46 protein-coding genes and 2 pseudogenes (1 of these 48 only partly in view) are annotated in these 56,222 nt (G+C 75.6%); 20 read left to right on the top strand and 28 right to left on the bottom strand.

What is annotated here, in order from left to right; all coding sequences use genetic code 11:
• Positions 1 to 105: 105 nt before the first annotated feature.
• On the bottom strand, positions 106 to 300 hold the full coding sequence (locus tag IE98_RS0132810) for a hypothetical protein (protein WP_030275351.1): 195 nt from the start codon (positions 298 to 300) through the stop codon (positions 106 to 108).
• A gap of 319 nt (positions 301 to 619) precedes the next feature.
• On the opposite strand from IE98_RS0132810, the gene IE98_RS0132805 reads away from it, so the two are divergent.
• Positions 620 to 1,024, top strand: a complete 405-nt coding sequence (locus IE98_RS0132805; RefSeq protein ID WP_030275349.1) for an ankyrin repeat domain-containing protein — start codon at positions 620 to 622, stop codon at positions 1,022 to 1,024.
• A gap of 24 nt (positions 1,025 to 1,048) precedes the next feature.
• The gene (locus IE98_RS0132800; protein ID WP_324605824.1) at positions 1,049 to 1,552 is read left to right on the top strand and encodes a GNAT family N-acetyltransferase; all 504 of its coding nucleotides are present in this window, start codon (positions 1,049 to 1,051) and stop codon (positions 1,550 to 1,552) included.
• 102 nt (positions 1,553 to 1,654) lie between these two features.
• Here IE98_RS0132800 and IE98_RS51335 read toward each other — a convergent pair whose 3' ends face one another.
• Positions 1,655 to 2,197 (bottom strand): DUF3761 domain-containing protein, encoded by a 543-nt coding sequence (locus IE98_RS51335; protein WP_234443761.1) that lies wholly within the window; start codon positions 2,195 to 2,197, stop codon positions 1,655 to 1,657.
• 222 nt (positions 2,198 to 2,419) lie between these two features.
• On the opposite strand from IE98_RS51335, the gene IE98_RS0132785 reads away from it, so the two are divergent.
• On the top strand, positions 2,420 to 3,181 hold the full coding sequence (locus IE98_RS0132785) for an AfsR/SARP family transcriptional regulator (RefSeq protein WP_030275345.1): 762 nt from the start codon (positions 2,420 to 2,422) through the stop codon (positions 3,179 to 3,181).
• A 74-nt stretch (positions 3,182 to 3,255) separates the two neighbouring features.
• On the opposite strand, the gene IE98_RS0132780 is transcribed toward IE98_RS0132785, so the two are convergent.
• From IE98_RS0132780 to IE98_RS0132760, 5 genes are all read right to left on the bottom strand, one after another.
• A complete protein-coding gene (locus IE98_RS0132780; RefSeq protein ID WP_030275343.1) occupies positions 3,256 to 3,951 on the bottom strand; it encodes an ABC transporter ATP-binding protein in 696 nt (231 codons plus the stop codon).
• On the bottom strand, positions 3,948 to 4,874 hold the full coding sequence (locus tag IE98_RS0132775) for an ABC transporter ATP-binding protein (RefSeq protein WP_052391286.1): 927 nt from the start codon (positions 4,872 to 4,874) through the stop codon (positions 3,948 to 3,950). The genes IE98_RS0132780 and IE98_RS0132775 overlap by 4 nt, the downstream gene beginning before the upstream one ends.
• A 5-nt stretch (positions 4,875 to 4,879) precedes the next feature.
• Positions 4,880 to 7,735, bottom strand: a complete 2,856-nt coding sequence (locus tag IE98_RS0132770) for a hypothetical protein (protein WP_030275339.1) — start codon at positions 7,733 to 7,735, stop codon at positions 4,880 to 4,882.
• Positions 7,732 to 11,049, bottom strand: coding sequence for an FtsX-like permease family protein (locus IE98_RS0132765; RefSeq protein WP_030275334.1), 3,318 nt, complete (start codon positions 11,047 to 11,049; stop codon positions 7,732 to 7,734). The genes IE98_RS0132770 and IE98_RS0132765 overlap by 4 nt, the downstream gene beginning before the upstream one ends.
• Positions 11,050 to 11,169: 120 nt before the next feature.
• On the bottom strand, positions 11,170 to 11,367 hold the full coding sequence (locus tag IE98_RS0132760) for a hypothetical protein (protein ID WP_030275333.1): 198 nt from the start codon (positions 11,365 to 11,367) through the stop codon (positions 11,170 to 11,172).
• Positions 11,368 to 11,541: 174 nt separating this feature from the next.
• On the opposite strand from IE98_RS0132760, the gene IE98_RS0132755 reads away from it, so the two are divergent.
• The 5 genes from IE98_RS0132755 to IE98_RS45795 are packed head-to-tail and all read left to right on the top strand — an operon-like array spanning position 11,542 to position 15,996.
• Positions 11,542 to 12,072, top strand: a complete 531-nt coding sequence (locus tag IE98_RS0132755; protein ID WP_030275331.1) for a MauE/DoxX family redox-associated membrane protein — start codon at positions 11,542 to 11,544, stop codon at positions 12,070 to 12,072.
• A 10-nt stretch (positions 12,073 to 12,082) separates the two neighbouring features.
• A complete protein-coding gene (locus IE98_RS0132750; RefSeq protein WP_052391285.1) occupies positions 12,083 to 12,622 on the top strand; it encodes a TlpA family protein disulfide reductase in 540 nt (179 codons plus the stop codon).
• Entirely contained in the window at positions 12,619 to 14,421 is a 1,803-nt protein-coding gene (locus IE98_RS0132745) for an ABC transporter ATP-binding protein (protein ID WP_030275328.1), read from the top strand. Before IE98_RS0132750 ends, IE98_RS0132745 begins: the two co-directional genes overlap by 4 nt.
• The gene (locus IE98_RS0132740) at positions 14,418 to 14,972 is read left to right on the top strand and encodes a S26 family signal peptidase (RefSeq protein WP_052391284.1); all 555 of its coding nucleotides are present in this window, start codon (positions 14,418 to 14,420) and stop codon (positions 14,970 to 14,972) included. Before IE98_RS0132745 ends, IE98_RS0132740 begins: the two co-directional genes overlap by 4 nt.
• A gap of 16 nt (positions 14,973 to 14,988) precedes the next feature.
• On the top strand, positions 14,989 to 15,996 hold the full coding sequence (locus IE98_RS45795; protein ID WP_063749050.1) for a hemopexin repeat-containing protein: 1,008 nt from the start codon (positions 14,989 to 14,991) through the stop codon (positions 15,994 to 15,996).
• 91 nt (positions 15,997 to 16,087) lie between these two features.
• Here IE98_RS45795 and IE98_RS0132730 read toward each other — a convergent pair whose 3' ends face one another.
• From IE98_RS0132730 to IE98_RS43465, 3 genes are all read right to left on the bottom strand, one after another.
• The gene (locus tag IE98_RS0132730; protein WP_052391283.1) at positions 16,088 to 16,681 is read right to left on the bottom strand and encodes a vitamin K epoxide reductase family protein; all 594 of its coding nucleotides are present in this window, start codon (positions 16,679 to 16,681) and stop codon (positions 16,088 to 16,090) included.
• 1 nt (position 16,682) lies between these two features.
• Positions 16,683 to 17,480: a DsbA family protein gene (locus IE98_RS0132725; RefSeq protein ID WP_030275321.1), complete on the bottom strand. Its 798-nt coding sequence runs from the start codon at positions 17,478 to 17,480 to the stop codon at positions 16,683 to 16,685.
• A 120-nt stretch (positions 17,481 to 17,600) separates the two neighbouring features.
• Positions 17,601 to 18,254, bottom strand: a complete 654-nt coding sequence (locus IE98_RS43465) for a hypothetical protein (RefSeq protein WP_043175674.1) — start codon at positions 18,252 to 18,254, stop codon at positions 17,601 to 17,603.
• Between the two features lie 128 nt (positions 18,255 to 18,382).
• On the opposite strand from IE98_RS43465, the gene IE98_RS0132715 reads away from it, so the two are divergent.
• Positions 18,383 to 19,243 carry a CHAD domain-containing protein gene (locus IE98_RS0132715; RefSeq protein WP_159401148.1) on the top strand — a complete coding sequence of 287 codons (861 nt, stop codon included), beginning with the start codon at positions 18,383 to 18,385 and terminating at the stop codon, positions 19,241 to 19,243.
• A gap of 38 nt (positions 19,244 to 19,281) precedes the next feature.
• Here the strand turns inward: IE98_RS0132715 and IE98_RS0132710 are convergent, their stop codons facing one another.
• Positions 19,282 to 20,100 carry a uracil-DNA glycosylase gene (locus tag IE98_RS0132710; protein WP_030275315.1) on the bottom strand — a complete coding sequence of 273 codons (819 nt, stop codon included), beginning with the start codon at positions 20,098 to 20,100 and terminating at the stop codon, positions 19,282 to 19,284.
• A 109-nt stretch (positions 20,101 to 20,209) separates the two neighbouring features.
• On the opposite strand from IE98_RS0132710, the gene IE98_RS0132705 reads away from it, so the two are divergent.
• Both IE98_RS0132705 and IE98_RS0132700 read left to right on the top strand, forming a co-directional pair.
• Entirely contained in the window at positions 20,210 to 21,151 is a 942-nt protein-coding gene (locus IE98_RS0132705) for a slipin family protein (protein WP_199923005.1), read from the top strand.
• A 21-nt stretch (positions 21,152 to 21,172) separates the two neighbouring features.
• Entirely contained in the window at positions 21,173 to 21,607 is a 435-nt protein-coding gene (locus IE98_RS0132700; protein WP_030275313.1) for a CBS domain-containing protein, read from the top strand.
• A gap of 60 nt (positions 21,608 to 21,667) precedes the next feature.
• Here IE98_RS0132700 and IE98_RS0132695 read toward each other — a convergent pair whose 3' ends face one another.
• The 3 genes from IE98_RS0132695 to IE98_RS0132685 form a co-directional block, all read right to left on the bottom strand.
• A complete protein-coding gene (locus IE98_RS0132695; RefSeq protein ID WP_030275311.1) occupies positions 21,668 to 22,555 on the bottom strand; it encodes an SGNH/GDSL hydrolase family protein in 888 nt (295 codons plus the stop codon).
• 89 nt (positions 22,556 to 22,644) lie between these two features.
• Entirely contained in the window at positions 22,645 to 23,058 is a 414-nt protein-coding gene (locus IE98_RS0132690; RefSeq protein WP_030275309.1) for a PaaI family thioesterase, read from the bottom strand.
• 63 nt (positions 23,059 to 23,121) lie between these two features.
• The gene (locus IE98_RS0132685) at positions 23,122 to 25,965 is read right to left on the bottom strand and encodes an FAD-binding and (Fe-S)-binding domain-containing protein (protein ID WP_030275308.1); all 2,844 of its coding nucleotides are present in this window, start codon (positions 25,963 to 25,965) and stop codon (positions 23,122 to 23,124) included.
• Positions 25,966 to 26,047: 82 nt separating this feature from the next.
• On the opposite strand from IE98_RS0132685, the gene IE98_RS0132680 reads away from it, so the two are divergent.
• The gene (locus IE98_RS0132680) at positions 26,048 to 26,653 is read left to right on the top strand and encodes an HIT family protein (protein WP_030275306.1); all 606 of its coding nucleotides are present in this window, start codon (positions 26,048 to 26,050) and stop codon (positions 26,651 to 26,653) included.
• Positions 26,654 to 26,751: 98 nt separating this feature from the next.
• Here the strand turns inward: IE98_RS0132680 and IE98_RS0132675 are convergent, their stop codons facing one another.
• A complete protein-coding gene (locus tag IE98_RS0132675; RefSeq protein ID WP_052391280.1) occupies positions 26,752 to 27,741 on the bottom strand; it encodes a glycosyltransferase family 2 protein in 990 nt (329 codons plus the stop codon).
• A 254-nt stretch (positions 27,742 to 27,995) separates the two neighbouring features.
• On the bottom strand, positions 27,996 to 28,685 hold the full coding sequence (locus IE98_RS0132670) for a transglycosylase SLT domain-containing protein (protein WP_052391279.1): 690 nt from the start codon (positions 28,683 to 28,685) through the stop codon (positions 27,996 to 27,998).
• 726 nt (positions 28,686 to 29,411) lie between these two features.
• Between IE98_RS0132670 and IE98_RS0132660 the strand changes: the two genes are divergently transcribed.
• The 3 genes from IE98_RS0132660 to IE98_RS0132650 all read left to right on the top strand — a co-directional run bounded on the left by IE98_RS0132660 (position 29,412) and on the right by IE98_RS0132650 (position 32,796).
• Positions 29,412 to 30,653 (top strand): metallophosphoesterase, encoded by a 1,242-nt coding sequence (locus tag IE98_RS0132660; RefSeq protein ID WP_199923004.1) that lies wholly within the window; start codon positions 29,412 to 29,414, stop codon positions 30,651 to 30,653.
• A gap of 77 nt (positions 30,654 to 30,730) precedes the next feature.
• Positions 30,731 to 31,960, top strand: coding sequence for an MFS transporter (locus tag IE98_RS0132655; RefSeq protein WP_030275296.1), 1,230 nt, complete (start codon positions 30,731 to 30,733; stop codon positions 31,958 to 31,960).
• Positions 31,961 to 32,055: 95 nt separating this feature from the next.
• Positions 32,056 to 32,796 carry an ArsR/SmtB family transcription factor gene (locus tag IE98_RS0132650; RefSeq protein WP_030275294.1) on the top strand — a complete coding sequence of 247 codons (741 nt, stop codon included), beginning with the start codon at positions 32,056 to 32,058 and terminating at the stop codon, positions 32,794 to 32,796.
• 9 nt (positions 32,797 to 32,805) lie between these two features.
• Here IE98_RS0132650 and IE98_RS0132645 read toward each other — a convergent pair whose 3' ends face one another.
• The 3 genes and pseudogenes from IE98_RS0132645 to IE98_RS52675 all read right to left on the bottom strand — a co-directional run.
• Entirely contained in the window at positions 32,806 to 33,576 is a 771-nt protein-coding gene (locus IE98_RS0132645; protein WP_043175671.1) for a leucyl/phenylalanyl-tRNA--protein transferase, read from the bottom strand.
• Entirely contained in the window at positions 33,573 to 36,569 is a 2,997-nt protein-coding gene (locus IE98_RS0132640; RefSeq protein ID WP_234443760.1) for a non-ribosomal peptide synthetase, read from the bottom strand. The genes IE98_RS0132645 and IE98_RS0132640 overlap by 4 nt, the downstream gene beginning before the upstream one ends.
• A gap of 72 nt (positions 36,570 to 36,641) precedes the next feature.
• Positions 36,642 to 36,785: pseudogene (locus IE98_RS52675) on the bottom strand (MbtH family NRPS accessory protein); the annotation flags it as partial.
• A 251-nt stretch (positions 36,786 to 37,036) separates the two neighbouring features.
• Here IE98_RS52675 and IE98_RS0132635 point away from each other — a divergent pair.
• Complete coding sequence (locus IE98_RS0132635) at positions 37,037 to 40,096, top strand: putative bifunctional diguanylate cyclase/phosphodiesterase (protein WP_052391278.1); 3,060 nt, start codon at positions 37,037 to 37,039, stop codon at positions 40,094 to 40,096.
• A gap of 107 nt (positions 40,097 to 40,203) precedes the next feature.
• The gene (locus tag IE98_RS0132630) at positions 40,204 to 41,793 is read left to right on the top strand and encodes a phospholipase D-like domain-containing protein (protein ID WP_043175669.1); all 1,590 of its coding nucleotides are present in this window, start codon (positions 40,204 to 40,206) and stop codon (positions 41,791 to 41,793) included.
• Positions 41,794 to 41,885: 92 nt separating this feature from the next.
• Here IE98_RS0132630 and IE98_RS0132625 read toward each other — a convergent pair whose 3' ends face one another.
• Together IE98_RS0132625 and IE98_RS0132620 are read right to left on the bottom strand one after the other, a co-directional pair.
• Positions 41,886 to 43,373, bottom strand: a complete 1,488-nt coding sequence (locus tag IE98_RS0132625; RefSeq protein ID WP_030275286.1) for a M1 family metallopeptidase — start codon at positions 43,371 to 43,373, stop codon at positions 41,886 to 41,888.
• Positions 43,374 to 43,551: 178 nt separating this feature from the next.
• On the bottom strand, positions 43,552 to 43,929 hold the full coding sequence (locus IE98_RS0132620; protein WP_052391277.1) for a tetratricopeptide repeat protein: 378 nt from the start codon (positions 43,927 to 43,929) through the stop codon (positions 43,552 to 43,554).
• Between the two features lie 178 nt (positions 43,930 to 44,107).
• Here IE98_RS0132620 and IE98_RS43460 point away from each other — a divergent pair, with 178 nt between their 5' ends.
• Both IE98_RS43460 and IE98_RS43455 read left to right on the top strand, forming a co-directional pair.
• Positions 44,108 to 44,371 carry a dsRBD fold-containing protein gene (locus IE98_RS43460; RefSeq protein ID WP_043175667.1) on the top strand — a complete coding sequence of 88 codons (264 nt, stop codon included), beginning with the start codon at positions 44,108 to 44,110 and terminating at the stop codon, positions 44,369 to 44,371.
• Positions 44,372 to 44,584: 213 nt separating this feature from the next.
• Positions 44,585 to 47,193: pseudogene (locus IE98_RS43455) on the top strand (SpoIIE family protein phosphatase).
• A 15-nt stretch (positions 47,194 to 47,208) separates the two neighbouring features.
• Here the strand turns inward: IE98_RS43455 and IE98_RS0132605 are convergent.
• Positions 47,209 to 47,646 carry an SRPBCC family protein gene (locus tag IE98_RS0132605; RefSeq protein ID WP_030275283.1) on the bottom strand — a complete coding sequence of 146 codons (438 nt, stop codon included), beginning with the start codon at positions 47,644 to 47,646 and terminating at the stop codon, positions 47,209 to 47,211.
• A gap of 156 nt (positions 47,647 to 47,802) precedes the next feature.
• Positions 47,803 to 49,068 carry a multidrug effflux MFS transporter gene (locus IE98_RS0132600; protein ID WP_030275281.1) on the bottom strand — a complete coding sequence of 422 codons (1,266 nt, stop codon included), beginning with the start codon at positions 49,066 to 49,068 and terminating at the stop codon, positions 47,803 to 47,805.
• A 177-nt stretch (positions 49,069 to 49,245) separates the two neighbouring features.
• Here IE98_RS0132600 and IE98_RS0132595 point away from each other — a divergent pair, with 177 nt between their 5' ends.
• Positions 49,246 to 49,755, top strand: coding sequence for a MarR family winged helix-turn-helix transcriptional regulator (locus IE98_RS0132595; protein WP_234443759.1), 510 nt, complete (start codon positions 49,246 to 49,248; stop codon positions 49,753 to 49,755).
• 47 nt (positions 49,756 to 49,802) lie between these two features.
• On the opposite strand, the gene IE98_RS0132590 is transcribed toward IE98_RS0132595, so the two are convergent.
• The 5 genes from IE98_RS0132590 to IE98_RS0132570 form a co-directional block, all read right to left on the bottom strand.
• On the bottom strand, positions 49,803 to 50,156 hold the full coding sequence (locus IE98_RS0132590) for a hypothetical protein (protein ID WP_030275276.1): 354 nt from the start codon (positions 50,154 to 50,156) through the stop codon (positions 49,803 to 49,805).
• A gap of 285 nt (positions 50,157 to 50,441) precedes the next feature.
• The gene (locus IE98_RS0132585; RefSeq protein ID WP_078661490.1) at positions 50,442 to 51,851 is read right to left on the bottom strand and encodes an extracellular solute-binding protein; all 1,410 of its coding nucleotides are present in this window, start codon (positions 51,849 to 51,851) and stop codon (positions 50,442 to 50,444) included.
• 287 nt (positions 51,852 to 52,138) lie between these two features.
• Positions 52,139 to 54,103, bottom strand: a complete 1,965-nt coding sequence (locus IE98_RS0132580; protein WP_030275272.1) for a biotin carboxylase N-terminal domain-containing protein — start codon at positions 54,101 to 54,103, stop codon at positions 52,139 to 52,141.
• A 5-nt stretch (positions 54,104 to 54,108) separates the two neighbouring features.
• Positions 54,109 to 55,713, bottom strand: a complete 1,605-nt coding sequence (locus tag IE98_RS0132575) for a carboxyl transferase domain-containing protein (protein WP_030275270.1) — start codon at positions 55,711 to 55,713, stop codon at positions 54,109 to 54,111.
• A 59-nt stretch (positions 55,714 to 55,772) separates the two neighbouring features.
• A protein-coding gene (locus tag IE98_RS0132570; protein WP_052391275.1) for an MFS transporter crosses the window boundary here: on the bottom strand, positions 55,773 to 56,222 show its 3' end. The gene runs 792 nt beyond the window's last position; only the last 450 of its 1,242 coding nucleotides appear in the window; its start codon lies beyond the right edge, outside the window; it ends in the stop codon at positions 55,773 to 55,775.

The following is a 56,222-nucleotide window of genomic DNA, read 5'->3' as shown; positions in this document are numbered from 1 at the left end:
GGGTGGGGCGGGGTGGGGCGGGGTGGGGCGGGGTGGGGCGGGGGTGGGACGGGTGAGGGCCCGGGGCGGTGGGGTCCGCTCCCGGGCCGCGGTCGAGCGGGGGGATCAGAACTTGATGCCGCCGATGAGGCTGGCCAGACTCGCGCCGCCCGCGGTGATGCTGGGGGCGATCGAGGAGCCCGCGACGTAGAAGCCGAACAGTGCGCACACCAGGGCGTGCGAGACCTTGAGTCCGTCCCGGCGGAAGAAGAGGAAGGCGATGGTGCCGAAGAGGACGATGCCGGAAATGGAGAGGATCACGTGGTCAGCTCCTCGTGAGGGGGCGGGGACAAGTGTTACTGAAAGTGTTCTTATCGTGACAAAAAGTAATAGCCGATGGAACGTGGCAAACGGGTGGATCTGCTCGCGTCCGATGCATCGGCGGTATGCGCACCGAGCCCCGGCCGTGCGCTCCAAGGCGTCCCCCTGGCGCGTGATCGCCTTCGGCGGAACGGGGAAATTCGCTCGAACGGATGCGTGACCCGGCGGCTGCGGCGGCCCGGAGCCCCTTCCGCTACGGTGCGTACCGGAATCCGCGCACCCGAGGTGCGCCCCGCAGCACCCCCAGGAAGGCCCGCCGATGACCGACGAGACCCCGCAGACGCCCGACCCCGAGGTCGTCGAACTGGCCGGCCGGCTGTTCGACGCCGCCCGGTCCGGCGACGCCGAACTGCTCGCCGCCTACCTGGCGGCCGGCGCCCCCGCGGACCTCTCCAACGAGCGCGGCGACAGCCTGCTGATGCTCGCCGCGTACCACGGGCACGCCGCCGCGGTGGCCGCCCTGCTGAAGCACGGCGCCGACGCCGACCGGGCCAACGACCGCGGCCAGACCCCGCTCGCCGGCGCCGTCTTCAAGGGCCACGACGAGGTGGTCACCGCGCTGCTCGACGGCGGCGCCGACCCGACCGCCGGCACCCCGTCCGCCCTGGACACCGCCCGGATGTTCGGCAAGGACGGGCTGGTCGCCCGGTTCGAGAGCCGCTGACCGGCCCCTTTAGGCTTGGTGACCATGTCGAACACCTCGAAGACCCCGGTCATGGAGCTGCGGACCACCGGCTACGGGCACCCGGACGCGGCGAAGCTCGCCGCCGAGGTGCAGCAGGAGTACGTCCGCCGGTACGGGGACGTCGACCGGACGTCGATGCACGAGGACCACTTCGACCCGCCGGGCGGCCTGTTCGTGGTCGGCTACCTCGACGGCGACCCGGTGGCCTGCGGCGGCTGGCGCGCCAAGGAGGCCGACGCCGACGGACTGCGCGAGGGCGACGCCGAACTCAAGCGGATGTACGTGGTGGAGCGGGCCCGCGGGCGTGGGCTCGCCCGCGCCGTGCTGCGCCACCTCGAGGCCACCGCACGCGGGGCCGGGCGCACCAGGCTCGTCCTGGAGACCGGCACGGAGCAGCCCGAGGCGATCGCGCTCTACGCCTCCGAGGGCTACCTGCCGATCACCAAGTTCGGCTTCTACAAGGGCTCCGAGCAGAGCGTCTGCATGGGGAAGCCGCTCGACGGCTGACCCCGCCCGTTCGTGGGAAGGGCGCTGCCGCCCCGGCGGAGGCGGCGGCGCCGGTCGAGGGGGTGCCGTCGGCGGGCGGCGGGCCCGCCGGGAACCGGTGGCCTACTTGAACCAGTAGCGGACGCCGCCGTGGTGCGAGCAGGTGCCCGAGAAGGTCGCCGAGAAGGACGCGGTGCTGTCGTTGCACTCGGCCGTCTCGCCGCCGGAGGCCGGGCTCGCGCCGACGTCCCAGCCGCAGAGGCCGGTGGTGTGGTGGGCGCAGTGGTGCGCGGCCGCGGTGGTCGGTGCGGGCTTGGGCGCGGCGGTCGTCCGGGCCGCCGCCGCGGTGGTGCGGACCGGGGCGGGTGCGGCGGCCTTCGCGGTCTGGACCGTCGGAGCGGTCGTACGGGCGGGTGCCCCCGTGGCGGCCGGGGCGGCGGGCGTCGGCGAGCCGCCGGGGGAGGCGCCGGACGATCCGCTCGGGGACTCGACCGGTGCGGCGGGCGCGGGGGCGTCGGGCGCGCTCGGCGTCGCGGAGAGCGAGGCGGGCGGGGGAGCGGCGGTGCCCGGGGTGGTGTCCGCCGGGTCGCACGCGGCACTGAACAGGGCGAGGGCGAGCAGGCCGGCTGCGGGCAGCAGTCTTCGGCCGTCGAAGGAGAGTCTCACGGGCGGCCAAACTAGGGCAGTCCGTGGCCGTCCCATGGGGATTTTCCGATTTTCCGACGCGAGCGGAGGCGGCGGTGTAGGGATGTCCAGAACAGATCTGCAACATCTTGCCGAAACTTGCTGCAACAGGGTTGAAATGGCATCCGTTCGCAGGCAGGCTCTATGCCGCCGGGCCCGCCAGCGGGGGGCGGACCCACCCCAGGAAGCGAGCGCTGCACGCCGGTGACGACATTCCAGATTCTCGGCAGAGTTTGCCTGCGTCCCGACCACGGCTCGTCCGAGGCCCTCGACGTCAAGGGGGTCAAGGCGCGCGCCCTGCTGGTGACCCTGCTGCTGCGGGCCGGCACCACCGTCTCCCTGGACCGGCTGGCCGAGGCGCTCTGGGATGAGGAGCCGCCCCGCTCGGCCGTCGCCAACATCCGCACCCACGCGAGCCGGTTGAGGCGCTCCTTCGACGCGCGGACCGCCCTGCTCGGCACGGTCGGCGGCTACGAACTCCAGGTGGACGCCGACCGCTGCGACCACCTGCGGTTCCTCGACCGGGCCGCCGCCGGCCGGGCGGCACTGGAGGCCGGTGACCCGGCCCGGGCCGCGGGCCGGCTCGCCGCCGCGCTCGCCCTCTGGCAGGGCGACGAGGCCGCCGTCGGCGTGCCGCGCAACGGCCCGCTCGCGGCCTGGCTCGGCCACCTGGACGAGGAGCGGATGCGGGCCGTCGAGGACTTCGCCGACGCCCAACTGCAGCTCGCCGAACCGCGGTCCGCCCTCCGCGACCTGGCCGGTCTGCTCGCCGCGGCACCGCTGCGCGGCCGGGCCTGGGAGTTGCGGATGCGGGCCCACCACCGGCTCGGCGAGATCGACGGGGTCACCGCGGCCTACCGGGCCGCCGAGGCCGTGCACCGTCGCGAACTCGGGACCGGCCCCGGCGCCCGGCTCGACGCGCTCTACCGGAGCCTGGTCAACAGCGCGCCCGTGCCGGTGGGTTGAGGCCGCGGGGTGCGTGCCGGGCGACATGGTGAGGCGGCCGCGGTGGGCCGCCGCGGCAGGTCGGTCGCGGCAGGTCAGTCGCGGCGGCGGGCGTCCTCCACCACCCGGCCGTCGGCGAGTTCCACCACCCGGTCGGCGAGTTCCATCAGCGCCGGGTCGTGAGTGGCGACCAGCACGGTGACGCCCTCGCTGCGGACCACCGCGCGCAGCAGCTCCATGACGGCGCGGCCGGTCTCCGAATCCAGCCGGCCGGTCGGCTCGTCCGCGATCACCAGCGCCGGCTCGTTCGCCAACGCCCGTGCGACGGCGACACGTTGCTGCTGGCCGCCGGAGAGCTCGGCGGGCCGCTGGTCCGCGTGGTCGGCCAGCCCGACCAGGGCCAGCAGCATGCGCACCCGCTCGTCGCGCTCCCTCGCCGGCATCCGCCGCAGCCGCATCGGCACGCCGACGTTCTCGGCCGCCGTCAGCACCGGGATCAGCCCGAAGGACTGGAAGACGAAGCCGATCCGGTCGCGGCGCAGCGCCAGCCGGCCGTCCTCGTCCAGGCCGGCCAGGTCGGTGCCGTCCAGCACGATCCGGCCCGAGGTGGGCGCGTCCAGGCCGCCGAGCAGGTTCAGCAGCGTGGTCTTGCCCGACCCGGAACGGCCCCTGAGCGCCGTGAGTTCGCCGCGGCGGACCTCGAAGGTCGCCCCGCGCAGCGCGTGCACGGCCTGCGGGCCGCTGCCGAAGCTCCGCCGGACGTCCTCGGCCGAGACCATCACATCCGTCATCGAGACTCCTCCTGCGGCCCGTCCACGACCGGCCACACGCCGATGTGGTCCTGCTCCAGCTCCAGGCGCACCCGGCGGGAGAGCCGGAGCGCCGCCGTGAACTCCGCGGGCAGCTGCAGCCGCCCGGCCCGGTCGAGCACGGCGTACTCCACCCCCGGGCGGCCCTGCTCGTGGCGAAGCACCTCGGTGGAGGTGCGGCCGTTGCGGATCCGTACCGTCCGGGACACCTGCTCGGCCACCGCCGCGTCATGGGTGACGATCACCACGGTGACCCCCAGCTCCGCATTGGCGGACCGCAGGGCGTCGAACACCTCCTCGCCGGTGGCGCTGTCGAGCTCGCCGGTCGGCTCGTCCGCCAGCAGCAGGGCGGGCGCGTTGGCGTTGGCGACGGCGATCGCCACCCGCTGCTGCTCGCCGCCGGAGAGCTCGCCCGGCCGCCGGCCGAGCTTGCCGCCGAGCCCCAGCAGTCCGAGCAACTCCTCGGCCCGGGGCTGCCGTTGCGCGCGCGGGAGGCCTGCGTACCGCATCGGCAGCATCACGTTCTCGATCGCCGTCAGATAGGGCAGCAGGTTCCTCGCGGTCTGCTGCTGGACGAACCCGACGGTGCGCCGCCGGTACTCCAGGCGTTCGCGCCGGCGCATCGCCAGCAGGTCCCGGCCGGCGACCGAGGCGCTGCCCGCGGTGGGCACGTCCAGGCCGGCGAGGATCGACAGCAGGGTCGACTTGCCCGAGCCGGACGCACCGACCAGCGCCAGCAACTCGCCGTCCGCCACGGTGAGGTCGAGCCCCTGCAGCGCCTGCACCTCGACGCCCTCACTGCGGAAGATCCGCACCAGGTTCTCGCACACCACCATCCCCTCCGGCCGTTCGGGCCGCCGGGCGGCAGCCGTACGCAGCCGCTCCAGCGAAGGTGCCTCCGACATCGCACTCACCGGGCCTCCCCCAGTCTCAACAGCGCCGCCGGCCGGCGCCGTCGGCCGACCACGGTCTCCAGGCCGGCGACCGCCAGCACCATCAGCACGAGCCCGCCGCCGAGCGCGGCGGTGAGCACCCAGTCCACCGACGGCCCGGTGCCGGGCGGCGCGCCCGTCAGGTCCGCCAGGTCCAACGCGGGGCCGAGCGCCGCGGGCAGCAGCAGACCCAGCGCCGTCCCGCCGACGGCCGCAGCGACCACCATCGGCAGCAGTTCCAGCAGATGGATCGCGGCCGCCGCCCGGCTGCCCAGACCGAGGGTGCGCAGCACGGCCGCCGTCGCGCCCCGCTCCCGGGCGCCGGCCAGCAGGTCCACGGCCACCACCAGGAGCGCCACCAGCAGGGCGCCGAGGCCGCAGACCAGCCATGCGGCGTCCAGCGCGCGGACCAGGCCGTCGCCGCCCAGCCGCGCCGACTCGGCCGCCCGGACACGGACCTGCAGCCGGAGCACCCCGCCGGCCGCCCCCGGTGCCGCGGAGGCCCGGATGCCGTCGGCGGCGGTGCGGCGCAGCAGTTCGGCGTCCGGCAGCGCCGCCCCGGCCGTTCGCAGCAGCACCGCGGTGCGCGCCGTCGGGCCGTCCGGACGGGGCCCGGCCGCCGCCACCAGGAGCGGTCCGCCCGCGGGGAGCGCGTCCAGCACCGGGCCGAGGGCCGGGTCCTGCCGGGCGGCGGCCGGCAGGGCGCCGACGACCCGCAGCCGGAGGACGGTGCGGCCGCCGTCGACGGCCTCGAACTCGCCCTCCGGGACGGCCGCGTCCGCCAGCACGTCCACGGTCGGCACCGCCCCGGCGGTACTCTCCCCGGCACCCCCGAGGCCCGCGGAGCGCACGGCCCGGCCGAGCGGGGAGCCCGGCACCGCGGCGAGCAGCGCCGCCGGGTCGACCCGGACGACCGCCGCCGCCCGCAGCAGTTCGCCGTCCACGGCCAGCAGGTCCCGCGACGCCGCGGTCACCGCGACCGTGCGGGAGACCCCCGGCAGCGCCGCCAGGTCCGCCGTCGCGGCGTCCAGGCCGGCCGGCCCGATCACCGCGGCGTCCGCACCGCTGAGCCAGGCCGCGGCCCGCTCCCGGCCGTCCCGCACCGAGCCGGAGACCAGGCCGCCCAGCACGGCCCCGGACAGCGCCAGCACCAGCACCAGCAGCGCCGCCCCCGCGGCCGGTGCCTCCCGCCCGGCCCGGGCGAGCGCCACCAGCGGCACCGCCCCGGTGCGCCGCCGCGCCCACCGGGCGAGCAGCCGCACCGGCAGCGGGTACAGCCACCACAGCACCGTCACCGCGGCCGCGCCGAGCAGGCCCGGCAGCAGGAACAGCTGCGGATCCCAGGCCGCGACGGAGCCGCCGCGCAGCCGCAGCGACAGCACCCCCGCGGCGGCCGCCAGCAGCACCGTCGCGTCGCGGACCAGCCGGCGGGCCAGCGGGCTGCGCGGCAGCCGGACGGCGGTGCCGCGCCGCGGCTCGCGGTACCGGGCCCAGACCGTGCCGGGCGGCGCGCACCACACCAGCAGCACCGCCGCCAGGGCCGCGGCCGCCACCGCCCGGCCCGGTGCCCCGGCCGGCACCGCCCGGCCGCCCGCGGCGACCCCGGCGGACCAGCCCGCCGCGGCCCCGGCGAGCACCGTCGGGACGCCGGCCAGCAGCCGCTGCCCGACCAGCCCGGCCAGCCCGGCGCCCCGGGCGCGGCGCAGCTCCAGATCGGCCGCCTCGCGCCGGACGGCGAGTCGGGCCGCCGCGAGTGCGCCGATCACCGCGACGGTCATCAGCCCGGCCAGTGCGAAGGAGCGCAGCGCCTGCGTCCGCGCGCTGCGCCGTTCGAAGACGGACACGACGGCGGACAGCCGCTCCGTCACCTGCGGCGGCGACACCCGGCGCAGGTCGAGCTTGCACGGCAGGGTGGCCAGGGCGCGGTCGCCGCACACGCCGACGGCCGCGTCCTGGACGAACGCGACCGCCTCGCGGCCCAGTCCGCCGGCCCGGCCGGCCGCTCCGGCACCGCCGGCCGGGTCCACCCGGACGGGGTAGCCGAGCGTCAGTGACAGGCCGGCCGGGCCGGCGCTGCCGCGTGCCTCGACCGCCTCGACGCCGGCAGCACCCGTCAGGAACTCGACGGCGGTGCGCCGCCCCTGCGCGGTGTCGCTCACCAACGGCCGTGCCAGCGCGGGGAACTGCTGCCAGAGGTCGGCCGTCCCGGTGACCGGCGCGAAGACGCCCACCACCACCGCCGCGGTCTCCAGCCCGGGCCCGCGTAGCGACACCGGGCGGCCGATCGCCAGACCGAGGACGTCCGCGTTCGCCGCCGAGACGGCGACCTCGACCGGGGCCGTCGCCGGATCGCCCTGCGGGACGCCCGGTGCCCGGCCAGCCGTCCAGCGCAGCTCGCGGCCGGCGTCCTGGGCGTAGAGCAGCTGTGCGGTCGGCACGGTGCCGTCCGGGCGGCGGACGCCGTCCCCGAGGACCGGCACCACGCCGGTCTCGATCCGGGCGGTCGGCGCCCCGAGCACCGCCGCCAGCCCGGGGCCGGCGCCGTGGCGCAGCCCCTCGGCCAGCCGGGCGAGGTCGCCCTCCAGGGTGCCGAACTTCGGGGCCAGCGACGAGCCGTCGTCCGCCGCCGGGGCCCGCAGGCCCGAGCGCACGGTGACCAACGGGCCGTCGGACGCGGCCTGTTCGACCTCCCGGGCCAGCGCCCGGGTGGCCGGCCGGTCGTACGACGGCTCCCAGGCAGCGGCGAGCGCCGCCAGCACCGCCACCAGAACGAACTGCAGCGCGTACAGCGGCAGTCGGCGCGAAGCGGCCCGCGGCCACCGGCCGGCGGTCATCCGTCCTCCCCTGCCCTCAGGGTCCGCGCCAGGTCGACCCGGGCGAACCTCCTTGCCAGCACCGACGATCCGGCTCCCACCAGGGCGCCGGTGGCCAGCGCGGCGGCCGCGGTGGCCGTCCACCCCGGACCGATCCGCAGCGCGGGGAACACCGCCGAGGCGCTGCCGTCCACCACGACCAGCGGCAGCAGCAGGGCCGCCGACAGCAGGCCCAGCACCGCACCGAGCAGCACGGCGGCACCGGTCAGGGTGAGCATCTCGGTGCGCAGCACGGCCGCGAGCCGCCCCGGCGCCACACCGATCGCCCGCAGCACCGCGAACTCCCGGCTGCGCGAGCGTGCATCCGCCGCGGCCTGCACGGTCGTTCCGGCGAGGGCGAACAGCGGCGCGAGCAGCAGGCAGAGCCACAGCGTGCGGCGCAGCCCCGCCTGGTACGGGTCGGCGGCCAGCGTCGCGGCCTCGTCCCGCAGGCTCCGTACGGTGCCCAGCTCCGGGTGCCCGCGCAGCGCGGTCTGCGCGGCGCGGCCGCCGTCCGGCCCCGCCGCGAGCCACCAGCGGGCCTCCGGCACCGGCGGGGACCCGCCGAGGATCCGCTGCGCGGCGAATGCCCGGGAGTCGGCGAGCACGGCCGGCCGATCCCGGGGCAGGCCCGGGACGACGGCGATCCGCCCGACCACCACGGCCCGCACCACCGGGTCGCCGCCGGGCACGAGGAGCAGCCGGGAGCCGACCCGCACCCCGGCGGCGAGCAGGGCGTCGTCCGCGAGGACGGGCAGCGGCGGCGCGTCCGGCTCGGCGGCCACGGTGTACGCCACCTCGGGCGTCCGGCCGTCGCTCATCCCGTTCGGCTGCTGGGTGCGCAGCACGGCCAGCAGCAGGCCGCCGGCCGGCTCGGTGAGGGTGCACGGCCCGGCCAGGTCGTCGCTGGTCTCGGGGATCCGCCCCGCCGAGCCGGCCGCGGGGTGGCCGGGGCAGCCGATGTCCTCCGGCCTGCCCGCGCCGGGCGCGGTGGCCGTCCAGCCGAGGCCGGCCGGCGGCGCGAGGTCGTGCCGGGCGGACGGGCCGACCGCGGTGATCCGCTCCAGGTCCAGGGTGAGGCTGCGGCGTCCGGGCAGGTCCGCGGCGGGCTGCACGGCGACCCGGGCGACCCGGGCGGGCCGGGCCGCGGTGACGGGGGCGGACAGGTCGAAGCGCAGGGGGCGCCGGACGCCGTCGGTGGGCACGGTCGCCGCGAGCGTCCGGGAGAGCCCGTCGGCGTCCTCCACCAGCAGGACGAGCCGGACGGCACCGGCGGGCAGCGGGGCGTCCGCGGCGAGGCCCACCGACAGCTCCAGCGCGGTCGTCCCCTCCGGAACGGGCAGACCGTACGCGGGGGTGCCCCTCCGCAGCAGCGGGAGCAGGGCGTCGAGCGGCCGGTCGGCCAGGTCCGCGCGGAGCGCAGGCAGCGCGGCGCCCGCGGACGAGAGGGTCTGCTGCGCGGTACGGGAGTTGACGGCCACCGCCTGCACCGGCAGGTTGCCGAGGTCGGTGCGGGCCTCGACCACCGGGCTGACGGCCCGGACACCGGGCAGCGCCGCCAGCGCGGCCGCCCGCCGGTCGGAGGCGAGCCCGCCGCCGCTCAGTCCGAGGTCCGCACCCACGGCCGCGGCGGCCCGGTCACGGTAGTTCGGGCCGAGCGAGGCGAGCGCGGTGGCGGAGAAGGCACAGACGGACAGCGCCAGCACCGAGAGCAGCACCGAGGCGGCCGGGCCGCCCGGCCGGCGGCTGATCCGCCAGCTGCTCAGTGGCAGCACCAGACCCGTACTGAGGGCGGCCGCCCGCTCCGCGAGCCGCATCAGCGGCGGCAGCAGCCGCAGCAGCACCAGCGCACCGGCGGTCAGCACGGCGGCCGGCGCGAGGACCAGCACCGGATCGGCCCAGGTGTCGAAGCCGACCCGCGCCGGATCGGCCACCGGGCCGCCGTAGTGCCGCAGTTGGAGCCAGCCGAGGACGGCCGCCAGCAGCAGGGCCAGGTCGGCCCCGGCCTGCTGCACGGCCGTCCGGCGGGCCGAGCGGCCGCGCACCGCCGCATCCCGCGCACCGGACAGCGCCAGCCGGGCGACCGGCAGCACCACCGCCCCGCCGTGCACCAGCAGCATGGCGGCGACCGCGACCACCGAGCCGGTGGAGGCGCCGGCCCCGGCCATCGCCAGCGGCGCCACGACGAGCATTCCCGCGAGGGCGGCGGGCAGCGAGAAGGCCGCCCACTCACCGGCCGCGGCGAGCAGCAGTCGGCCGCCGCCCGCCCCGCGGGCGAGCCGCAGCACGGTCTCCGCCGCACTGCTCTCCGCGAGTTGACGTGCCGTCAGGGCGAGGGTCAGGGTGGCGAGCACGGTCAGCAGGGTGGCCGGGACGTACAGCGAGGAACGGGCCGCGAGCATCGGCAGCGCGGTGCCCGCCAGCAGCTCCGGCAGCGCGGTGCGGATCGCCGTCCCGCCGACCGGCGGCGGGGCCTCCCGGTACACCGACCGGACGGGGTCGCCGGTGCCGAACGCGGCGGAACGGGCCCGCAGTCCGGCGAGTTCGGACACCGGCAGCCGCGACACCTCGGGCAGCGCCACCCACTCGGCCAGACCGCCGTCGGCCAGCGCGGCCTCGGCACGGAACGCCGCGGGGGAGACCAGTGCGGCCGCCCGCTCCACCTCGCGGTCCGGCTCGGCCAGGCCCTGCCAGAACGCACCGCTGAGCGGCGCGGCCCGGTAGCGGCCGGTGACCCGCAGCGCCACGGTGCGGTTGGCCGGGCTGGTGAGCACCAGGACGTCGCCCGGGCGGACACCCGTCCGCTGCGCCCACTCGTCGGGCACCGCCGCCGCGACCTCGGCGCCGGCCCCGCCGACCGGCCAACTCCCGGCGGTCAGCTGCGCATGGCGGCCCGGCTCGGCTAGGCCCACCGGCAGCAGCACCGACTCGGCGGGCAGGGCCGGCTGCCCGGCCGGCCGGGCCGCGGTCAGCGGCGCCGCCGACCGCGCGGCCGTCTCGACCCGGTACGGCACGTCCGCCAGCACCCGGTGGAAGGCCGCCCGCACCGAGCGGTCGGCCGCGGCCTGCGCCCCGGCCGCGCCGAGCTCGGTCTGCACCGACACCGACAGCCGCCGGTCGCCCGCCAGTTGGCGGCGCATCCCGTCGGTCACCGCCCGGCCGGACAGTGCGGTGAGCACCGTCACCGCGGCGGCCGCGACCAGCACCGCGAGCGCCGCCGAGACCAGCGGCAGCGCATGGTGGCCGACCCTGCGGGCCACCGTGCGGTGGGCCCGCGGCTCCGATCCGTCCGGCACGGACGTCCTCCTCGGGCTACGGAAACGACGACGGGCAACTACCTGGAACAGCACGTGGGTCGGCGCGGACGGCGGCGGCCCGCCGGCCGCCGCCGTCCGCGCCGCAGGGCGCAGCCGCCGTCAGCAGCAGCTGCCGGTGTTCTCCCAGCCGGTGCAGAAGCTGCTGTCCCAGCACTTGTTCTGCTGGAGGCGCAGGTTGCGGACGCCGCAGCCGGACGAGCTGACGCAGCGGGTCTGGTACCACCAGGTGGCGTCCGCGGTGATCTTCGGCGCGAAACGGGCGGCCACGGCGTCCGCGAACTGCTGGAGCTTGCTCATCACGTACTCCTCACTCCGTCCGGCCACCGGGTTGCAGCCGGACGCCGTGGACGCTAACCGCCCGGCATACAGCGGACGTTGCGCCCGCGCAGTACGAGCCGTGTATCCCCCGTTCCTATGCTGCGGATCCGCGTTCCCGTGCTGCGGATCCGCCGCCCGTGGAGAGGACTCCCGATGTACTACGCAGCGGTCGCCTGCCGCGTCCTGCTCGCCCTGGTCTTCGCGGCGTCCGCGGTCTCCAAGGTGCGCGGGCGCGCCGCGTTCACCGCCTTCGAGGACGCGCTGCGCGGCATGCGGCTGGTGCCCGCGGGACGGGTCCGGCGCACCGCCCTGCTGGTGGCCGCGGCCGAGACCGCGCTGCCCCCGCTGCTGGCGCTGCCGGCGACGGCCACGGCCGGCCTGCTGCTCGCGGTCGGACTGCTCGCCGGCCTCACCGCCTCGGTCGCGGTCACCCTGCGCCGCGGCGCGGTGGTCGGCTGCCCCTGCTTCGGGGCCACCGCCGTGCCGCTCGGCCGGCGCCACCTGGTCCGCAACCTGCTGCTCACCGCCGCCGCGCTGACCGCGCTCGCCGCCGCCCACCGGCCGGCCCCGGACGGCGGCGCGCAGGCCGCCGCCCTGCTGCTGGCGGGCGGCGCCGGCGCCCTGGCCGCGCTGGTCACCGCCACCCTCGACGATCTCGCCGCCCTCTTCGCCCCCTCCCGATAGGAGCCCCGAAATGCCCGTACTGGTCTCGGCCGTCGTGCTGCTGGGCGCACTCGGCCTGCTCAACCTCGTGCTCACCTTCGGGATCGTCCGCCGGCTCAACGCGCAGCCCGCCACGGCCGCACGGCCCGCCGGCCCGCACGGCCTCGCGGACGCCGCCAGCATCGGCGCGACCGCCGGCCCCTTCTCGGTGACCGCCGTCGACGGTTCCACGGTCACCCGGGACACCCTCACCACGCCCGCCCTGGTCGCCTTCTTCGCACCCGGCTGCCCGCCCTGCGCCGAACTGCTCCCCGAATTCACCGGCCGCCTCCGCGAGGACGGCCCGGCCGCGGGCAGCGTCCTCGCCGTGGTCACCCCCGGCGCCGGCCAGCAGCAGTACGTCGACGCCCTCGCCGAGGTCGCCACCGTCGTCACCGACGGCGGCGCCCAGGACGTCGTGGACGCGCTCGGCGTCGGCGGATTCCCGGTCGTCGCCCGGCTGGACGGCGACGGCACCCTGCACGTGCTCCACCGCGACCTGCGGGAGATGGCCGGCCCGGTGCCGGCATGAGGCGCCGCCTCGCCGCACTCCGCGCCGTCCTCGGCCTCGCCGTCCGCACCGCCCCGGCGGCCCTGCTCGGCTGCCTGCTGACCGCCGCAGCCGTCGCCGTGGTGCCCGTCGCCGCGGCCTGGCTGATGCGGACCGTGCTGGACGGGCTCACCGCGCCGCACCCCTCCGGCCTGCCGCTGCCCGTCGCCGGCCTGGTCGCCACCGGCGTCGCCGCAGCCGTCCTGCCGCACGTCGAGCAGCTCGTCCGCGGCGAACTCGCCCGCCGGATCGCCGTCGAGGCCCAGGACCGGCTCTACGCGGCCGTCAATTCCACGGTCGGGCTGGCCCGGTTCGAGGACCCGGCCCGGCTCGACCGGCTCCGGCTCGCCCAGCAGTGCGGGCAGGAGGCCCCGCCGCAGATCGTCCTCGGCGCGGTCGGCCTGCTCCGGACGGCCCTCACCACCGCCGGGTTCGTCGCCACCCTCGCCGCGATCGGACCGGTCCTCGCGCTGCTCGTCCTGCTCGCCTCCGTGCCCGTGCTGGCCACCGAGTTCCGGCTCTCCCGGGCCTGGGTCGGCACCGCACTGCGGATCACCCCGTACGAGCGGCGGGAGATGTTCTACGGGCAGCTGCTCGGCGACGTGCAGGCCGCCAAGGAACTGCGGCTGTTCGGGCTCGGCCCGTACTTCCGGGCCCGGATGCGGGCCGACCGCGCCGTGGTCGACGCCGCCAACCGCCGCACCGAACAGCGGGCCGCCCTGCTGCAGGGCGCGCCCGCCCTGGTGTCCGCCGCCGTCTCCGCGGCCGGGCTGGTCTGGGCCGTCCGCGCGGCGGCCCGCGGCGAACTCACCGTCGGCGACGTCTCGGTGTTCGTCGCGGCGGTCGCAGCCGTCCAGGGCGGCATCGGCACCGCCGCGGCGCTCGCCGCCCTCGCCCAGCAGAAGCTCGCCCTCTTCGGGCAGTACCTCGACGTCCTCGCCGAACCCGTGGACCTGCCCGCCCTCGCCCCGGTCCGGCCGGCCCCGCCGCTGCGGCACGGCCTCGAACTGCGCGACGTCTGGTTCCGCTACTCCGACCGGCACGACTGGGTGCTGCGCGGCGTCAGCCTCACCCTGCCCGCCGGCCGCTCGCTCGCCCTGGTCGGCGACAACGGCGCCGGCAAGAGCACCCTCGTCAAGCTGCTGCTCCGCTTCTACGACCCGACCCGCGGCGCCGTGCTCTGGGACGGCACCGACATCCGCCACTTCGCACCCGAGGAGCTCCGGGAGCGGATCAGCGCGGTCTTCCAGGACTTCATGCGCTACGACCTGACCGCCGCCGAGAACATCGCCCTCGGCGACGTCCGCACCGCCGACCCGGGCCGCGTCCGGCAGGCCGCCGCCGAAGCCGGCGCCGACGGACTGCTGGCGAGCCTCCCGCAGGGCGGCGACACCATGCTCGGCCGCGCCTTCCTCCAGGACCCTGACCACCCCGAGGAGGGCGTCGAACTCTCCGGCGGACAGTGGCAACGGGTCGCGCTGGCCCGCGCCATGATGCGGCGCGGCCCCGACCTGCTGATCCTCGACGAGCCGACGGCCGGCCTCGACCCCGCCGCCGAGTACGAGGTCCAGCGGCTGCTGCGCCGACACCGGCACGGGCGCACCGGCCTGATGATCTCGCACCGCCTCGGCACCGCCCGGGAGGCCGACCTGATCGCCGTCCTGCGCGAGGGCACCGTCGCCGAACACGGCACCCACGAGGAGCTGATCGCCGCCGACGGCACCTACGCCGGGCTCTTCCGCCGGCAGGCCGAGGGCTACACCGCCGGGAGCGCACGGTGACCTCGACGCTCCTCGCCGCCGCGGCCGCCCTGCTGGTCGCGGCCGCCGCCTGCCTGGTCGCCGTCCGGCGCCGCCTGCTGATCACCGTCGAAGGGGTGAGCATGCAGCCCACCCTGCGGGCCGGCGACGTGCTGATCGGCCGGCGGGCCGGGCTGCGCGCCCTGCGGGCGGGCGCCCTGGTGATCGTGGAACGCCCCGACCCGTCCGGCGGCTGGCCCGCCCCCGGCACCGGCCGGCCGCGCCGCTGGATGGTCAAACGGGTCGCCGCCCTGCCGGGTGACCCGATGCCGGCCGCCGTCGCCGCCTGCGCCGCCGGTGCGGTGGTGCCGCCCGGCACGGTGGTCGTGCTCGGCGACAACCGCGCCGCGAGCATCGACTCCCGCACCCTCGGGCCCGTCCCCGCCGACCGCCTCCTCGGCCTCGTCCTGCGCCGCCACCGCCCCGGCCCGGCCGCCCGCCCGCTCGCGCCGCCGGATGCCGGTACCGGCGTAACCGCGCCGGTCAGGCGTCGTTGGGTGTTGCGTCACGCCCGACCGTGCGTGCACAAATGACTGAGAGGGGCATCCGATGGCCGAGGCCTACTTCGCGTTCACGTGCCAGCCCGCTTCGGACGAGTTCGTCTTCCGGCTGACCGACGACGCGAAGATCGAGGAGGCGCGCAAGATCCTCCGCGGCGAGCAGAAGGACAGGATCCATGTGCTCGGCCGGCTCATCAAGCGGCCCGCCTCCTACAACCCGGGCTGGAGCTACCACCTGGACCCGACCACCATCAGCTTCTTCGAGATGGCCATCGAGGTGTGCGACGCCGGCCCCACGTACGTCGAGGACCACCTCGACGAGGCCTGCGGCGCCTTCCTGCCCGGCTGCATCTGGTGCCCCTGGAGTTCGGTGCTCACGCGTGAGGTCAACGGGGCGACGGCGGCCGGCGCGACGTCCTCCGCGCCCGCGACCCTCCAGGCGAAGACACTGTCGAACGGCTGGCCGGCCCTGAAGGGCACCGCGTTCGCCTCCGGCATCGACGCCGTGTGCGGCGTGCCGGACAACGCCACCGACCTGTACCTGTTCAAGGGCGACCAGTACCTGCGCTACAAGGTCGCCGAGGAGAAGATCGCCTCGGGCCCCAAGAGCCTCGCGGACGGCTGGGCCGGCCTCAAGGGGACCGCCTTCGCCAACGGGATCGACGCCGCCTCCCTCGTCCCGGACAACACCACCGACGTCTACCTGTTCAAGGGCGACCAGTACCTGCGCTACCGCACCGGCGACGAGAAGATCGCCTCCGGCCCCAAGAGCCTCACGGACGGCTGGGCCGGCCTCAAGGGCACCGCCTTCGCCAACGGCATCAGCGCGGCCTGCAGTGTGCCCGGCGAGCCGACCAGCCTGTACCTGTTCAAGGACGACCAGTACGTGCTCTACCGCACCCGCGACGAGAAGATCACCTCGGGCCCCAAGAGCCTGGCGTCGCTCTGGGGCATCGACGGCGTCTTCGCCAAGGGCGTCGACGACGCCTGCCGCGTCCCCGGCGGCACCGGTGACCTGTACTTCTTCAAGGGCGACCAGTACGTCCGCGTGCGCTGACCGCACCCCGGACGGCCCGTAGGCGGCCAGGGGAGACGTACCGATGGCTCCCACCCGGGAAACCGCAGGTGGGAGCCGTCGGGACCGGTGCTCAGATCAGTGTGCGCCAGTAGTACCAGAACCTGTTCAGCACCAGCAGGGCGATGCCGAGGTACCAGAGGGCCGGCACCACCCAGTGGTGGCGGGCCACCGACGGCCACCAGCGCGGGGCCGGCAGGACGCCCGTCCGCAGGTTGTGCAGGGTGAGGTACCAGGCCAGCGGCCCGACCACGGCCCACACGACCATGCAGTACGGGCAGAGCGCGCCGATCTCGTACAGCGCCTGGGTGATCAGCCAGACGGTGAAGCCCAGTCCGGCGAGGGCGCCGGCCTGCAGGCCCAGCCAGTACCAGCGGCGGTAGCGGGCACCGGCCAGCAGGCCCGCGCCGGCCGCGATCAGGACGGCGAACGCGGCCAGGCCGAGCAGCGGGTTCGGGAAGCCGAAGACCGACGCCTGGTCGGTGCGCATCACCGAACCGCAGCTGATCACCGGGTTGATGCTGCAGCCGGGCCGGTAGGCCGGGTTCTCCAGCATCCGCAGCTTGTCGAAGGTCAGCACCGCCGAGGCCGCCAGGCCCAGCAGACCGCCGACCACCAGCAGCCGGGCCAGGCCCCGCCCGGCACCGATCGTCGCACCGGACACCATCTCAGCCCCCGGTCGTCTTGCGGACCAGCGCCGCCCACTGCTCGCCCGTCACCGGCTTGCCGTCGTCGCCGAAGACGTTCAGCACCTTGCCGTCGAGCACCACCGTCGGGGTGCCCTGGGCGCCGCTGGCCGAGAACGCCGCGTCCACCTTGGCCGCCCACGGCCGGTAGGCGCCCTCGGTGACCGCCTTGGTGAACGCCGCCGTCTTCAGCCCCGGCACCTTGTCGGCCAGCTCCAGGATCCGGTTGACGTCCCCGAAGCCGTCCTCGCGCTCGTCGGGCTGGTTGGCGTACAGCACGTCGTGGAACTGCTTGAACTTGTCCACGCCCTCGTTCAGCGCGGCCCCGGCGGCGGCCAGTGCCGTCCGCGAACCCTTGCCGCCGAGGTTCTTGTCCAGGAACGCCGCCAGGTGGTACTCGATCTTGTACTGGCCGCTGTCCGCGAGCTGCTGGACCGACTTGCCCGCGGAGGCCTCGAACTGCTTGCAGACCGGGCAGCGGAAGTCCTCGTACACCTGCAGGGTGTGCGGGGCGTCGGCCTTGCCGTACACCACCACCGTGCCGTCCTGACCGGTGGTGTTGGCCGGCACCGTCAGCGGCGCCGAGGCCGCCGGGTCCGCGTCCGAGGAGGTGGCCGTGGCGATCGCCGCCACCGTGCCGCCCACCACGGCCAGTGCCGCCACGACGCTCACCGCGACGACGGTACGGCGCCGCAGCGCGGCCGCCTTCTTCTCCCGGCGGTGGGCCTCCTGCAGGCGCTCACGGGCCGAGGTACGGGACTGCTGGGGCTGGGTGCTCATGATGATCCGTCGAATCCTCGCGTACGGGCGCACCACCGGGCCGCGCGGCCGCGCAGCGGTGCACCGGAGAAAAGAGAAGGGGGAAGGCACGCGGGGCCCGCCCGCCCGGCGGCAGTGCCGTCAGCGGGCGAGCGCGAACACCGGCGGGCCGCGGCGCGGCGCCGGCGAGGGAACGACGGACTCCGGGCGGGGCAGCGGCTCCCGCGCGTCCGGCGAGGGCGCCAGCTCGGCCGGGCAGGCCGGCAGCGGCGCGAGGACCGACAGCAGGCGCCAGGCGACCGTCCCGGCCACCGCCCGCAGCGTGCGCAGCACCTGTGCCGCACCGCCGATCGCGGCCGCGCCCAGGCGCAGCCACAGCGCCGCGGCGAGCGCCAGCGCCAGGTGCGCCAGCAGCACCAGCAGCCGCAGCGAACCGGCGGACTGCCCGGCGAGACCGGACAGCATCGGACTGCCGTCCACCGAACCGCCGCCGCAGACCAGCAGATCCACCCCGTGCGACCGGGCGGCGACCGTCGTGCAGCCGTCCTGACCCAGGTTGAACGCGGTGTTCAGCAGCAGCTCGACGGGGACCATCACCGCCGTCAGCCGCCCGAGGCCGTGCCGCGCGCCGTCCAGCGCCACGGCCACCAGGAACACGGCCGCGGTGCACGCCAGGACCAGCGTCAGCGGCAGCGGCCGACCCGTCAGCACGACCTGGCCCAGGGCAGCGAGCGGCACCGCGAGGGCGGTGAACACCGCGGCCCGCAGAACCCTCGTCGCCCGGCTCTCGGTCATGGACAGCGAGTATGCCAGGTCGTGGATCAGGACGGTGTAAGCGTCCGGGCGGGTGACGCGGCGTCAGGGAGGCCCGCTCCGCGCCCCCGCGGGCATACCCTGGACACCCCGGGAAGAGGGTGGTCAGCGTGCCGCACGGAGCCGAGCCCACCGCCGGCACGGTCCTCGGCGCCTGGATCGCCGGGCAGACCGGGACCCTCGCCGGCCTCGCGGCGGCCGTCCGCGCCGACGAACCGGACGCCGTCCACCGGATGCGGGTCACCTGCCGCCGGCTGCGCAGCACCCTGCAGGCCTACCGGCCGCTGATCGGTGCCGACACCACCGCCCTCGTCACCGCGCTCAAGGACCTCGCCGCGGCCCTCGGCGCCGCCCGGGACACCGAGGTCCTCGCCGAGCGGCTCACCGCCGAGGCCCGCACCCTGCCCGAGGACTGCCGGCCGGACGAGGTCGCCGCCGCCCTCGCCGCCTGGGCCGCCGAGCGCACCGCCGACGCCCGTCCCGAGGCGCTCGCCGCCCTGGACGGACCGGGCTTCCCCGCGCTGCTCGCCGCCCTGCGCGGCCTGGTCGCCGAACCGCGCTTCACCGCCCGCGCCGACCGCCCCGCGGCGAGCGAGCTGGCCCGGGTCGCCCGCCGCCAGCAGCGCCGCACCGCCCGCCGGATCGAGCGGGCCGGCGGTGCCGCACCCGGCGAGGCCGCCGCCGCCCTGCACGAGGCCCGAAAGGCCGCCAAGCGCGCCCGCTACGCCGGCGAGCCGGCCGGCCCGGCCGCCGAGCGGTTCACCCGCCGGATGAAGGACCTCCAGGACCTCCTCGGCACCCACCAGGACGCCGTCCTCGCCGGCCGCACCCTGCACGCCCTCGCCGCGGCGGACCCGCAGCACGCCTTCGCCTACGGCGTCCTCTACGACCGCCAGCTCGCGGCCGCGGCCGCCGACCGGGCCCGCCTCCCGGAGGTCTGGCGCAGGGCGGGCGAGCCGGCGGCCTTCTGAACGGCTCCGCTCGCGCGGCCGCGGGCGTCCCGGCCGGGTCAGAGCAGGCCGGCCGTGCCCGCGGCCGTCGCCAGGAGGTCGCGGACCATCGCCGGGGTGAGGCGGCCGGTGTACGTGTTGCGGGGGCTCACGTGGTAGCAGCCGAAGAGCTCCAGCGGCGGGCCGCCGTCCGCCGCCGGCAGGGTGGCGCGGGCGCCGTGCCCGAAGACCGGCCGGGGGCGGGGAACCGTCCGGCCGGCGGCGGCGAGGGCGGGCAGGACGGCCTCCCAGGCGAACCCGCCGAGGGCGACCACCGCGCGGACGGTCGGCCGCAGGTAGTCGAACTCGCGGGCGATCCAGGGCCGGCAGGTGTCCCGCTCCTCCCGGGTCGGCCGGTTCTCCGGCGGGCAGCACCGCACCGGGTCGGTGATCCGCACCCCGTACAGCTCCATCCCGTCGTCCCGCCAGGTGGAGTGCGGCTGCGAGGCCAGCCCGAGCTCGTGCAGGGCGGCGTACAGCAGGTCGCCGGACGGGTCGCCGGTGAAGATCCGGCCGGTCCGGTTGGCGCCGTGCGCGGCCGGGGCGAGCCCGACGATCACCAGGGCGGCGTCGGCCGGCCCGAAGCCGGGGATCGGCCGGGCCCAGTACTCGTCCTGCAGGTAGGCGCGCCGCTTCGTCCGGGCGGCCTCCTCGCGCCAGGCGACCAGCCGCGGGCAGGCCCGGCAGTGGGTGACCGTCGCGTCCAGGTCGGCGAGGCCTCGGCTCGCGGCGGCCGCGGCGGCCGGATGGTCCGGGGCCTGCGGGTCCGGGGCCGCGGGGAGCGGCGTCGGCCGGCGGCGGTCCGGGGCGCCGGAGGGCGGCGGTGAGGGCGGCTCCATGCCCGAGATCGTAGGCGCTGCGGGCGGGCCGGAGGGCCGGAGCCGGGCGGCCGGTGGACATCGGAGTAGCGTGGAGAGCGGGGTCCCTGCGTGTGCCCGAGGTGACGCAATGATCATTCTCGACGCGATTCTGGGCGCGCTGATCGTCCTTGCCGTGTGGGCCGGGGTGAGCATCCGGGTGGTGCAGCAGTACCAGCGGGGTGTGGTGTTCAGGTTCGGCCGGGTGCTGGAGGACGTGCGGGACCCGGGCCTGGCCTGGCTCATGCCGATCGCCGACCGGCTGAAGCGGGTGAACGTGCAGATCGTCACGATGCCGATCCCCGCACAGGAGGGCATCACCCGCGACAACGTGACCGTCCGGGTCGACGCCGTCGTCTACTACCGGGTCGTCGACCCGGTGAAGGCCACCGTCAACGTGCAGGACTACAACTTCGCGATCTCCCAGGTCGCCCAGACCTCGCTCCGGTCGATCATCGGCAAGAGCGAACTGGACGAGCTGCTGGCCAACCGCGAGCCGCTGAACCAGGGCCTGGAGCTGATGCTCGACAGCCCGGCGCTGGGCTGGGGCATCGAGATCGACCGGGTGGAGATCAAGGACGTCGCCCTGCCGGAGTCGATGAAGCGCTCGATGTCGCGGCAGGCGGAGGCGGAACGGGAGCGCCGGGCGCGGATCATCACCGCGGACGGCGAGTACCAGGCCTCGGCCCGGCTCTCGGAGGCGGCCGCGATCATGAGCGCCACCCCGGCGGCACTCCAACTGCGGCTGCTGCAGACCGTGGTGGAGGTCGCCGCGGAGAAGAACTCCACGCTGGTGCTGCCCTTCCCGGTGGAGCTGCTCCGTTTCCTCGACAGCGTCACCGAGAAGCCGGCGCCGGCCCCCGAGCCGGCCGCCGCGCCCGGCCCCGAACAGCTGGAGCTGCCCGATCTCCCGGCGCTGGACGAGGTGTTGGCCCGTGACCCGCTGGAGGACCCCGGCGACGCGGTGAACGGCTCGCGGCCCGAGGTGGCGGCCCCGCGGAGCCGGGACCACGATGGAGGGACGGGGGTCTGAGGCACGGCGGGAGGCCTGACCATGACGACAGCCGGAGAGATCATGCACCCGGGCGCCGAGTGCGTGGGGGAGTTCGAAACGCTGGCCGACGCGGCCAGGATCATGAAGGACCGCGGGGTCGGCGCGCTGCCGATCTGCGGTGAGAACCAGAAGCTGCTGGGCATCCTCACCGACCGGGACATCGTGCTGAAGTGCGTCGCCGACGGTCTCGACCCGACGAAGGTCAGGGCCGTCGACCTCGCCGTCGGGCGGCCCATGGTGATCGAGGAGGACGAGGACGCCGAACAGGTCCTGCGGGTCATGGAGCAGCACCTCGTCCGCCGCCTGCCGGTGATCAACCACCCCGACCACAAGCTGGTCGGCATGATCAGCGAGGCGGACATCGCCCGGCACATGCCGCAGGAGCGGGTCGCCGAGTTCGTCACCACCATCTGCGCCGAGGAGGGGCCGCAGTAGCGGGACCGCGGGTCGCGCGGGCCGGCCGGGCGGTGGGGGTGCCGCCCGGCCGGCCGCTGCTCAGAGCCGGGCCAGGAAGGTGTCGGCGATCACCTGGTAGCCGGCGTCGTTGGCGTGGATGTCGCCGCGCGCCATGTTGGTCCACTGCATGATGCGGGCCACGTTCAGCGGCACCCGGGTGCCGTTGAAGGGCACCGGGCGCAGCTCGTCGGTGTCGAAGGCCCGGGCGACGTCCGCCGTCGGCACCCCGTGCGCCGCGTCGGCGATGCCGATCGCGGCGTTCAGCGCGTGCGAGAGCGGCAGTGACATCGCGGCGGTCGCCCTGCCCTGCTCGCCGGTCAACCAGGCGGCGAGGAAGGGGTCGTAGAGGTTCATGCCGACGATCCGGGTGCGCGGTCCGGCCGCCGCCTGCAGCCGGCCGAGGATGTCGGACAGGCCGCGGCCCGCGGTGGCGATGCCCTGCAGGGCGCACGGCAGGTCGATGGTGCCGCCGCTCGCGCAGCGGTTCACGTCGTTGGCGCCGATGTCGATCGTCACCAGCACCCGGTCCTTCCGGTGCTCGCGCAGGAAGCGTTCGGCGGCGGCGAGTTGGGAGTCCGTCCAGGGGTGCGGCCAGGGGCAGCCGCCGTTCGCCATGGTGCCGGTGGTCTCGCCCGGGCAGCCCAGGTCGGTGAAGTCGAACGGGCGGTGGCGGGCGGCGGCCCGCTCGCCCAGCACCCGGGCGATGTCCTGGGCGTAGCCGCGGCCGACCACCCGGCCGCCGTCCGGGGTGGTCTGGTAGCCGGCGGCGAGCGAGTCGCCGAGGGCCAGGTACCAGCGCGGCACGTCGGCGGGGACGGGGCGGTGCTCGGCCGCGGCGGCCGGAGCGGCCGTCAGGCCGAGCGCGGTGGCGGTGAACAGGGCTGCGGCGACGGCGAGTCTGACGCCTCCGGGCAGGGGTGAGCGCATCGGGCCTCCAGGGGTGGTGGGGGCCGCAGTGGGGTGCGGCCCGGTGAGGCTACTGCGCGGTAGGCCCGGTGAGTAGGGGTCGGACGTGATCAGCCGGGGAAGGCGTAGACGGTGCTGGCGTGCGCGGCCGGCTCCTCCTCGCCCTCGGCCGTCATCACCACGTCCACGAAGGCGAGCCGGCGGCCCAGCTTGGTGATCCGGGCGGTCACCAGGACGTCCGCGCCGACCACCGCGCGCTGGAAGGTGGTCGACTGCTGGATCGTGGTCATCGGGCCGAAGCCGCCGCGGGCCGCGGAGACGGCGACCACGGTCGCCGTGTCGGCGGCCGCCATCAGCGCCTGGCCGCTCAGGCCGCCGCCCTCGCGGGTGAGTTCGTCCGACCAGGGCAGCCGGAGCACGGCGTGCCGGTCACCGGTCTCGGTGACGGAGAGCTTGAGCGCCTGCACCCAGGGAGCGAAGTGGTCGGCGAGGATGGTGTCCGCCTCGGCGGTGGAGATCGTCACCGTGTCATTGTGGCGGCGCCCCGCCGCCCGCGCCACGACCGTGCACCGGTGTTCCGGACCCGGCTACCGCGCCTCGCGGATCGCCCGCCGGACCAGCTCCGCCAGGTGGACGGCCCGGCGCCCGTCCGCGAGTTGGGCGATCTGGGTGCGGCAGCTCAGGCCGTCGGCGAGCACCACCGTCTCCGGGGCGGCCCCGCGCACCGCCGGCAGCAGCACCCGCTCCGCCGCCGCCACCGACACCTCCCAGTGCCCGCGCTCCATGCCGAAGTTGCCGGCCAGGCCGCAGCAGCCGGAGTCCAGCACCTCGTTGCGCACCCCCATCCGCCGTTCCACGCTCCGGTCGGCCGCGGTGCCGAGGACGGCGTGCTGGTGGCAGTGCACCTGGGTGACCGCGTCAGCCTCCAGCCGAGGCAGCGCGACCCCGCTGCCGTCCAGGAACTCGGCGAACGTCCGGACCCGGGACGGCAGTTCGCCGGCCTCTGGGCCGAGCAGGCGGGGCAGCTCCTCGCGCAGCGCCGCGGTGCAGCTCGGCTCCAGGCCGACCACCGGCAGCCCGGGCGGGACGGCCCGCAGGCTGCGCCGCATCACCCGCCGGGCGAGGCCGAGTTGGCCGGTGGAGAGCAGGGTGAGCCCGCAGCAGACCGGGCCGGAGGGCAGCCGCACCTCGAAGCCCAGGTGCTCCAGCACCTCCACGGCGGCGCGGGCGGGCTCCGGGTCGAGCAGCTCCGCCATGCTGTCCGGCCAGAGCAGCACCGGCTGCGCCCCGGGCCGGACGGGATGCGCGGCCCGCCAGTCGCGGAACCAGGCGGTGAAGGTCTGTTCCGGCAGTGCGGGCAGGGCGCGCCGGGGGTCGATCCCGCCGAGCCGCTTGAGGGCGGCGCCGCCGGGCCCGGAGCGCAGCAGCCGGTCGGCGAGCCGCGGGGCGAGGGCGGCGCCGCGCAGCCAGAGCGGCAGCCAGCCGAGCGCGAGGTGGGAGGCCGGGCGCGGCCGCCACCGGTAGTGCCGGTGCAGGAACTCGGCCTTGTAGGTCGCCATGTCGACATGGACCGGGCAGTCGCTCGCGCAGCCCTTGCAGCCGAGGCAGAGGTCGAGCGCCTCGCGGACCTCCTCCGAGCGCCAGCCGTCGGTGACGAGTTCGCCGCGCAGCATCTCGGCGAGCAGCCGGGCCCGGCCGCGGGTGGAGTGCCGCTCCTCGCCGGTGGCCATGTAGCTCGGGCACATCACCCCGGTGGAGGTGTCCGTGCAGGCGGCGACGCCGACGCAGCGGTGCACGGCCTTCAGCAGGCTGCCGCCGTCCTCCGCGAGCGGCAGGGTGACCGGCAGGTCCCGGCCGGGGAAGCGCAGGTCGGCGTCGAGCGGCCGGGGGCCGACCAGCACGCCGGGGTTGAGCAGACCGTCCGGGTCCCAGACGCCCTTGAAGCGGCGGAACAGCTCCAGGACCTCCGGCGGGTACATCCGGGGCAGCAGCTCGGCCCGGGCCTGGCCGTCGCCGTGCTCGCCGGAGAGCGAGCCGCCGTACGAGACGCACAGGTCCGCGGCCTCCTCCAGGAAGGACCGGAAGGCGGGCAGCCGGGCGGGTTCGGTGAGCGGGAAGTCCAGCCGCAGGTGGACGCAGCCCTCGCCGAAGTGCCCGTACGGGACGCCGCGCAGCCGGTGCCGGGCGAGCAGACCGCGCAGCGCGCGCAGGTAGTCGCCGAGGTGCTCGACGGGGACGGCGGAGTCCTCCCAGCCGGGCCAGGCCTCGCCGCCGTCGGGGAGGCGGGTGACGATGCCCGCGCCGGTCTCCCGGATGCGCCAGAGGGCACGCTGCTCGGCGGGGTCGGTGACCACCACGGCGGTGGCGCCGCCGGTGCGCCGGACGGCGTCGGTGAGGGCCCGCGCGGCGTCCCGGGCGGCGGCCGGGGTGTCGCCGCCGGTCTCCAGGAAGAGCCAGCAGCCGCCCTCGGGCAGCCGGTCGAGCGCGGCCGGGCGGCGGCCGGCCGCGAGCAGGGCGGCGACCAGGTCGGCGGACATCCCCTCGACGGTGAGCGGGCCCAGCGGCAGCAGGGCGGGCACGGCGTCGGCGGCGGCGCTCTCGTCGGGGTGGCCGGTGACCACCAGGGCGCGGGCCGGAGGGTCGGGCACCAGTCGGACGGTCGCGCCGAGCAGCACGGCGCAGCTGCCCAGGGTGCCGGTGAGGGCCCGGGCCAGGTCGTAGCCCTGCTCGGGCAGCAGGGCGTCGAGCGGGTAGCCGGAGCCTCGCCGGGGCAGCGCGGGCATGGCCTGCCGCAGCAGGGCCAGGTGGCCGCCGGCGAGGTCCTGCAGGGCGCGGTGCAGGGCGCCCTCGCGGCCGGGCAGTTCGCGCAGCGCGGCGCGGGCGGCGGCGTCCAGCGGCCCGGCGGCGGTGAACTCGGTGCCGTCGGCGAGCAGCACGTCGAGGGCGTGCACGTTGTCCGAGGTGCGGCCCCACGCCACCGAGTGCGAGCCGCAGGCGTTGTTGCCGATCATGCCGCCGAGGGTGCAGCGGCTGTGCGTGGACGGGTCCGGGCCGAAGCGCAGCCCGTACGGGCGGGCGGCCCGCTGCAGGTCGTCCAGGACGGTGCCGGGCTCGACGCGGGCGGTGCGGGCGTCCGGGTCGACCGCGAGCACCCGCCCCAGCCGGCGGCGGAAGTCCAGCACGACCGCCCCGGGGCCGATCGCCTGGCCGCCGATGCTGGTGCCCGAGCCGCGCGGTACCACCGGCACGCCGAACTCGCGGCAGAGTGCGACGGCGGCCCGGACGTCGTCCAGGTCGGCAGGCTTGACCACACCGCGCGGCACGTGCCGGTAGTTGGACGCGTCGTGGCCGTAGACGGCGCGTTCGGCGGTGCCGAAGCGCACCTCGCCCCGCAGGGCGGCGGTCAGGGCGCGTTCCAGTCCGGTGGCCATGGGGCGATCATTGCAAACCGGCGGGCCCGCGCTGCCGACCCCGGCCGTGGGGTGACGGGGTGTCATCCGGCAGACTCGGCCCATGAGCGACGATCATGCGAACCCGTACCTCGCCCGGCTGCCGATCGGCGAGTCCGTGCCCTTCCCCGCGGACGGCATGCCGGGTTGGGACATCTTCCCGTTCGAGGGCGACATCACGGTCAAGGCGCTGAAGGCGCCCGAACTGCCCGAGCCGCCCCGGGACGGCGAGGACGGGCCCGCGGACTGCAGCCAGTGCGGCCGGCCCGACGGGGACTTCCTGTGGACGGACGAGCACTGGCGGCTCTCCGGCCCGGACGAGCCGGCCGCCGTCCCGGCGATCGTGCTGCTGCAGCCGCGCGCCCACCACGACCTCGCCGACCTGCCGGCGGAGCGGGCGGCCGAGCTCGGCCCGATGCTGCAGCGGGTGGAGCGGGCCGTGATGTCGCTCGGCGGGATCGCCCGGGTGCACCAGAACAAGTGGGGCGACGGCGCCGCCCACCTGCACGTCTGGCTGATCGCCCGGCCCGCCGGGATGATGCAGCTGCGCGGCAGCCTGCTCCCGGTCTGGGACGACCTGCTGCCGAAGGTGCCCGCCGAGGAGTGGCGCGGGACCGGCCGGCGGATCGCCGCGGCGATGGCGGCCGACGGCGGCACCGCGCACGTCTGAGGCGGGTGCATCGCGAGGGGCGGAGGATCCACCCCGTGGGGCACGTGCCGCCCCACGCGTCCCCGGTGTGACCACCCGAGCGCCTCGGCGTACGGCTCCTACCGGCGGCCGGTCACGGCTCCGCGGGCGATGTGCGACAGCTTGGCGACCTCGAAGGCGGCGTAGGCGCCGCCGGAGAGCAGCGAGAACTTGACGCCCTCGCGGCCGTCCGGCCGCCGGTAGCCCTCCGGCTGGTAGCCGCGGTAGTGCTCGGAGGCGCGCTGGAAGAACTGCGGCCGCTCGCCGCGGTCCACGCAGCCCGCGAGGTCGAAGACGAAGAGGTAGTGCCGGACCATCCGGGTGAACAGCTGCGGCCACAGCGCGGCGGCGTCCGGGGAGGCGGCGAGCAGCTCGAAGCTGCGGGCGTACTGGTCGAACAGGTCGAACTGGCTGGCACCGGGCGAACCGATCGGGTTCAGGGTGTGCCGGCGGCGGATGGTGACGCACTCGCGAGGCAGCACGGCGACCCGGCGGGCGGCCAGCATCGCGGCGTGCACCACCGGGACCTCGTCGTAGTGGCCGTCGGGGAAGGCGGGCGCGGTGCCGCGGCGCAGCAGGCGGTCCCAGACCAGCGGCGGGGTGCCGAGCAGGGCGGGCCGCTCGGCGGCCGTGGTGACCTCGGGCCCGGCCTCGGCGAGCACCCGCTCGGCGCCGCCGGGCCACACCTTGTCGCGGTAGAACCGGCTGTGGCCGAACTGGAGGACGTCCACCTCGCCGGTCTGCTCCAGCCGCTCGGCGAGCGCGGCGAAGGCGTCCTCGTCGAGCAGGTGGTCGCTGTCGAGGAAGAGCAGGTAGTCGCCGGTGGCGCGGGCGGCGCCGGCGTTGCGGGCGCGGCCGATCCCGACCGCCGCGTTCAGCCGCAGCACGGTGACCCGGGGGTCGCGCAGGCCGTAGGCGTCGGCGAGGCGCTCGGAGCAGTCCGGCGAGGTGTCGACGACGAGGACGACCTCGAAGTCGCGGAACGACTGGGCGAGCAGTGCGTCGAGGCACTCCTTCAGCTGGCCGTTCCGGTCGTGGGCGGGGAGCACGACGGAGATGAGGGTAGCCATGGCGGGGAGGCTAAAGAGGTCTACAGGCCCCCGCAATGTCCCTAAGCGGACCCAATCGCTCCAAATGCGGGCAGAGTCGATCGATCGCACCCGACATCTTCACGTCTCCAATGCAGAATGGCCATAATCAGTCACCCCGGGTCGCGGGGAGTGCCGCGTCCGGTGACGGGTCGGATTTCCGGTGGAACACGGACGCCGCGGGGCGCGTGGTCGGTTCCACGTGCCCCGCGGCGTCGGTCGGCGGGATGCCGGCATCAGTACCAGTGGTGCGCCTGCCAGAAGGCCCACGCGCCGCACGGGCTGCCGTACCGGCTGTTCATGTAGTTGAGGCCCCACTTGATCTGGGTGGCGGCGCTGTCGCGCCAGTCGGCACCGGCCGAGGCCAGCTTGGAGGCCGGCAGGGCCTGCACCAGGCCGTACGCGCCGGAGGACTTGTTCACGGCGTGGACGTTCCAGCTGCTCTCGTGGAACACGATGTTGCTGAAGCAGCCCAGCTGGTTGGCCGGCACGAGCTGGGCGGCGATCTGCTGCGGGGTGCCGGTCGGCGCGGCCTTCAGGGCGCTGCGCTGCTGCGAGCGGGAGGCGGCCTGCGCCTTGGCCTTTGCATCGGCGGCGGCCTTGGCGTCGGCGGCGGCCTTGGCGTCGGCGGCGGCCTTGGCGTCGGCGGCGGCCTTGGCGTCCGCGGCGGCCTTCGCATCGGCGTCCGCCTTGGCCTGCGCGTCGGCCTGCGGCTGGGCGTCGCCCTGGGGCTGCGCCGGGGCGGCCGCGGCCTGCGTGGCGGCGGGAGCGGCGGCGACCTGGGCGGCGGCGACGGCGGTGGAGGTGTCCTGCGGCAGGGCCAGCGCCAGGATCGCCGTGCCGGCCACGGTCAGCGTGCCCACGCTCGCGAAGAAGGCGTGCGGGCGGTGCGTCAGCGACAGGTTCTTGGGGAGCGGGAGCTGCATGGAGGGGGACAACCTCTTCCATCGGTCGGGGGGCCGATTTCGGGCACACGGACATCGCGAAGCGTGTTCGGGGGGAACAGGCCCACGGAGCCGTGCGGACGGCCTGGGCGCCCCGGCCGGTGGGCCGGAGCGGGCGGGGTGCGCGGCGGAATCGGGCCGCGCTGCCTTGCGACCGGGACATTCTTGGCAGACCCGCACAAGCGCGGCAACGAGCTCGGAAACTACGCCGGGTCGTAGACCGCGGGGAGCGCCCGGCCCTCCTCCGGGTGCTCCCGGCACGCTTAGACGGTCCTTGCCGGTGACCGCCGGACCGGGCCGGACACCTCGGCTGACCTGGGGATCGGCCCCGCCGGGCGGCCGGTCCGGGGTGAGTGCCGCCGACCGGCGGCGAGGCCGGGGCCCTGCGACGACTATCGGCGGCAGTAGCGGGCCGCAGCCGTGTGCCGGGCTTCACAGGCGCAGGCCGCCGAGATCGGCGGCGCGTCACCGGCCCGTCACCCAGGGATGGCCGCCCGCGGCGGAGACGGGGGTCACAGCCGTCCGGCGCCCGCGTGACGGCCGACCGCCGCGGCCGCACCGCCCGTGGTGCCGGTGGTCGCGGAACGCCGGCCGTCCGAGGACGGCAGCACCGCGAAGCCGAGGGCCCGCGTGAGGGTGCCGTCCCGCCGGCCGGGCGGGACGGCACCCCGAGCCCCGGGCGCCCGCGGCCGCCCGGATACTGTCCGCATGATGATCGCGCTCGTCCTGCTGGTGGCCGTCGCCCTGCTCACCCTCGTCCACTGGTACGTCTGGCGCCGGACGGTGCGTGACGTCGCCGCCCCCGGCAGCGCCTGGCGCCGCACCGGGACGGGCCTGCTGATCGTCCTCCCGCTGCTCTCGCTCGGCGCCCTGGTCGGCGGCCGCGCCCTGCCGATGGCCGTCGAGCGCTGGCTCGCCTGGCCCGGCTACCTCTGGCTCGCCGTCCTGCTGTACCTGGTGCTGGCGCTGCTGGTCGGCGAGGCCGTCCGGCCGCTGCTGCTGCGCACGGGCCGTCGCCGCCCCGCACCGCAGCCGGAGGCCGTGGCGGTCGCCGCCGGCGCCCCGGCCGCCGCCGGACCCGCGGCGGAACCGGAGGCCGCACCGCAGGCCGGCGGGCCGGCCGACCCCTCGCGCCGGCTGCTGGTCGCCCGCGGCGTGGCCGTCGCCGCCGGGGCCACCGCCGCGGCCGTGGTCGGCAACGGCGCGTACGGGGTCCTCCGCGGGCCGCGGCTCAAGCACGTGACCGTCCCGCTCGCCAAGCTGCCCCGGCAGGCCCACGGCTACCGGATCGCCGTCGTCAGCGACATCCACCTCGGCCCGATCCTCGGCCGCGCCCACACCCGGCGCATCGTCGACACCATCAACAGCACCCAGCCCGACCTGATCACCATCGTCGGCGACCTGGTCGACGGCTCGGTGGCCGACCTCGGCCCCGCCGCCGAACCGCTCGCCCTGCTGCGCGCCCGGGACGGCGCCTACTTCGTCACCGGCAACCACGAGTACTTCTCCGGCGCCGCCCCCTGGGTGGAGTTCGTCCGCGAGCTCGGCGTGCACCCGCTGGAGAACGCCCGGACCGAACTCGCCCACTTCGACCTGGCCGGGGTCAACGACATCGCCGGCACCTCCGAGGGCCAGGGCCCCGACTACGACCGGGCGCTCGGCGAGCGGGACACCCGCCGCGCCGCCGTGCTGATGGCCCACCAGCCGGTCGCCGTGCACGAGGCCGTCCGCCGCGGCGTCGACCTGCAGCTCTCCGGACACACCCACGGCGGCCAGCTCTGGCCCGGCAACTACCTGGCCGCCCTGGCCAATCCGACCGTCGCCGGACTGGAGCGCTACGGCGACACCCAGCTCTACGTCACCCGCGGCGCCGGCGCCTGGGGCCCGCCCGTCCGGGTCGGCGCACCCTCGGACATCACCGTCGTCACGCTCGCCTCCCGGCAGGCGTGACCCGCCCGCCGACCCACCGCGTCTCAGGGACCGGAATTACCCGTCCCGCCAGGTGACCGCTCCGTAGGGTTCCCGGCATGACCGGGAACCCTACGCCCCGCCGGTGGCTGATGCTCGCGATCGGGACGGGCGGCCAGACGGCCATGACCACCGTGCTCTACGGCCTGCCGTCCCTCCTGCCCGCCTTCCAGAAGGAGTTCGGCCTCTCGCTCGCCGGGGCCGGGACGCTCGTCTCCGGCCCGATCCTCGGCATCCTGCTCACCATGGTCGGCTGGGGCCTGGTCGCCGACCGCCGCGGCGAGCGGTTCGCGCTCGCCGCGGGCCTGCTCCCGGCGGCCGCCGTGCTCGCGGCGGCCGCCGCCGTCCGCGGCGCCACCGCCCTGGGCGTGCTGCTCGTCCTTGCGGGCGCCTGCGGAGCCTCCGTCAACTCCGCCTCCGGACGCCTGGTCATCGGCTGGTTCCCGCCGCACCGGCGCGGCATCGCCATGGGCGTCCGGCAGGCCAGCCAGCCGCTGGGCGTGGGCCTCGCCGCGGCCGTCCTCCCGCCGCTCGCCGAACACGCCGGACTCCCGGCCGCCCTCGGCTGCTGCGCCCTGCTCTGCGCGGTGGCCGGCGGCGCCGTCCTGCTGCTGGCCGTCGACCCGCCGCGGCCGGCGGGGGCCGGGGCGGTCCGCGGTCCCGGCCCCTACCGCGGGGGCCGGCTGTGGCGGCTGCACGGAGCCGCCGCGCTGCTCTGCGTCCCGCAGTTCGTGGTGGCCGGCTTCGCCCTGGTCTTCCTCACCACCGCACGCGGCTGGCCGGCCGCGACCGCCGGCACCGTCCTCGCGGTCGCCAACCTCGCCGGGGCCGGGGTACGGCTGCTCGCCGGCTGGTGGTCGGACCGGGTCGGCAGCCGTCTGCGGCCGATGCGGCTGCTCGCCCTGGCCACCGCCGCCGACGTCCTGCTGCTCGCCCTCGGCGTGGTCGCCGCACCGCCGCTCGGCACCGCCGCACTGCTGCTCGCCACCGGACTGACCGTCTCCACCAACGGCCTGCACAACACCGCCGTCGCCGAACACGCCGGCCCGGACTGGGCGGGCCGCGCGCTCGGCGTCCACGGGCTCGCCCAGCACGCCGCGATCGTCCTGGTGCCGCCGCTGACCGGCGCCCTCATCGGCGCCCACGGCTTCGCCCCCGCCTACGCCCTCGCCGCCGTCTTCCCGCTGGCGGCCGCCGCCCTCCTCCCCGGCGAGCCGCGGCCCCGTACCCCGGAGACGGCCGCCCCGCTGCTCGACGCCGTGCCCGTGCCGCCCCGCACACCGGCCTGACGGCCGGTGCACGAGGGCCGCGGCGGGAGGGGCCGTCGGGCCGTCGGGCCGTCGGTTCGGCCGGGACCGAAGGGTCACCGGTCGAGAATGGGCGGATGGACAGTGAACGAGCACGGACGGCGGGCCGGGACCTCGCGGCGGTGGCCGGGCTGCTCGCGGACGGGACCCGGGCGGCGTTCTGCCTCGCCCTGCTCGACGGGCGGGCGTGGACGGCGGGCGAGCTGGCCCGGCACGCCGGCGTCACCGCGCCGACCGCGACCGGGCACCTGAACCGGCTGGTCGCCGGCGGCCTGCTCGCCGAGGAACGGCAGGGCCGGCACCGGTACGTCCGGCTGGCCGACCCGCAGGTGGCCGAGCTGGTCGAACAGCTCGCCGCACTGGCGCCCGGCCGCCCCGAACGCCCCGCCCCGCTCGCGGCGGCCGGCCGATCGCGGGCCCTCGCCCACGCCCGGACCTGCTACGACCACCTCGCCGGGGCGGTCGGCGTCGCGATCAGCGACGCGATGACGGCCCGGGGGCTGCTCGACTGGACGCACGGCCTGCGCCTGACCGCCGACGGCGAGGCCTGGCTCGACGCCACCGGGGTCACCGTCCCGTCCGGCGGCCGCCGGCCCGCCGTACGGCCCTGCCTGGACTGGACCGAACGCCGGCCCCACCTGGCCGGCGCGGTCGGTGCGGCCCTGTGCCGCCACGCCCTGACCGAGGGCTGGTTCACCAGGATCGGCACCACCCGCGCGGTGGCGGTCACCCCGGCCGGCCGCCACGCCCTCCACGACCGCCTGGGCCTGCCCGACACCCTCCTCGCCCCACCCGGGAGCCGGCCCGGGGGCAACTGATCGGGGGCCTCAGCCCAGGCGGGAGACCGGGCGTTCCTCGCCCGGGGGCGGGCCGGCCGGGGGGTGCTCGTCCAGCAGGGCCCGGTACTCGGTGCGGGGCATCGGCACCGCGCCGAGGCTCCGCACGTGCGGGCTGTCCCACTGGACGTCCAGCAGGACGCCGCCGCTCTCGCCGAAGCGCTGGGCGAGGTCGACGACGGCCACCCGGGCGGCGTCGGGGCGCAGGCCCACCATGGAGTCCAGGCTGAGCACCGGCCCGACCCGGACGCCGAACGCGCCGCCGACCAGTTCGCCGTCGTCCCAGACCTCGATGCTGTGCGCCCGGCCGTGGGCGTGCAGGGTCCGCAGTGCGGTCCGCAGCTCGGGGGTGAGCCAGGCCGGGCTGCGGCCCTCGGCGCAGCGGTCGACGACCTCGCCGAAGGCCTTGTCGGCGGTGGTCGTCCAGTCGTCCCGGTTGCGGAGCCGGCGGGAGAGCCGGCTGCCGAGGCGTGCGCCGCCGACCGGGACGACCGGCCTGGGGTCGGGCGACCACCAGGCGACGCCGTACGCCTCCTCGCCGGCTCCCTCCGGTAAGGCGATGGCGCCTTCGGCGACCTGTTCCTCGTAGCGGGCCTCGTTCATCCAGAGGCTGTAGTCGTCCTGGGCGGGCATCGGGAAGGCGCCGGCGCGGTAGCCGGCGACCAGCGAGCCGGGGCCGAGGTCGGCGCAGAACGCCACCGGTGCGTCGGCGGGGGCGCGGCCGAGGTCGACCGCGGCCCACCACTGTGCGGTTCCGGTCATGCGACGTGCTCCAGTTGTCCACTGGCTTCGAGCCGGTCGAGGTAGAAGTCGAGCAGCTCGGCGTCCACGGGCGGCAGTTCGATGCCGGCCCGGGTGAGCGCCCGGGTCGCGGCGGTGCGGGTGAACTCCGGGAAGGTGGGCCGGAAGTACATCTCGCTGATGGTCATCTCGGTGCCTTCGGCGCGGTCGACGAAGAGCGGCAGGAACGGGGTGATCGGGTGGGTCGGCTTGGCGGTGGCGAAGCCGATCAGCCGGCGCACCCACTCGCGGTACGGCAGGTGCTCGACCGGGCGGCCGCGGGAGCGGATCCGTTCGGCGAGGTCGCCGAGCGTGGCGGGGACGGGGTTGGTCAGGTGCAGCACCCGGCCCTCGGCGGGCTCGCGGGTGGAGACGACCGCGAGGGCGCGGGTGAAGACGTCGGCGGGCACGAAGTCGAGGGGCAGGTCGACGTCGGGGCTGGTGCCGCTGTCCCACAGGTAGCGGATGATCGCGGACAGCTCGGTGCCGGGGTTGATGACGCCGTGCCGCAGGTCCCCGGTGACGTCGTTGACCCGGTGCACGGTGACCGGCAGGCCGGCCGCCGCCGCGTGGTGGAGCAGCGCCTCGGCGACCCACTTGCTCTCCACGTAGCCGACCGAGAGCCGGTCGGCGTGGGCGAGCGGGCTCTCCTCGGTGACCTGCCGGATGCCCGCCGGCCCGTACCCGGCGAGGACGGCCATGCTGGACAGGTAGTGCACGGGTATCGCCCGGGAGTGCCCGGCGAGCCGGATGATCTCGCGGGTGCCGGCCACGTTGGCGGCCCGCAGCTGGTGGTACGGGTAGAGGAAGTTCACCTGGCCGCCGAGGTGGTGGATCAGGTCGACGGTGCCGGCGAGCTGCTCGAAGCGCCGTTGGCCGAGGCCGAGCAGCGGTTCGGCGAGGTCGCCGACGACCGGGACGACCCGGTCCGAGTGCAGGTCGCGGAGCAGGTAGCGCTGGTGGGCGGCGCGCAGCCGCTCCAGGCCGTGCTCCGCGTCGGGGGCGCGCACCAGGCAGTGCACCCGGGCGTCGGTGGTCTCCAGCAGGGCGCGCAGCAGGTGGGTGCCGCAGAAGCCGGTGGCGCCGGTCAGCAGGATGTCGGTGGGCTGGTGCCAGCGCGGGGCGCTGTGCTCGGGGGCGCGGTGCACGGGTACGCCGAGTTCGGCCTCGGCGGTGAAGTCGATCCGCTGGCCGTGCTCGGGGGGCAGGGCGCGGCGGGCGTCCCGGGTGACGGCGGAGAACGCGCCGAGGGTGGGGTTCTTCAGCAGGGCGCGGGTGAGGGTGCGGATCCGGTCGACCCCGATGCCGAACATGATCCGGGCGCGGGCGAGCATCTCCATCGCGAGCAGCGAGTTGCCGCCGAGCTCGAAGAAGTCGTCGTCGGCGCCGACGTGCTCGACGTCGAGGATCTGCGCCCAGAGGTAGGCCAGGCCGGCCTGCACGGTGGTGCCGGGGCCGCCGGCGGGGGCGGGGCCCGGGGCGGGGGTCCCGGAGCCGCGGGTCAGCCCGATCCGGTCGATCTTGCCGCTGGGGGTGACGGGCATCTGCTCGACCGCGACGAAGGCGCCGGGCACCAGGTGGTCGGGCAGCCGGGCCGCGAGGTACTGCCGCAGGTCCTCGGGCTGTCCGTCGCGGGCCGTGTAGTAGGCGGTGAGCGCCCGGCCGCCGCCGTTGGCCTCGCCGGCCACCACCCGGACCTCGCCGACCCCCGGGTGCTCGCCGAGGACGGCCTCGACCTCGCCCGGGTCGACCCGGTAGCCGCGGATCTTCACCTGGTCGTCGGCCCGGCCGATCAGCTCCAGGGTGCCGTCCGGCCGCCACCGGCCGGTGTCGCCGGTGCGGTACATCCGGCCGCCGGGGGCACCCGCGTACGGCTCGGGGAGGAAGCGTTCGGCCGTCAGCTCCGGTTGCTTCCAGTAACCGCGGGCCAGCCCGGGGCCGCCGATGTACACCTCGCCCCGCTCGCCGGGCGGCACCGGGCGCAGGTGGGCGTCCAGCACGTGCACGAAGGTGCCGAGCAGCGGGTGCCCGACCGGGACGGGGGCGTTCGCCGGGGCGGCCAGCAGTTCGGGGCGGACCTCGCAGAGCGTGGAGGTGATGCCGGTCTCGGTGAGCCCGTAGGCGTTGAGCAGTCGCGTGCCGGGCAGCCGGCGCAGGGTCTCGCGGCAGTCCTCGGCGGGGACGGTGTCGCCGCCCACGATCATCAGCCGCAGCGAGTGCGCCGCGGGGCCGTGCTCCGGCAGCACCGCCAGCAGCCGGTGCCAGTACGTGGGCGTCAGGTCCGCCACGGTGATGCCGAGTTCGGGCAGCCGGTGGGCGAGTTCGATCGGCGCCCACGGGTGCCGGCCGCCGAGCACCAGCGTCGCCCCGTTGAGCAGCGGGGTGAATATCTGCTCCAGTGACGTGTCGAAGCCCAGCGCGCCCAACTGGAGCACCCGGTCGGACGGTGACAGTCCGTAGGCCTCGGCGATCCGGGACAGCGTGAACACCATGGTGCGGTGGCTGACCGGTACGCCCTTGGGTTCGCCGGTGGTGCCCGAGGTGTAGATGAGGTAGGCGAGGTCGTCCGGGTCGGTGAGGTCCGGCGGCGGTGCGGCGGTCGGCGGTCCGGCCGACCGGTAGGCCTCGACCAGGACGGCGGTGGGGAAGAGCCCGGCGTGGTCACGCGACGTCACCACCGGCCCGCCGCCGGAGTCGGCGGCCAGTCTCGCCAGCCGCAGGTCCGGGTGGGCGGGGTCGAGCGGCAGGAAGGCGCCGCCCGCCTTGAGCGCGGCCAGCAGTGCCACCACCATGTCGCCGCTGCGCTCCAGGCACACCGGCACCACCGAGTCCGGGCCGACGCCGAGCGCCCGCAGCTCCTCGGCCAGCCGGTCGCTGCGGCCGTCGAGTTCGGCGTAGCTGAGCGGTCCGTCGTCGCACAGCACGGCGAGCGCGCCGGGACGGGTCGCGGCCTGTTCGCGGAACAGCGCGTGCACCGTGCGTCCGGGGGCGCCCGGCCCGGTGGGTCTCAGGTCCTGCCAGCGGGCCCGGACCTCGCGGCGGCATTCCCCGCGATCGGCCGGTCCGAATACGCTCCGCCATCCCTCGGGCACCGGGAGTTCGTTCGTCCAAATCGCATACTGTCCATCTCCGTTCACCAGGACGAGATGGGGCCCGAAATGGGGGGATTGCGCGTGATTCGACAGCTCCACCGGCAACGACCTCGACAGACGGCGGATGGATTACCGGAAATACCGGGGAGCGCACGGCCTGGGCCCTGCACGGCCGCGGCCTCCGCCGCCCGCCACGGACCGCCCCCGATAATCTCGACTATAGGCACCCGTCCCGCGCTATGTATGATTGGGATCGCCCCAATTCTTGAGCGGTTCAGCTCACCACCTCCGAGGAGGTAGCTGGGTTGACACGTCGACGACAGCGGCTGACGGTCTGTTATATCGGCCTGATGGTCCTGCTGACGGTGGTCTACTACCGTTTTCCGTCCGACCGAATCATCTGGTGGACGGGCATCGGTCTGAGCAGTTTCGCCGCCATCGTCATCGGTGTCCGCATCAACCGGCCGGCCCACGCCGGTGCATGGTACCTGCTGGCGGTCGCGAACCTCAGCTTCACCGTCGGTGAGGTCGTTCAGGTCATCCAGACCAACTACCTGCACCAGACGGCCTTCCCGTCCCTCGCGGACGCCTTCTACCTCGCCGAGTTCGTGCTGTACGCCCTCGGCGTCTGGGGGTTCATCCGCTGGCGGACGGCGCACCAGGACCGCGGGTCGCTGACCGACGCCCTGACGCTGACCGTCGGCCTCGCGCTGCTGAGTTGGATGTACCTGGTCGTCCCGTACGCCCGGAACCCGGAACTCACCTGGTTCCAGAAGGCCGTCTCGATCGCCTACCCGCTGGGCGACGTGCTCGTCCTCGCCATGCTGATGCGGCTGCTGGTGCCGCGCGGCGGCAAGAGCCCCGCGGTGGTGCTGCTCACCGTCGGCACGGTCGGCCTGCTTGTCTCCGACGTCCTCTACGGCCTGATCCAGCTGCACGGCGTGTGGCGGATCGGCACCCCCGTCGAACTCGGCTGGGCGGTGCTCTACACGGCCTGGGGCGCGGCGGCGCTGCACCCCTCGATGGTGGAGCTCACCAGACCCATCCCCACCCATCCGCCGGACATCAGCAGCGGCCGGATCGCCCTGCTCGCCGTCGCCTCGCTGATCGCCCCGACCATGCTCGTCGTGGAGGTCACCCAGGGCGACGCCGCGAACGCGGCCGTGATCGGCGGGTTCTCCGCCGTGCTGTTCCTGCTGGTGCTCTCCCGGCTGGCCGGGGTCGTCGTCAACCACCGTCACGCCGTGGAGCGCGAGCGGGTGCTGCGGGTGGCCGGCGCCTCGCTGGGCGGCGCCGCCACCGTCGAGCAGGTCGCCGACGCGGTGCGCACCGCCGCCTCCGCCCTCGTCCCCGCCGAGCCCGCGCACGTCGCGCTGCTCGCGGTCGGCGAGGAGGGCACCCTGCGCGCCGACGGCGACGGCCCGATCGAGGTCGAACCCGTCCGCGAGAGCCGCCTGGTGCCCGTCACCACCCTCGCCCCGGGCCTCGCCGCCCGCCTGGAGGGCGCCCCCAGCGCCCTGATCTGCCCGCTCGTCCTGGAGAAGCGCCCCTCGGGCGACCCGCTGATCGGCGCCCTCGTCGTCGGCGGCACGGAGCACCGGCTCACGGCTTTATGGGGCACCCTCGACATCCTCGCCGCGCAGGCCGCCCTCGCGGTCGAGCGGGTGGTGCTGAACGAGGAGATCAACCGCCGCAACAGCGAGCTGTACTTCCGTACGCTGGTGCAGAGCGCCTCCGACGTTATCCTCATCCTGCGCGCGGACGACACCATCCGGTACGCCAGCTCCTCGGCGGACCGGGTGCTCGGCTACCCCTCGCTCGACGGCCAGGCCCTCACCGACCTGGTGCCGCCGGAGGACAGCCGTGCCGTCAACCAGGCGCTGCTGCGGATGCGCACCCGCGAGCAGGCCGAGCAGCGCGAGCACTGGCGGCTGCTGCGCAACGACCGCACCGTGATCGAGGCGGAGGTCCGCTGGAACGACCTGCGCGACGACCCCACCGTCGGCGGCCTGGTGCTCACCCTGCGCGACGTCACCGACCAGCGGCAGATGGAGCGCGAGCTCACCCACCGGGCCTTCCACGACTCGCTGACCGGCCTGGCCAACCGCGTCCTCTTCCAGGACCGGGTCGGCCACGCGCTCTCCCGCAGCGGCCGGCGCGGCACCGTCACCGGCGTGCTCTTCATCGACCTCGACGACTTCAAGGTGGTCAACGACACCCAGGGCCACGCGGTCGGTGACGAACTGCTGGTCGCCGTCTCGCTGCGGATCTCCACCGCGCTGCGCACCTCCGACACGGCGGCCCGGCTCGGCGGCGACGAGTTCGCGGTCCTGGTCGAGGACGCCCTGTCGCCCGCCGACGTCGGGGCGACCGCCTCCGCGGTGCTCGCCGTCTTCGAGGAGCCGTTCAAGCTCAGCTCCGGCGCGGTGCGGGTCGCCGCCAGCGTCGGCGTGGCCACCACCGAGGACAGCGACGACGGCGCCGAGCTGCTCACGCACGCCGACCTGGCGCTGTACTCGGCGAAGGCGGCCGGCAAGCGGCAGTGGTGCCACTACCGGCCCGCGCTGCAGGCCGGACTGGTCGAGCGGCACGAGCTCAACGAGAGCCTGGACGAGGCGATCGCGGAGGCCGCCTTCGCGCTGTACTACCAGCCGATCGTCGACCTGACCTCGGGCGGTCTGGTGGGCTTCGAGGCGCTGGTGCGCTGGCCGCACGAGCGGCGCGGCATGGTGCTGCCGGAGGAGTTCATCTCGCTCGCCGAGGAGAGCGGCCAGATCGTGCCGCTCGGCGCCTGGGTGCTGGAGCGGGCGGTCGCCGAGGCGGCCCGCTGGCAGCGGGAGACCCGGGCCGAGCGGGCGGCCGGCGGCCGCGGCCCGCTGCGGGTGAGCGTGAACGTCTCCGGCCGGCAGTTCCGTGACGCCGGCTTCGTGGACACCGTCCGCCGGGCCCTCGACCAGAGCGGCATCGAGCCGTCCACGCTGGTCCTGGAGCTCACCGAGACGGTGCTGATGCGGCGCGACGAGCGGGTCCGCACCGACATGCAGATGCTGGGCGACCTCGGGGTGCAGATCGCCATCGACGACTTCGGCACCGGCTACTCCTCGCTGAGCTACCTGCGGGAGTTCCCGATCTCGATCCTGAAGATCGACAAGTCGTTCATCGACGGGCTCGGCCACTCCCAGCAGCAGTACGCCCTGGTCGAGGGCATCGCGCGGATCGCCGACACGCTGGGCGTGCAGGTCATCGCGGAGGGCATCGAGAACACCGTCCAGCGCGACCTGCTGGCCGCGATGGGCTGCCCGCTGGGCCAGGGCTACCTGTTCGCCCGGCCGCTCACCACGGACCAGGCGGGCCTGCTGGTGCAGGAGGACGCGCGGCCGGCCGGGCTGCACATCGGCGGCCGCGGCTGACCCGGCGGCGGAGCGGCTCCGGAGGGCGGCGGACCCGATTTGATCATCTGGCGGTCCGTCAAGTTACCATCAGGTAGATTGTTGGTGATCTGCCAAAGGAACCCTCCGTGCTCGACCGCCGACCGCGCCGCACCGGCCGCGTCACCCGCCCCCTGCTCGTCCTCGCCGCCGTCCTCGGCGTGCTGCCCGCCGCCGCACCGGCCTACGCCGCCGGTCCCGCGACCCCGCACCTCGACGCCGTCGAGCAGACCCTCCGCGCGGTCTCGCCGGGCCTGGAGGGCCCGGTCTGGCAGCGCACCGACGGCAACCGCTTCGACGGCGTGCTGCAGACCCCCGGCTGCTGGGGCGACCCCGCCTGCCGCACCCGGACGGGCAGCGAGCAGCTGCTCGCCCGCACCACCGCCGCGGTCGCCGCCGCGACCCGCACCGTCGACGTCTCCTCGCTGGCGCCCTTCCCGAACGGCGGCTTCGAGGACGCCCTGGTGGCCGGTCTCCGGCAGGCCACCGCCGACGGCCGGCACCTCACCGTGCGCATCCTGGTCGGCGCGGCGCCCCTCTACCACCTCAACGTGCGGCCCGCCGCCTACCGCGACGAGCTGATCGGCCGGCTCGGCCCGGCCGCCGCGAACGTCACCCTCACCGTCGCCTCCGCCACCACCTCCCGCACCGGCCTGTCCTGGAACCACTCCAAGATCCTGGTCGTGGACGGCGCCACCGCGATCGTCGGCGGCATCAACGGCTGGAAGGACGACTACCTCGACACCGCCCACCCGGTCACCGACGCCGACGTCGAGCTGACCGGGCCCGCGGCCGGCTCCGCCGCCCGCTACCTCGACACCCTGTGGTCGTGGACCTGCGACAACACCGGCGGCCTCAGCCAGAACGTCTGGTTCGCGGCCTCCGCCGGCGCCGGCTGCGTGCGCACCCTGGAGACGCCCGCCGCCCCGCAGGCGGGCGGCGTGCCGGTGATCGCCGTCGGCGGCCTCGGCGTCGGCGTGCGCACCGCCGACCCGGCCTCCGGCCACCGTCCGCAGCTGCCCGGCGCCGCCGCCACCCGCTGCGGCGTCGGCCTGCCCGACCACACCAACGACGACCGGGACTACGAGACGGTCAACCCCGAGGAGAACGCGCTGCGTGCCCTGGTCGCCAGTGCCACCGACCACGTCGAGATCTCCCAGCAGGACCTCAACGCCACCTGCCCGCCGCTGCCCCGCTACGACCAGCGGCTCTACGACGTGCTGGCCGCCAAGCTGGCCGCCGGCGTCAAGGTGCGGATCGTGGTCAGCGACCCGGCCAACCGCGGCGCGGTCGGCAGCGGCGGCTACTCGCAGATCAAGTCGCTCGCCGAGATCAGCGACGTGCTGAAGGACCGTCTGGTGAGGCTGACGGGCGGCCAGGCCCAGGGCCGGGCCGCGCTCTGCGGCAACCTGCAGCTCGCGTCCTTCCGTGCCGCACCGACCGCCACCTGGGCCGACGGCCACCCGTACGCGCTGCACCACAAGGTGGTCTCGGTGGACGGGCAGGCCTTCTACACCGGCTCGAAGAACCTCTACCCGGCCTGGCTGCAGGACTTCGGCTACATCGTCGAGGACCGCGCGGCCGCGAACCGGCTGGACGCCGAGGTGCTGGCGCCGCAGTGGCAGTACTCGCAGACCGCCGCGACCGTCGACTGGGCGCGCGGCATCTGCACCGCCTGAGGGACGGCGGGCCCTGACGGCCCCTGACCCCCGGGGCCCCCGAACCGGCTCCCGCCCCGTCCGTGGACGGCGGGGCGGGAGCCGAACCGCCGTCAGTGCTCCTGTGCGGCGTGGATCTTCGCCCAGGAGCGCGGCTCGCCCGGCCGTGCCTGCGGGCGGACCCCGGAGGCCGCCGCGGACGGCACCGCACCGCTGGCCGGCCTGGCCGGGGTGTAGAGCCAGGTCTGCAGCAGGTCGCCCAGCGGCCGGCCGGAGACCCGTTCGGCGAACCGCCGGAAGTCGGCGATCGTCGCACTGCCGTACCGGTACTCGGCCGGCCAGCCCTTGAGGATGCGGAAGAAGGCGTCGTCGCCGACCTCGGTGCGCAGCGCCTGCAGGGCGAGCGCGCCGCGGTCGTACACCGCGGCGTCGAACTGGTGGTCCGCGCCGGGGTCGCCGGGCTCCACCGACCAGAACGGGTCGTCCGCCGGGTGCGAGGAGTACACCCAGTCGGCGAGCTCCTGCGCGGTGCCCTCGCCCTCGTGCTCGGACCAGAGCCACTGCGCGTAGGTCGCGAAGCCCTCGTTCAGCCAGATCTCGCTCCAGCGCCGCACCGAGACGGTGTCGCCGAACCACTGGTGGGCCAGCTCGTGCACCACCACCGAGGTGTTGGAGCCGCGCGAGAACTGCCGCGGGCTGTAGAAGACCCGGGTCTGGTTCTCCAGCGCGTAGCCCGTCCGCACGTTGGGCACGTAGCCGCCGACCGAGCCGAAGGCGTACGGGCCGAAGAGGCCGGAGAGCCAGTCGGCGAGCTCGCCGGTCCGCTCCACGCTGGCGCGGGCCGCGCCGTCGTTGTCGCCGAGGTCCCTGCTGTAGGCGTTGAGCACCGGGATGCCGCCGGGGCTGGTGGAGCGGGTGATGTCGAACCGGCCGACCGCCAGGGTGGCCAGGTAGGTGGCCTGCGGCTTGTTCTGCCGCCAGTTCCAGCGCGTCCAGCCGATCTTCGAGCTCTGCGAGACCAGGTCGCCGTTGGAGATCACCTGGGTGCCGTCCGGGACGAGCACCGACACGTCGAAGGTGGCCTTGTCCGAGGGGTGGTCGTTGCTCGGGAACCACCACCAGGCGGCCTCCGGCTCGCCGGCCGCCACCCCGCCGTCCGGGGTGCGCAGCCAGGCGGTGAACCCGTAGCGCGAGACCGCGGACGGGGTGCCCGCGTAGCGGACGACGACGGTGGTGCGCTGCCCCGCGGCGAGCGGGGCGGCCGGGGTGATCTCCAGCTCCTGCTCGCCGGTCGCGGCGAACTTCGCCGGGCGGCCGTCCACCAGCACCTCGGAGACGTCCAGCGCGAAGTCGAGGTCGAAGCGGGAGAGGTCCTGGGTGGCGGTGGCCAGGATCGTGGTGGTGCCCTCCAGCCGGTCGGTGGCGGGCTGGTACTTCAGGCGGACGTCGTAGTGCGAGACGTCGTAGCCGCCGTTGCCGTAGGTGGGGTAGTAGGCGTCGCCGATGCCCGGGGCGCCGGCCGTCGCCGCGGCCGCCGACGCCGGGTCGGCGAGTAGCAGGACGGCGGCAGCGGCCAGGGAGACGATCGTCCTCGTGCGCACAGGGGTCCTCCAGTGCGGTCGGGGTGCAGTCGGGTGACGGAGGGTCGTTTCGACCCTCCGTCAGGCGCGCCCCAGTGTCACCTTGATGACGTGTGCATGCAAGGACGCCTTTCGGCCGACCGGCCGACACCCGCCGCACCCCGACCGCCCCCGCCCGCCGCCGGGGGCGCCCGACGCATCACCCGGTGGGCGTCACCCCTCCGGCCTGTGCCGGATCCGGCCCGGCCGGCCCCTCCAGCGCCGCCGCCAGCCGCAGCCAGCGGGCCGCCTCCGCCGGCCGGCCCTGGCGCTCCAGGGTCCGCCCCAGCATCAGGTGCGCGTACTGCTCCACAGGGTCGCGCGACACCACCTCGCGCAGCTGCTCCTCGGCCCGCCGCAGCTGGGCGGAGTGGTAGTAGGCGCGGGCCAGCAGCAGCCGCGGGCCGACCTGCTCCGGGTGCTGCTCCACCACCGGTGCGAGCAGCTTCGCCGCCTCCGCGTACTCCTTGGCGTCGAAGTACAGCCCGGCCCAGCGCCACTGCTCGGCGGTCTCGCCCGCCAGGTACTCGTGGAACACCGTGGGACTCCTCTCGGTGCGTGTCCGTCCCCCGTCCGGTCCGCCTCGGGACCGATCGGTTGAACGTTCACCGACAGGGCGGCATTCCCGCGGCCCCGCGGGCGGCCCGGCCCCGGGTTGTCCCCCCGTCGCCCACGGGCGCACGCTGGAAGCGGGACCCGCCGCGAGGAGGTGCGCGATGCACAACCAGTGGGACATCGAGCTGGTCTTCGACGAGGACGGTGTGAACACCACCTGCGACGCCCGGCTGCTCGGCTCGCACGCACCCGGCCTGAGCGGCCACGGCGAAGCGGTGAAGAGCCGCGACGACCGTCCGCTGGCCAGGATCGGGGAGGAGGTGGCCGCCTCCCGCGCACTCGACGAACTCTCCCGGAAGCTGCGCTCGGTCGCCGACGGCGAGATCGCCGACGAGGGGCACCGGCCCAACTACCTCATCTACTGACGACGCGTCCGGCCGCCGCCCGGCCGCCACCCCGGCCCGTCCGTCACGCTCCGCGTCCGGATCGGCCGCCGCTGCCGGGCACCGGCCCGCCCCGTCGGGCGCACCGACGGCGTGCCCGCGCCCCCGCACCCTCCGTGACCGGCCGGTCCGCCCAGCGATGTGACCGCGCCCACCCCTTGGCCGGGCGGGGCGACCCGGGGTACACATGGGCGTATGGTCCGATTCAGGGACCGGTCCCGGGCCCCGTCGGACCCCGATTCCACCGGTCGACGTCCGTGGTCGGCGTTGCGAATGCGCTCCGTCGCAGGCCAGGTGTTCGTCCTCCAGGTGGTCATCGTGCTGCTCCTGGTCGTCGCCGCAGGCGTCGAACTCGTGCTGCAGTCCCGCCGCGACATCACCCGCGAGGCCGCCAACCGCTCGCTCGCCGTCGCCCAGGCCTTCGCCAACTCGCCCGGCATCATCGAGGCGCTCAGCACACCCGACCCCACCGCCGTCCTGCAGCCCCGGGCCGAGGCCGCACGGGTCACCTCCGGCGTCGACTTCATCGTCGTGATGAACACCGAGGGCATCCGCTACACCCACCCCATGCCCGACCGGATCGGCAAGAAGTTCGTCGGCACCATCGCCCCGGCCCTCGCCGGCAACACCGTCATCGAGAGCGTCAACGGCACCATCGGCCCGCTCGTCCAGGCCACCGTCCCCGTCAAGGAGACCGACGGCAGCGTCGTCGGCATCGTCTCCGCAGGCGTCCGCAAGGCCAAGATCGCCGACACCGCCGACCAGCAACTGCCCCTGCTGCTCGCCACGGCGGCCGGCGCGCTCGCCCTCGCCACCATCGGCACCGCCCTGGTCGGCCGCCGCCTGCGCCGGCAGACCCGCGGCCTCGGCCCCGCCGAGATGACCCGCATGTACGAGCACCACGACGCCGTGCTGCACGCCGTCCGCGAGGGCGTCCTCATCCTCGACGGCTCCGGGACGATCCTGCTCGCCAACGACGAGGCCCGCCGCCTGCTGCCGCTGCCCGCCGACACCGAGGGCCGCAAGGTCGCCGCCCTGGGCCTCGACCGCCCGCTCGCCGACCTGCTGGTCTCCGGCGAGACCGTCACCGACCGGGTGGTCGGCGCCGGCGAACGGCTGCTCGCCGTCAACGTCCGCGCCACCGACATCCACGGCGGACCGCCCGGCCGGGTCGTCACCCTCCGCGACTCCACCGAACTGCAGGCCCTGTCCGGCCGCGCCGAACTCGCCGGCCGCCGCCTCAAACTGCTCTACGACGCCAGCGGCCGGATCGGCACCGGTCTCGACGTCGCCCGCACCGCCCAGGAGCTCGCCGACGCCACCGTCCCCGTCTTCGCGGACTTCGTCACCGTGGACCTCGCCGAACCCGTGCTGCGCGGCGACGAACCCGGCGGCACACCCGCCGTGATGTTCCGCGCCGGCCACAGCGGCGTCCGCCCCGACTCCCCGTTCATCCCCGTCGGCGAGCCCGTCCCGCTCGTCCCCGACACCCCGCGCGCCCGCGCCATGGCCTCCGGCGACGCCGTCCTCGAACCCGACCTCACCGCCGCCTTCGCGGCCTGGCAGCAGTACCACCCCGACCGCGCCACCGGCGTGCAGGAGTACGGCGTGCACGCCCTGCTCACGGTGCCCCTGCAGGCCCGCGGCGTGGTCCTCGGCATGGCCAGCTTCTGGCGCTCCGACCGCCCCGAACCCTTCGACGAGGACGACCGATCCGTCGCCGAGGAACTCGTCGCCCGGGCCGCCCTGTGCATCGACAACGCCCGCCGCTACACCCGCGAACACGCCATGGCCGTCACCCTGCAGCACAGCCTGCTGCCCGGCGGCCTGCCCCGCTCTCCGGCGCCCGGGTCGCCCTGGTCGTCGGCGACGTGGTCGGCCACGGCCTGCACGCCGCCGCCACCATGGGACGGCTGCGCACCGCCGTGCACACCTTCTCCGCCCTGGACCTGCCCCCCGACGAACTGCTCGGCCACCTCGACGACCTCGTCAACCGCATCGACCAGGACGCCGCCCTCGACGGCGACGCCCCCATCACCGGCGCCACCTGCCTCTACGCCATCTACGACCCCGTCGCGCTGCGCTGCACCATGGCCCGCGCCGGCCACCTGCTGCCCGCCGTCGCCCACCCCGACGGCAGCGTCGAGTTCCCCGAACTCCCCGCAGGCGCCCCGCTCGGCCTGGTCGGCATGCCCTTCGAGGCCGTCGACATCGACCTCCCCGAGGGCAGCCACCTGGTCCTCTACACCGACGGCCTGGTCGAGGACCGCCACCGCGACATCGACGAGGGCCTGGAACTCCTGCGCGCCTCGCTCGCCGCCCGACCCGGCCTCACGCCGGAGAAGACCTGCGACTCCGTGCTGGAGGCCATGCTCCCGGCCAGCCCCACCGACGACATCGCCCTGCTCGTCGCCCGCACCCGCGCGCTGCCCGCCGAGAACGTCGACGCCTGGGAGGTCCCCGCCGACCCCAGCGCCGTCTCCGGCGTCCGCAACGAGGTCAGCCGCCGCCTGGAGGAGTGGGGCCTGGACGACCTCGCCTTCACCACCGAACTCATCCTCAGTGAACTCGTCACCAACGCCATCCGCTACGGCGGCGGGCCGATCCGCGTCCGGCTGCTCCGCGACCGCACCCTGATCTGCGAGGTCTCCGACAGCAGCAGCACCTCGCCGCACCTCAAGTACGCCGCCAGCACCGACGAGGGCGGCCGCGGCCTCTTCCTCGTCGCCCAGTTCGCCGAGCGCTGGGGCACCCGCTACACCGACACCGGCAAGGTCATCTGGGCCGAACAGCTGCTGCCCTGAGCCTGCTGAGGGGACTCACCCGGTGCGGTGCTCGACCAGGTCGCGCAGCTGTTCCAGATCGGTCCGGACGGTCCGCTCGATCGCGTTCGCCAGCGCGAAGCCGTGCGGCGCACCGCCGAACAACTCCTCCACCGCCGCCGGCTCGTACTCGATCCGCACCTGCACCTGGGTGCGGTGCTCGTCCAGCGGGTGCAGCGCGAAGGTGCCGCGCAGGTGCGGCTCGTCCACCGTCTCCCAGGTCATCACCCGGTTGTGGCCGCGGTCGGTGAAGAACGCGTCGAACTCCCGGTGGCCGCCGTCCACCGCCACGTCCAGACGGGCACGGTGGCTGCCGCGGGCGGAGGCGTGCAGGACGCCCTCGACGAAGCGGGGGTAGTCGGCGATCCGGTGCAGCTGGTCCCAGGCGACCTCGGCCGGGGCACCGATCTCGATCTGCTCCTCAAGGGTGCTCATCGCTCTCCTCGCCTTCTCGGCTCCCGCATCCAGCCTGCCCCCGGCCCGGGCGGCGCCGCAAAAGACGCGGCCGTGGCGGCACGCGGAAACCTGTGCGGATTCCGTGCCCGCCACCGCCCCGGCCCGGGTGCCGGAGCGACCCCGCCGCCCGAGGTGTCAGAGCGACGCCGCCGCCCGACGCGGCGGCCAGAGCGCGTGCACCAGCACCGCGGCCGCCGCGAAACCGGCGATCACCACCGCCATCGGCAGCGCCGAACCCGAACCGCCGAGGCCGACCAGCGGCGCGGCCAGCCCGCCCAGCGCGAACTGCAGCAGCCCGAGCAGCGCCGAGGCCGTGCCGGCGTTGTCCCGGCCGGACAGCGCCAGCGCCGTCGAGTTCGGCATCACCAGACCCACCGCCGCCACCACCAGCAGCAGCGAGCCGCACACCGCCCACAGGCCGAGCCCCGCGACGACCGCCAGCAGCAGCCCGGCCCCGCCCGCCGCCGAGACCGCCAGACCCGCCCGCAGCATCACCTGCGGGGCCCGGCTGCGCAGCAGCCGCGCGTTCAGCTGGCCCAGCAGCACCAGGCCCAGCGCATTGCCGCCGAACACCAGGGCGAACTGCTGCTCGTCCAGCCCGTACACCTGCTGCAGCACGAAGGACGAACCGGAGATGTACGCGAACATCGCGGCGAAGACGCACCCGGCGGACAGCGCGTACCCCATGAAGCGGCGGTCCGCGAGCAGCCCGCCGAAGCTGCGCACGGTGCGGACCGGACCGCCGCCGGTGCGCCGCTCGGCGGGCAGCGACTCGGGCAGCGCGAGCACGGCCGCCGCGAACAGCACGGCGCCGACGGCGGCCAGCACCGCGAAGACCGCCCGCCAGTCGGCGAAGCGCAGCAGCTGGCTGCCCGCCACCGGGGCGAGGATCGGCGCCAGGCCGTTCACCAGCATCAGCAGCGAGAAGAAGCGGGCCGCCTCGACGCCGTCGTAGAGGTCGCGGACGACCGCCCGGCTGATCACGATGCCCGCCGCACCCGCCAGACCCTGCAGCAGACGGGCGGCGGTGAGGACCTCGGCGTTCGGTGCCACGGCGCAGAGCACCGACGCGGCGGCGTACCCGGCCAGGCCGACCAGCAGCGGGCCCCGGCGGCCCCGGCGGTCGCTCAGCGGCCCGGCCACCAGCTGGCCGAGGGCGAGCCCGAGCAGGCAGGAGGTCAGGGTGAGCTGCACGTCGGCGTCCCGCACGCCGAGGTCGCCGGCCAGCGCGGGGAGGGCCGGGAGGTACATGTCGAGCGAGAGCGGCCCGAAGGCGGAGAGCGCGCCGAGCACGACGATCAGCCGCAGGCGCGGGCCGCGGCCGGTCCCGGTGGCGGCCGCCGAGGCAGCGGCCGGGACGGTGGCGGCCGGGGTGGCCGGCCGGGCGGACGAGGTGGTCATCGGCGGCTTCTCCGTCATCTCCGGCGGTCGGCGTCTTCCCCGTCGGTCGGCCCGGCGCGGTGCTGCGCGGGCCCGGTGGGTCGGAACAGGGTAGCCGGATAGCTGACTGATCAGCAATTGACCAGTCAGTCGATTCGGCGGGGAGCGGTGCCGCGGCGATCAGTAGACTCACCGGCCATGGAGATGGCACCGGCGGTGGGCGGCGAGGCGTCCGGCGGACCCCGGACGGTGGCGGAGCTCGCGGCGGCCGCCGAGCGCCCGGCCGTCCGCGAACTCGGCCTGCTGCTGCGCGCCGCGACCCGGCTGGACCGGGCCGTGGACGCCGCGATGCGGGCCGAGTGCGGTCTCAGCCACACCATGTTCGAGGTGCTGCTGATGCTCGCCCGGGCCCGCGGCGCCGGGATCCCGCAGCGGGAGCTCGCCGAGGGGCTCACCCTCACCAGCGGCGGCACCACCCGGCTGGTCGACCGCATGGAGCAGGCCGGCCTCGTCCGCCGCACCCCCTCGCCGGCCGACCGCCGGATCACCCTGGTCGGGGCCACCCCCGAGGGCGCCGAGGCCTTCGGCCGCGCCACCGTGGTGCACGCCCGGATCGTCGACCGGCTCTTCCTCGCCCCGGTGGCCGAGGAGGACCGGCCGCCGCTGCTCGCGGCCCTGCGGGCCATCGTGGAGAACCCGGAGGACTGACACCGCCGGGCCGGTGCCCCGCCCGGCGGGCGGGGCGGTCGCGGACCTCAGACGGCCAGGTCGGTCAGCCCGGCGAAGAGGCCGCAGATCTCCCGTGCGGCCTCCCGCATCTCGGTGCTCTCGTGCGGCCGGGCGACCAGCTCGGTGAGGATCAGCAGCGCCGCCTGGAGGGCGGCCATCGGGACCTCGACGGTCCGCAGGCCGCTGAGGACGTCGCTGGCCTGTTCCGCCGCGCTGGTCGTCCAGCTCTGGGTCTGCTGCGGGGCGCCGCCGACGGCCGGGCGGCGCGCGGCAGGGCGGTCGGTGACACCGAAATCGGGGTGCGGCAGCGGGAGCGGGAGGGCCTGCGGCGGGACGGCGGCCGGCCCGGCGTCGGGCGAGGGCGGGTGGCACGTGTTCATACCGGTACCAACGACGCCGCGGCGGTACGGGTGCTGCCCCGGTGCGCGGCGTGCCGTCGGCGTGCGGCCGGGCGGCCGACGGGTCCGGCACGGGCCGGCCCGCGGCCGGGAGGTGCCCCACATGCACCTGGCGGCCGCAGGCCGGGAACCTGCGCCGATCCGGCCGGGGGAGGGGCGGATCGGCCACGGGAGCCCGGTCCCGCGCCGCGGGGGGTGGCGCGGGACCGGGCTGTGTCCAGCATACGGGAGCGCTCCCATGCGGCCGCACGGGGACCTGCGCCCAGGTCAGCCGCCGGTCTTCCCGGTGATCTGCTTCACCACGCCGTTCCAGGCCTTCTTGGGATCGGTGCCGTTGCGGGCGATGTCCACCAGGGCGACGTCGCTGATCGCGGCCTTGACCGCGCCGTCCAGCCGCCCGACCGGGGCGGGCAGGATCGTGCGGGCGGCGTTGGCGTAGATCCGGCCGGTCGGGGCGTTGTTGAAGTACGGGTTGGTGGCGTCCTGGACGGCCTGCGACTCCAGCGCGGCGGTGGACGACGGCAGGTTGCCGGTCGCGGCGAACACCTTGGCCTGCTGTTCGGGGGCGGTCAGCCAGGCGGCCAGCGCGGCGGCCTCCTTCTGGTGCTTGCCGGCCTTCGGCACGGCGAGGAAGGCGCCGCCCCAGTTGCCGGCGGCCGGCGCGGGCGCGATGTCCCACAGGCCCTCGCCGCGGTCGCCCGCGTACTTGCTGATCACGCCGGTCATCCAGGACGGGCAGACGATCGTCGCGAAGCCGGAGAGGTACAGCGCCTCGTTCCACTCGGGGCTGAACTGCTTGAGCCCGCTGGTGAGGCCGGTGCGGGCGGCGGAGACCGAGAGGTCCCAGGCCTTCTTCACGCCGGGGCTGTCCTCGTAGACGAGTTCGCCCCGGGCGTTCGAGAACTGCTCGGGCTCGCTGGAGAGCACGGCGTTGAACAGGCCGCCGGCCGAGTCGGTGAAGGTCGTCTTGGCCGGTGCGTGCGCCTTGTAGCGGCGGCCGACGTCGACGAACTTCGACCAGTCGCCCGCCCACAGCCGGCCCACCGACTCGCGGTCGGACGGGAGGCCGGCCTTCTGGAAGAGGTCCTTGCGGTAGCAGACCGCCATCGGCCCGGTGTCGGTGCCGAGCCCGACCAGCGCGCCCGAGGTGGTGGTGGCCTGGGCGGACTTCCACGGCAGCCAGGCCGAGGCCCGGACGCCGGGGGCCGACCGCAGGTCGGTGAACCTGTCGGCGAGCGGACCGGTGGCCTCGGAGATGTAGCCCACCTCCACGGCCTGGATGTCGGCCGGCTGCTGGCCGCTCTGACCGGTGAGCGCGGCGGTGAGGTCCGCCCAGTACTGCTCGCTGTCCTGGGTGGCCGCCTCGGTGATCACGACGTCCGGGTGCTTCGCCATGTAGTCCGCGTAGAGCCCGGCCTCGCGGTAGCCGAAGGAACCGAAGGTCCCCACCTTGAGGGTGACGGTCTCGCCGAACGGCGACTCGGACTGCGGCGCGGCGACCGGGCCGCTGCTGCACGCGGTCAGTGCGAGCGTCGCACAGGCCGCCGCGGCGGCCGCCCTGAGCAGTCGTCGGCGGTGGCGGCGGGGTTCGGCGGCGCCCGCGGGCGCGCGATCCGGCCGGTGTCCGGATGCGGCCACGGCGGGGGAGTCGGTCGTGCGGCGTCTGGTACCTGGCATGTTGGTGCCTCGTTCACTGACAGATCGGGTGGGAGGTGCCCCACCGGTCCGACGGAACACCTGGTGGGAGCGCTCCCAGGACCTTGCTGGCACCGTCCCGTGCCTGTCAAGGGTTCGGCCGGGGTGGACTTGTTGCGGAGTGCGGCCGTTCCGCATGCCGGATTGGCATGGACACTTGCCGGCCCGGCCGGGGCGGGCGGACGACGGGACGGCTCCGGTACCCGGAAGCCGCCCGGAAAGGCCCGCCGCTGAGGTGCCGTCAGCGGCGGGCCGTGGCCGACCGTCCGTCACTCCTGCGGATCGTCGGCCAGCACCACCAGTGTCTGGCCGGCCGCCACCAGGCCGTGCAGGGCGCACCTGACCTCGGCCACCACGCCCGAGAAGGGCGCGAGGATGCGGTTCTCCATCTTCATCGCCTCGACAACGACCAGGACGGCGCCCTCCTCGACCCGGTCCCCCACCGCGCACGGCAGGCCGACGACCGCTCCCGGCATGGTCGACTGCACCTCGTTGCCGACGGCGTCCGCGTCGTCCCGGGCGAAGGTCGGGACGACGAGGGCGGTGCGGTACCCGTCGACGGTGATCTCGAAGCCGGTGGGCGTCCGCAGGCCCGACCAGGCGCGGCCGCCGAGGGTGCCCCGGAACAGCCCGTCCCGGTGGGCGACGGTGAGGTCGAAGGGCCGTCCGTCGACGCTGCCCCGCACCCGCCCGGGCCGGACCTCGGTGAGCCTGGCCTCCCACTCCCGTCGGGCGTCGCGGGTCACCACCCGGCCGAGCGGCGCGACCGGGTCCAGCGCGTCCCGGTCGAGCGCGCCGGCGGTGCCGTGCCACGGCGAGGCGGGGGCGCCGGCCAGGGCCGGCACCTCCATGGCCGCGGCGCACGCGGCTGCCTGCCAGGCACGCTCGGCCCGGCCGGTCTCCGCGAGGAACTCGTCGACCAGGTGGGTGTCGAGACGGCCGGCGACCACCCGCCGGTCGCGCAGCAGGTCGCCGAGGAAGCCCAGATTGGTCGTCAGGCCGACGACGGCGGTGTCCTGCAGCGCGTCCGTGAGGGTGCGCAGCGCGGCGACGCGGTCCGGTCCGTGCGCCACCAGCTTGGCGATCATCGGGTCGTAGAAGGCGGAGACCTCGCCCTCCCTGTCGAAGGCGGCCTCGACGCGGACGCCGGTCGGCCATTCGACGGGCGCCGCCCGGCCGGGCGCGGGCCGGAAGGCCTCGTCCGGGTCCTCGGCGTAGACGCGGCACTCGACGGCGTGGCCGGTCGCGGTGATCTCGTGCTGGGCGAGCGGCAGGCGCTCCCCGGCGGCGACCCGCAGCTGCCACTCGACCAGGTCGACGCCGGTGATCTCCTCGGTGACGGGGTGTTCGACCTGGAGCCGGGTGTTGGCCTCCAGGAAGTAGAACCGGTCGTCGGCGTCGAGGATGAACTCGAACGTCCCGGCGTTCACGTAGCCGAGCGCCTCGGCGCCGCGGACGGCCGCCGCCAGCAGCGCCTCGCGGACCCCGGCCGGCAGGCCGGCGGCGGGCGCCTCCTCCACGACCTTCTGGTGGCGGCGCTGCAGCGAGCACTCCCGCTCGAAGAGGTGCACCACCGAGCCGTGGGTGTCCCCGAAGACCTGCACCTCGATGTGGCGCGGCCGCGCGACGTAGCGCTCGGCGAGCAGCCGGCCGTCGCCGAAGCTGCTGCGGCCGAGCCGGACGGCCGCGGCCACCGCCTCGGCCAGCCGGTCGGGGCGGTCGACCACCTGCATGCCCTTGCCCCCGCCGCCGGCGACCGGCTTGAGGATCACCGGGTAGCCGATCCGCCCGGCGTCGGCGGCGAGTTGCTCCGGCGACTCGGTGGCGTGCTCGGAACCCGGCAGCACGGGCACCCCGGCGTCGGCCATCAGCGCGCGGGCGGTGGCCTTGTCGCCCATGGCGGCGATCATCCGGGCGTCCGGTCCGACCAGGACCAGGCCCGCCCCGGCGACGGCGGCCGCGAACGCCGGGCTCTCGGAGAGGAACCCGTAGCCGGGGTGAACCGCGTCGCAGCCGGTGCGCAGCGCCGCGTCGACCAGCGCCTCGATCCGCAGGTAGCTGTCGGCGGCTGGGCCGGGGCCCAGCCGGACGGTGTCGACCGCGCCCTCCAGGTGGGCGGCCGAGCGGTCGGCGTCGGAGTGGACGGCGACGTACTCGATGCCGAGGCGGCGGCAGGTCCGGGCGATCCGGCGGGCGATCTCGCCGCGGTTGGCGATCAGAACTCGTTTCAGCATCGTCATCACATCCTGAACACGCCGAAGCGCGTCTCCTGCTGGGGCCCGTCGGCGGCCATCGCCAGGCACAGCGTCAGCCACTCGCGGGTGTCGGTCGGGTCCACCACGGCGTCCACCCACATCCGGGCCGCGTAGTACAGCGGGTGCGACTGGCGCTCGTAGGTGTCGATGATCGGGCGCCTGATGGACTCCTCCTCCTCGGCGGAGAGGGTCCGGCCCTCCTTGGCGAGCTGGTCGCCGCGGATCAGCGCCATCACGGTCGCGGTCTGCTCCCCGCCCACCGCCGTCGACTTGGCGCTCGGCCACATCGCCATCATCCGCGGGCCCATCGAGCGGCCGCACATGGCGAAGTTGCCGGCGCCGAAGCTGCCGCCGATCACCAGGCTGAACTTCGGCACCCTGGCGCAGGAGACCGCGTTGACCAGCTTGGCGCCGTGCTTGGCGATGCCGGCCGCCTCGTACTCGGCGCCCACCATGAAGCCGTTGATGTTGTGCAGGAACAGCAGCGGGAGGTCGCGCTGGACGCACAGCTCGATGAAGTTGGCGGCCTTCTGGGCGCTCTCGGGGAACAGCACGCCGTCGTTGATGATCACGCCGAGCGGGTAGCCGCCGACGTGCCCGGTGCCGCAGACGATCGTCGGGCCGTAGCGGCTGCGGTACTCGGTGAACTCGCTGCCGTCGAGCAGCCGGGCCAGCACCTCGCGCGCCGGGATGTGCTCGCGCAGGCTGGCGCTGATGATTCCGGGCAGTTCGGCCGGGTCGTGGAGCGGCGGGCGCGGCTCGCGGGGCGGCCCCGACACGGCCCGGCGGCTGTTGCGGACGGCGATCTCCCGGACGAGCTCCAGGGCGTGCTCGTCGTTCTCGGCGATGTGGTCCGCGACCCCGGTGACCCGGGTGTGCAGGTCGGCCCCGCCGAGCGTCTCGGCGTCGACCACCTCGCCGGTCGCCGCACGCACCAGCTGCGGGCCGCCGAGGAAGATCGTGCCGTTGCCGCGGACGATCACCGCCTCGTCGCACATGGCCGGGATGTACGCCCCGCCCGCCGTGCACGACCCCATCACCGCGGCGATCTGCGGCAGCCCGAGGGCGGACATCTCGGCGATGTTCCGGAACATCCGGCCCAGGTGGTACTCGTCGGGGAAGAGGTCCTCCTGGAGCGGCAGGTAGATGCCGCCGGAGTCGACCAGGTAGATGCAGGGCAGGCCGTTCTGCCGGGCCACCTTCTGGGCCCGCAGGTGCTTCTGCACGGTGAGCGGGAAGTACGTCCCGCCCTTGACGGTCGCGTCGTTGGCGAAGACCATCGTCGGCCGGCCGCCGACGGTGCCGACACCGGTGACCAGTGCGGCGGACGGGACGGGCTCGTCGTACACGTCGTGCGCCACCAGCTGCCCGACCTCCAGGAACGGCGTCCCGGGGTCCAGCAGGCGCATCACGCGCTCGCGGGCGGTGAGCTTGCCGCGCTCGGCGTGCCGGCGGTGGGCCTTCGCGTCGCCGCCGGCCAGCGCGGCCGCCCGGGCCTCCGCGATGATGCGGCGCTTGTCGTCGAAGGCCTCGGCGTTGCGCCGGAACGTCTCCGACGTGGTGTCGATGAGGGAACGGAGTGTCGTCATGGGACCTTGCTGATCGCTGAGGGGTACGGGGGTTCGCTGCCGGCCGGGGGCCGCGGGGGTCAGGCGGACGGCTGCGCGGGGCGCGGGCCGCGCCGGCCGACCAGCAGCAGGGCCAGCGCGCCGAGGCCGGTCGCCACGGCCGACCAGGCGAGGTCGGCGTGCAGCAGGACGGCGGCGGTGGCGGCGACCCCGGCGATGGACTGCGCGAGGAAGCCGCACAGGGCCACCGCGTAGGCACCGTGCTCGGTCACGGCGCTCACCGCGACCGCCATGCTGCTGGGGAACAGCGCCGCCTGGCCGAAGGTGGTGGCGCAGTAGAGCGCGACGAACAGCACCAGGGCCGTCGTCGTCCCGAGGCCCGGCACCAGCCAGAGCGCGACCATCAGCAGCCCGGAGCAGGTCATCACCAGGGCGCCCAGGCGCATCAGCCAGGACGATCCCACCCGGGCGACCAGCCGGTTCACCAGCATCGCCCCGGCGAAGTACGCCAGGCCGAACAGCAGCCCCAG

Source organism: Streptomyces sp. NRRL B-24484, from assembly GCF_000717715.1.
Lineage (GTDB): Bacteria > Actinomycetota > Actinomycetes > Streptomycetales > Streptomycetaceae > Kitasatospora.
The sequence above is the reverse complement of the archived record's forward strand: the minus strand, read 5'-3'. Positions and strand labels throughout refer to the sequence as shown.

Coding starts and splice junctions, on each gene's coding strand:
- IE98_RS0132805 (WP_030275349.1), top strand. CDS start 620: ATGACCGACGAGACCCCGCAGACGCCCGACCCCGAGGTCGTCGAACTG.
- IE98_RS0132800 (WP_324605824.1), top strand. CDS start 1,049: ATGTCGAACACCTCGAAGACCCCGGTCATGGAGCTGCGGACCACCGGC.
- IE98_RS0132780 (WP_030275343.1), bottom strand. CDS start 3,951: ATGACGGATGTGATGGTCTCGGCCGAGGACGTCCGGCGGAGCTTCGGC.
- IE98_RS0132775 (WP_052391286.1), bottom strand. CDS start 4,874: ATGTCGGAGGCACCTTCGCTGGAGCGGCTGCGTACGGCTGCCGCCCGG.
- IE98_RS0132770 (WP_030275339.1), bottom strand. CDS start 7,735: ATGACCGCCGGCCGGTGGCCGCGGGCCGCTTCGCGCCGACTGCCGCTG.
- IE98_RS0132760 (WP_030275333.1), bottom strand. CDS start 11,367: ATGAGCAAGCTCCAGCAGTTCGCGGACGCCGTGGCCGCCCGTTTCGCG.
- IE98_RS0132755 (WP_030275331.1), top strand. CDS start 11,542: ATGTACTACGCAGCGGTCGCCTGCCGCGTCCTGCTCGCCCTGGTCTTC.
- IE98_RS0132750 (WP_052391285.1), top strand. CDS start 12,083: ATGCCCGTACTGGTCTCGGCCGTCGTGCTGCTGGGCGCACTCGGCCTG.
- IE98_RS0132745 (WP_030275328.1), top strand. CDS start 12,619: ATGAGGCGCCGCCTCGCCGCACTCCGCGCCGTCCTCGGCCTCGCCGTC.
- IE98_RS45795 (WP_063749050.1), top strand. CDS start 14,989: ATGGCCGAGGCCTACTTCGCGTTCACGTGCCAGCCCGCTTCGGACGAG.
- IE98_RS0132730 (WP_052391283.1), bottom strand. CDS start 16,681: ATGGTGTCCGGTGCGACGATCGGTGCCGGGCGGGGCCTGGCCCGGCTG.
- IE98_RS0132725 (WP_030275321.1), bottom strand. CDS start 17,480: ATGAGCACCCAGCCCCAGCAGTCCCGTACCTCGGCCCGTGAGCGCCTG.
- IE98_RS43465 (WP_043175674.1), bottom strand. CDS start 18,254: ATGACCGAGAGCCGGGCGACGAGGGTTCTGCGGGCCGCGGTGTTCACC.
- IE98_RS0132710 (WP_030275315.1), bottom strand. CDS start 20,100: ATGGAGCCGCCCTCACCGCCGCCCTCCGGCGCCCCGGACCGCCGCCGG.
- IE98_RS0132705 (WP_199923005.1), top strand. CDS start 20,210: ATGATCATTCTCGACGCGATTCTGGGCGCGCTGATCGTCCTTGCCGTG.
- IE98_RS0132700 (WP_030275313.1), top strand. CDS start 21,173: ATGACGACAGCCGGAGAGATCATGCACCCGGGCGCCGAGTGCGTGGGG.
- IE98_RS0132695 (WP_030275311.1), bottom strand. CDS start 22,555: ATGCGCTCACCCCTGCCCGGAGGCGTCAGACTCGCCGTCGCCGCAGCC.
- IE98_RS0132685 (WP_030275308.1), bottom strand. CDS start 25,965: ATGGCCACCGGACTGGAACGCGCCCTGACCGCCGCCCTGCGGGGCGAG.
- IE98_RS0132680 (WP_030275306.1), top strand. CDS start 26,048: ATGAGCGACGATCATGCGAACCCGTACCTCGCCCGGCTGCCGATCGGC.
- IE98_RS0132675 (WP_052391280.1), bottom strand. CDS start 27,741: ATGGCTACCCTCATCTCCGTCGTGCTCCCCGCCCACGACCGGAACGGC.
- IE98_RS0132670 (WP_052391279.1), bottom strand. CDS start 28,685: ATGCAGCTCCCGCTCCCCAAGAACCTGTCGCTGACGCACCGCCCGCAC.
- IE98_RS0132660 (WP_199923004.1), top strand. CDS start 29,412: ATGATGATCGCGCTCGTCCTGCTGGTGGCCGTCGCCCTGCTCACCCTC.
- IE98_RS0132655 (WP_030275296.1), top strand. CDS start 30,731: ATGACCGGGAACCCTACGCCCCGCCGGTGGCTGATGCTCGCGATCGGG.
- IE98_RS0132650 (WP_030275294.1), top strand. CDS start 32,056: ATGGACAGTGAACGAGCACGGACGGCGGGCCGGGACCTCGCGGCGGTG.
- IE98_RS0132645 (WP_043175671.1), bottom strand. CDS start 33,576: ATGACCGGAACCGCACAGTGGTGGGCCGCGGTCGACCTCGGCCGCGCC.
- IE98_RS0132635 (WP_052391278.1), top strand. CDS start 37,037: ATGGTCCTGCTGACGGTGGTCTACTACCGTTTTCCGTCCGACCGAATC.
- IE98_RS43460 (WP_043175667.1), top strand. CDS start 44,108: ATGCACAACCAGTGGGACATCGAGCTGGTCTTCGACGAGGACGGTGTG.
- IE98_RS0132605 (WP_030275283.1), bottom strand. CDS start 47,646: ATGAGCACCCTTGAGGAGCAGATCGAGATCGGTGCCCCGGCCGAGGTC.
- IE98_RS0132600 (WP_030275281.1), bottom strand. CDS start 49,068: ATGACCACCTCGTCCGCCCGGCCGGCCACCCCGGCCGCCACCGTCCCG.
- IE98_RS0132595 (WP_234443759.1), top strand. CDS start 49,246: ATGGAGATGGCACCGGCGGTGGGCGGCGAGGCGTCCGGCGGACCCCGG.
- IE98_RS0132590 (WP_030275276.1), bottom strand. CDS start 50,156: ATGAACACGTGCCACCCGCCCTCGCCCGACGCCGGGCCGGCCGCCGTC.
- IE98_RS0132585 (WP_078661490.1), bottom strand. CDS start 51,851: ATGCCAGGTACCAGACGCCGCACGACCGACTCCCCCGCCGTGGCCGCA.
- IE98_RS0132580 (WP_030275272.1), bottom strand. CDS start 54,103: ATGCTGAAACGAGTTCTGATCGCCAACCGCGGCGAGATCGCCCGCCGG.
- IE98_RS0132575 (WP_030275270.1), bottom strand. CDS start 55,713: ATGACGACACTCCGTTCCCTCATCGACACCACGTCGGAGACGTTCCGG.